At 38.2% G+C, this 57671-nt stretch carries 43 protein-coding genes, 1 pseudogene and 1 other annotated feature (2 of these 45 cut by a window edge); of the genes and pseudogenes, 3 read left to right on the top strand and 41 right to left on the bottom strand.

Annotated features, from left to right (window positions below; genetic code table 11):
• From ACO5V7_RS02850 to ACO5V7_RS02785, 14 genes and pseudogenes are all read right to left on the bottom strand, one after another.
• A protein-coding gene (locus ACO5V7_RS02850; RefSeq protein WP_485484962.1) for a helix-turn-helix domain-containing protein crosses the window boundary here: on the bottom strand, positions 1-43 show its 5' portion. Its footprint begins 449 nt before the window's first position; 43 of the gene's 492 nt are visible here — the first part of the coding sequence; its start codon is at positions 41-43; its stop codon lies off the left edge, out of view.
• 215 nt (positions 44-258) lie between these two features.
• Positions 259-1452, bottom strand: coding sequence for a toxic anion resistance protein (locus ACO5V7_RS02845; protein ID WP_485484961.1), 1194 nt, complete (start codon positions 1450-1452; stop codon positions 259-261).
• 1 nt (position 1453) lies between these two features.
• Positions 1454-2131, bottom strand: coding sequence for a 5-bromo-4-chloroindolyl phosphate hydrolysis family protein (locus ACO5V7_RS02840; protein ID WP_298647213.1), 678 nt, complete (start codon positions 2129-2131; stop codon positions 1454-1456).
• Between the two features lie 126 nt (positions 2132-2257).
• On the bottom strand, positions 2258-5047 hold the full coding sequence (ileS, locus tag ACO5V7_RS02835; protein WP_485484960.1) for an isoleucine--tRNA ligase: 2790 nt from the start codon (positions 5045-5047) through the stop codon (positions 2258-2260).
• A 69-nt stretch (positions 5048-5116) separates the two neighbouring features.
• Positions 5117-5342, bottom strand: a binding site (T-box leader).
• A 133-nt stretch (positions 5343-5475) separates the two neighbouring features.
• A pseudogene (locus tag ACO5V7_RS02830) lies at positions 5476-11217 on the bottom strand (endo-alpha-N-acetylgalactosaminidase family protein); the annotation flags it as partial.
• A 222-nt stretch (positions 11218-11439) separates the two neighbouring features.
• The gene (locus tag ACO5V7_RS02825) at positions 11440-12072 is read right to left on the bottom strand and encodes a V-type ATP synthase subunit D (protein WP_298647886.1); all 633 of its coding nucleotides are present in this window, start codon (positions 12070-12072) and stop codon (positions 11440-11442) included.
• A gap of 5 nt (positions 12073-12077) precedes the next feature.
• Positions 12078-13454: a V-type ATP synthase subunit B gene (locus ACO5V7_RS02820; protein ID WP_485484959.1), complete on the bottom strand. Its 1377-nt coding sequence runs from the start codon at positions 13452-13454 to the stop codon at positions 12078-12080.
• Positions 13447-15228 carry a V-type ATP synthase subunit A gene (locus tag ACO5V7_RS02815; protein ID WP_485484958.1) on the bottom strand — a complete coding sequence of 594 codons (1782 nt, stop codon included), beginning with the start codon at positions 15226-15228 and terminating at the stop codon, positions 13447-13449. Before ACO5V7_RS02815 ends, ACO5V7_RS02820 begins: the two co-directional genes overlap by 8 nt.
• 33 nt (positions 15229-15261) lie before the next feature.
• Entirely contained in the window at positions 15262-15573 is a 312-nt protein-coding gene (locus tag ACO5V7_RS02810; RefSeq protein ID WP_298647877.1) for a V-type ATP synthase subunit F, read from the bottom strand.
• Entirely contained in the window at positions 15563-16564 is a 1002-nt protein-coding gene (locus ACO5V7_RS02805) for a V-type ATPase subunit (protein ID WP_288294995.1), read from the bottom strand. Before ACO5V7_RS02805 ends, ACO5V7_RS02810 begins: the two co-directional genes overlap by 11 nt.
• Before the next feature lie 11 nt (positions 16565-16575).
• Positions 16576-17160 carry a hypothetical protein gene (locus ACO5V7_RS02800; RefSeq protein WP_485484957.1) on the bottom strand — a complete coding sequence of 195 codons (585 nt, stop codon included), beginning with the start codon at positions 17158-17160 and terminating at the stop codon, positions 16576-16578.
• 14 nt (positions 17161-17174) lie between these two features.
• Entirely contained in the window at positions 17175-17657 is a 483-nt protein-coding gene (locus tag ACO5V7_RS02795) for a V-type ATP synthase subunit K (protein ID WP_005605008.1), read from the bottom strand.
• A gap of 17 nt (positions 17658-17674) precedes the next feature.
• The gene (locus ACO5V7_RS02790; protein ID WP_485484956.1) at positions 17675-19639 is read right to left on the bottom strand and encodes a V-type ATP synthase subunit I; all 1965 of its coding nucleotides are present in this window, start codon (positions 19637-19639) and stop codon (positions 17675-17677) included.
• Positions 19626-19952 (bottom strand): hypothetical protein, encoded by a 327-nt coding sequence (locus ACO5V7_RS02785; RefSeq protein WP_485484955.1) that lies wholly within the window; start codon positions 19950-19952, stop codon positions 19626-19628. The genes ACO5V7_RS02790 and ACO5V7_RS02785 overlap by 14 nt, the downstream gene beginning before the upstream one ends.
• Before the next feature lie 228 nt (positions 19953-20180).
• Here ACO5V7_RS02785 and ACO5V7_RS02780 point away from each other — a divergent pair, with 228 nt between their 5' ends.
• Positions 20181-20525, top strand: coding sequence for a hypothetical protein (locus ACO5V7_RS02780; protein WP_298647864.1), 345 nt, complete (start codon positions 20181-20183; stop codon positions 20523-20525).
• A 458-nt stretch (positions 20526-20983) separates the two neighbouring features.
• On the opposite strand, the gene cls is transcribed toward ACO5V7_RS02780, so the two are convergent.
• From cls to ACO5V7_RS02710, 14 genes are all read right to left on the bottom strand, one after another.
• Positions 20984-22444, bottom strand: coding sequence for a cardiolipin synthase (gene cls, locus ACO5V7_RS02775; RefSeq protein ID WP_485484954.1), 1461 nt, complete (start codon positions 22442-22444; stop codon positions 20984-20986).
• A gap of 61 nt (positions 22445-22505) precedes the next feature.
• Positions 22506-23111 carry an energy-coupled thiamine transporter ThiT gene (locus ACO5V7_RS02770; RefSeq protein WP_485484953.1) on the bottom strand — a complete coding sequence of 202 codons (606 nt, stop codon included), beginning with the start codon at positions 23109-23111 and terminating at the stop codon, positions 22506-22508.
• A 20-nt stretch (positions 23112-23131) separates the two neighbouring features.
• Positions 23132-24805 (bottom strand): ribonuclease J, encoded by a 1674-nt coding sequence (locus tag ACO5V7_RS02765; RefSeq protein WP_485484952.1) that lies wholly within the window; start codon positions 24803-24805, stop codon positions 23132-23134.
• A gap of 257 nt (positions 24806-25062) precedes the next feature.
• Complete coding sequence (locus ACO5V7_RS02760) at positions 25063-25479, bottom strand: RrF2 family transcriptional regulator (RefSeq protein ID WP_485484951.1); 417 nt, start codon at positions 25477-25479, stop codon at positions 25063-25065.
• A gap of 8 nt (positions 25480-25487) precedes the next feature.
• Positions 25488-26855 (bottom strand): FAD-dependent oxidoreductase, encoded by a 1368-nt coding sequence (locus ACO5V7_RS02755; protein WP_485484950.1) that lies wholly within the window; start codon positions 26853-26855, stop codon positions 25488-25490.
• 144 nt (positions 26856-26999) lie between these two features.
• Positions 27000-27446: an HIT family protein gene (locus tag ACO5V7_RS02750; protein WP_485484949.1), complete on the bottom strand. Its 447-nt coding sequence runs from the start codon at positions 27444-27446 to the stop codon at positions 27000-27002.
• The gene (locus tag ACO5V7_RS02745) at positions 27447-27971 is read right to left on the bottom strand and encodes a hypothetical protein (protein WP_485484948.1); all 525 of its coding nucleotides are present in this window, start codon (positions 27969-27971) and stop codon (positions 27447-27449) included.
• 77 nt (positions 27972-28048) lie between these two features.
• Positions 28049-29005, bottom strand: a complete 957-nt coding sequence (locus tag ACO5V7_RS02740; protein WP_314375945.1) for a 3'-5' exoribonuclease YhaM family protein — start codon at positions 29003-29005, stop codon at positions 28049-28051.
• Positions 29006-29023: 18 nt separating this feature from the next.
• On the bottom strand, positions 29024-31453 hold the full coding sequence (locus ACO5V7_RS02735) for an ATP-binding protein (RefSeq protein ID WP_485484947.1): 2430 nt from the start codon (positions 31451-31453) through the stop codon (positions 29024-29026).
• A complete protein-coding gene (locus ACO5V7_RS02730) occupies positions 31453-32622 on the bottom strand; it encodes a metallophosphoesterase family protein (RefSeq protein WP_485484946.1) in 1170 nt (389 codons plus the stop codon). The genes ACO5V7_RS02735 and ACO5V7_RS02730 overlap by 1 nt, the downstream gene beginning before the upstream one ends.
• Before the next feature lie 112 nt (positions 32623-32734).
• Positions 32735-33079, bottom strand: coding sequence for a YlbF/YmcA family competence regulator (locus ACO5V7_RS02725; RefSeq protein ID WP_070445929.1), 345 nt, complete (start codon positions 33077-33079; stop codon positions 32735-32737).
• Positions 33080-33157: 78 nt separating this feature from the next.
• The gene (locus tag ACO5V7_RS02720) at positions 33158-35320 is read right to left on the bottom strand and encodes a transglycosylase domain-containing protein (protein WP_485484945.1); all 2163 of its coding nucleotides are present in this window, start codon (positions 35318-35320) and stop codon (positions 33158-33160) included.
• 185 nt (positions 35321-35505) lie between these two features.
• The gene (gene murA, locus ACO5V7_RS02715) at positions 35506-36822 is read right to left on the bottom strand and encodes a UDP-N-acetylglucosamine 1-carboxyvinyltransferase (RefSeq protein ID WP_485484944.1); all 1317 of its coding nucleotides are present in this window, start codon (positions 36820-36822) and stop codon (positions 35506-35508) included.
• A gap of 26 nt (positions 36823-36848) precedes the next feature.
• Positions 36849-37079, bottom strand: coding sequence for a DUF1146 family protein (locus ACO5V7_RS02710; RefSeq protein ID WP_049555919.1), 231 nt, complete (start codon positions 37077-37079; stop codon positions 36849-36851).
• Between the two features lie 112 nt (positions 37080-37191).
• On the opposite strand from ACO5V7_RS02710, the gene ACO5V7_RS02705 reads away from it, so the two are divergent.
• Positions 37192-37824 carry a YigZ family protein gene (locus ACO5V7_RS02705; RefSeq protein ID WP_485484943.1) on the top strand — a complete coding sequence of 211 codons (633 nt, stop codon included), beginning with the start codon at positions 37192-37194 and terminating at the stop codon, positions 37822-37824.
• Positions 37825-38063: 239 nt separating this feature from the next.
• Here ACO5V7_RS02705 and ACO5V7_RS02700 read toward each other — a convergent pair whose 3' ends face one another.
• From ACO5V7_RS02700 to ACO5V7_RS02665, 8 genes are all read right to left on the bottom strand, one after another.
• Positions 38064-39140, bottom strand: a complete 1077-nt coding sequence (locus ACO5V7_RS02700) for a hypothetical protein (protein ID WP_485484942.1) — start codon at positions 39138-39140, stop codon at positions 38064-38066.
• A 306-nt stretch (positions 39141-39446) separates the two neighbouring features.
• The gene (locus tag ACO5V7_RS02695) at positions 39447-40085 is read right to left on the bottom strand and encodes a PepSY domain-containing protein (RefSeq protein WP_485484941.1); all 639 of its coding nucleotides are present in this window, start codon (positions 40083-40085) and stop codon (positions 39447-39449) included.
• Positions 40086-40213: 128 nt separating this feature from the next.
• The gene (gene rpoC / locus ACO5V7_RS02690; protein WP_485484940.1) at positions 40214-43858 is read right to left on the bottom strand and encodes a DNA-directed RNA polymerase subunit beta'; all 3645 of its coding nucleotides are present in this window, start codon (positions 43856-43858) and stop codon (positions 40214-40216) included.
• A 51-nt stretch (positions 43859-43909) separates the two neighbouring features.
• On the bottom strand, positions 43910-47545 hold the full coding sequence (gene rpoB, locus ACO5V7_RS02685) for a DNA-directed RNA polymerase subunit beta (protein ID WP_485484939.1): 3636 nt from the start codon (positions 47543-47545) through the stop codon (positions 43910-43912).
• Between the two features lie 308 nt (positions 47546-47853).
• On the bottom strand, positions 47854-48525 hold the full coding sequence (deoC, locus tag ACO5V7_RS02680) for a deoxyribose-phosphate aldolase (protein ID WP_485484938.1): 672 nt from the start codon (positions 48523-48525) through the stop codon (positions 47854-47856).
• A 14-nt stretch (positions 48526-48539) separates the two neighbouring features.
• The gene (udp, locus tag ACO5V7_RS02675; protein WP_485484937.1) at positions 48540-49313 is read right to left on the bottom strand and encodes a uridine phosphorylase; all 774 of its coding nucleotides are present in this window, start codon (positions 49311-49313) and stop codon (positions 48540-48542) included.
• 204 nt (positions 49314-49517) lie between these two features.
• Positions 49518-50615, bottom strand: coding sequence for a competence protein CoiA (locus ACO5V7_RS02670; RefSeq protein ID WP_485484936.1), 1098 nt, complete (start codon positions 50613-50615; stop codon positions 49518-49520).
• Between the two features lie 66 nt (positions 50616-50681).
• The gene (locus ACO5V7_RS02665; RefSeq protein WP_485484935.1) at positions 50682-51551 is read right to left on the bottom strand and encodes a DegV family protein; all 870 of its coding nucleotides are present in this window, start codon (positions 51549-51551) and stop codon (positions 50682-50684) included.
• Between the two features lie 193 nt (positions 51552-51744).
• On the opposite strand from ACO5V7_RS02665, the gene ACO5V7_RS02660 reads away from it, so the two are divergent.
• Entirely contained in the window at positions 51745-52602 is an 858-nt protein-coding gene (locus ACO5V7_RS02660; RefSeq protein ID WP_485484934.1) for a DUF368 domain-containing protein, read from the top strand.
• Positions 52603-53155: 553 nt separating this feature from the next.
• Here the strand turns inward: ACO5V7_RS02660 and ACO5V7_RS02655 are convergent.
• The 5 genes from ACO5V7_RS02655 to ACO5V7_RS02635 form a co-directional block, all read right to left on the bottom strand.
• On the bottom strand, positions 53156-53401 hold the full coding sequence (locus ACO5V7_RS02655) for a type B 50S ribosomal protein L31 (RefSeq protein WP_049555830.1): 246 nt from the start codon (positions 53399-53401) through the stop codon (positions 53156-53158).
• A 107-nt stretch (positions 53402-53508) separates the two neighbouring features.
• Positions 53509-54528: a tRNA (adenosine(37)-N6)-threonylcarbamoyltransferase complex transferase subunit TsaD gene (gene tsaD / locus ACO5V7_RS02650; protein ID WP_485484933.1), complete on the bottom strand. Its 1020-nt coding sequence runs from the start codon at positions 54526-54528 to the stop codon at positions 53509-53511.
• A 10-nt stretch (positions 54529-54538) separates the two neighbouring features.
• Positions 54539-55621 carry a ribosomal protein S18-alanine N-acetyltransferase gene (gene rimI, locus ACO5V7_RS02645; RefSeq protein WP_485484932.1) on the bottom strand — a complete coding sequence of 361 codons (1083 nt, stop codon included), beginning with the start codon at positions 55619-55621 and terminating at the stop codon, positions 54539-54541.
• The gene (gene tsaB, locus ACO5V7_RS02640) at positions 55605-56336 is read right to left on the bottom strand and encodes a tRNA (adenosine(37)-N6)-threonylcarbamoyltransferase complex dimerization subunit type 1 TsaB (protein ID WP_485484931.1); all 732 of its coding nucleotides are present in this window, start codon (positions 56334-56336) and stop codon (positions 55605-55607) included. Before tsaB ends, rimI begins: the two co-directional genes overlap by 17 nt.
• Positions 56337-56354: 18 nt before the next feature.
• Positions 56355-57671, bottom strand: the 3' portion of a protein-coding gene (locus ACO5V7_RS02635; protein WP_485484930.1) for a UDP-glucose--hexose-1-phosphate uridylyltransferase. 168 nt of this gene lie beyond the right edge of the window; only the last 1317 of its 1485 coding nucleotides appear in the window; its start codon lies beyond the right edge, outside the window — the gene reads right to left on this strand; the stop codon is at positions 56355-56357.

Here is a 57671-nt window from a genome sequence, read left to right as displayed (position 1 = left end):
CTGCTAATGCTAATAACGCTAGAACTACAACCCATACGTGCATTTTCTCACCTCATTAAATAATTTTTTTCCTTTCGTCCTATTTTAAATAATGTTAGAGAAAATATCAAGGTTCAAGGCAGACTTTATCATTTTGTTAAGCATTTGTCATATAGTGAAATATATGGATACTTAGCTGAAAAATAAAAATCTTTACCTACTTATTTCATCCGAAAGAAATAAGTAAGTAAAGATTTTTTGCTTAACCGAATCCGTTATTTATTGATTGATACGTTTCTCTTTTTGACTTAGTATTAATAGATTTTCTCGAAGTTCTTGCTCCATTTGAGACAATTCATACTCCGCTTTTCTACGTTTTTGTCTTCCTTCTTGTTGAATCAAAATTGTTTCTTCTAAAGTATCAATTAAGTCTTGTTGTGTCTTTTGAAGTGTTTCTAAATCGATAATACCTCGTTCATTTTCACGAGCTGTTTCAATCGTCGAAATTTTCAACATTTCTGAATTCTTTTGAATTAATTGGTTCGTCGTTTCAGACACTTGTCGTTGAGCCGTAACAGCATCTTTTTGACGAAGTAACGTCATTGCAATCGCAATTTGATTTTTCCATAAAGGAATCGTTGTTGTAATAGAAGATTGAATTTTTTCTGCCAATGTTTGATTCGTATTTTGAATTAAGCGAATTTGTGGTGCTTGTTGAATCGTCATCTGACGAGTTAATTTCAAGTCATGATTTCTTTTTTCCAAACGATCAAGGAACTGATGCAAATCGTTAACGGTTTGTACGTCCATTTGATCTCCTGTTTCTTGTGCTTTCTTCATGGCTTCAGGAATTAATTGTTGTTGCATTTCTTCAATTTTCAATTCCCCTGCAGCAATATATATACTTAATGCTTCAAAAAATTCTTTATTTCGTTGATAGAGCTGTTCAAGAGATAAATTATCATTTAATAAGCCATTTTTTTCATGGTCAAGTTTCACAGCAATCTTATCTACTTGCGATCCAACTTCTTGATATTTCGATTGCATTTCATAAATAGATTTCTTCACACGTCCAAAAATTTTACGGAAAATATTAGAATCCTCCGCCACTAAATCTTGTGGATTGGTCTCATTGAGGCACATCATCAACTCATTTAATGTATCTCCAATTTCTCCAGTATCTTTATTTTGAACATGGGCAAGCATTGAGTGTGAAAACTCCCCCAATTGCTTTTGAGCTCCCGCACCATAACTAATAATAGCTTGCATATTCTTTTCATCGATTTGTTTCGCTAAAGCTCGAGCTTGTTCTTGTTGTTTCTCGGGCAATGAATCCACCAAAGCCTTTTGTGGTTCCACTTGTTCTTGTGGAAAATCAGCTGAAACATCTTGTAAACTTGTATTTTTCACAACATCCTCACCAAAGGGATTTTGAATGAGGGCATCTACCATGCTAGTTTTTTCTTCTGTCATTTTATTTTGCTCCTTTACCTTTTTCTAGAATCTTTCGAGAGACATAGTCCATCTCTGCTTCAGAATCTTGAATTCTATCTTCTTGAAAATGTAAATAATCTTCTTCTAACTTCTCACAGGTGAGTTCAATCTTTTCAGCCAATTCTTGCAACGTTTGATAAGTTTCACTACCTTTAACAGGTTGTTCACTCATCTTCCGGTAGGCTGTTGTCATTTCTTTTAACGAAGGCACACAAGTATGCACAAACAAATCCGCATCTGGTAACTTTTCTGGATTTGCCACAAGCTCTCTAAAATAATCCTTCATTGTTATTGAAGTATTATAGCGATTCGCAATAATTCTGAGTTTTGTATATCCTTGGATATTGTCCTCAATTTCGTTGATTTGATCTTTTACGACCGCCATTTTTTGTCTAAAATACTCAATATCTTGTTTGGAAAGTCCAGATTGTTCATACCTTTCTTGTACTTTAGTAGAAGTTTTTTTCAAAGGTTTCTTTGTTTTTTCAAAAAATGATTGAACCTCCATCTCTCGAGGAAATAGAACAAAAAAGAAAATGGCAAGTAATACAATAGATACTACTATTCCTTTTTTCATTGAGCCATCCACATAATCTGCCAACCTAAACGTTAACAAGATAAAAAAGGCCAATTTTGCTAGTCTAAACCACTGTTTCATGACATTCCCTCCTTATAGCATTATTGTATCATTCTTCATTTGTTAAACATGGTACTTAAGGCCGATTTTTATATGATTTTTATTCAAAAAAACTGAGCCGAATTTCTTCGACTCAGTTAAATTTTGTTATTCTGCTTCTGGAACCAACGCTTCAGGGAAGTATTCACGTACAATTGATGCACAACGATTACATAAAGTTGGAGCATCTTCTAATGTTCCCACTTCAATCTTCACAGCACGGCAACGTTCGCATGTTTCACCTTTAGCATGTTCAACCATCACTTTCACGCCTTCGCCTTCAACAGCATTCGCTGGAGCTTCAACTCCTTCTGCAGCCACTTCTAATTCACTGACGATGAATAATTGAGCTACATTCGTGTTTAAGCCTTCTAATAAAGTACGAACTTCATTAGATGGATATAGCGTTACTTTTGCTTCGAAGTTCTTACCGATTAATTTCTCGTTACGAGCTTCTTCTAAAGCTTTCAAAGCAGTGTTACGAACTTTGAAGAATTCAGCCCATTGTGCTAATACTTCTTCTGTATTTTCGTAGCTTCCTACTGTTGGGAAATCAGCTAATTGAACATAAGCTTCTTCTTCCTTCAAGTATTTCCAAACTTCTTCACTCGTGTGAACTAAAATTGGGCTTAGTAATTTCGTTAATTTCACTAGGATATCGTAAATCACTGTTTGCATTGCACGACGTTCGTAGTTATTTTCGTGTTCGATATACACAACGTCTTTAGCAAAGTCTAAGTAGAATTGTGATAAATCAACAGTACAGAAGTTCATAACTGTTTGATAAATTGTTGAGAATTCATATTTTTCATACGCTGCTTCAATTGTCTTCACAACATCATTGAAACGAATCATCATATATTGGTCAACAGTACGTAGGTCTTTAAACGCTACAGCATGTTTAGATGGTTCGAAGTCCGTAGTGTTTGCTAACATAAAGCGCATTGTGTTACGGATCTTACGGTAGGCTTCAGATACTTGATTTAAAATTTCAGTACTGATACGTACGTCTGATTCGTAGTCCACAGAAGATACCCATAGACGGATAATGTCTGCCCCTTTTGTTTGCATTTCTTTTGCAGGTGAGATGACGTTTCCGAGGGATTTACTCATCTTCTTCCCTTCTCCGTCCATTACGAACCCTTGAGAAAGAACTGCTTTATATGGAGCTTTCTTATGAACCGCTACACTTGTTGTTAAACTTGAGTTGAACCATCCACGGTATTGGTCTGATCCTTCTAAGTATAAATCAGCGGGGAAAGTTAATTCTGGACGAATGCTTAATACACCAGCATGTGAGCTACCTGAGTCGAACCATACGTCCATGATGTCCATTTCTTTTGTAAATGTGCCATTTGGACTGCTTGGATGTCTGAATCCTTCTGGTAATAGGTCTTTTGCTTCACGCTCAAACCATACGTCAGAACCGAATTCTTCCACTAATTTTGCAACATGTTCAATTGTTTCTGGAGTGATAATTGGCTCACCGTTCTCACCATAGAATACAGGAAGTGGAACTCCCCATACACGTTGACGAGAGATAACCCAGTCGCCACGGTCACGAACCATGTTGTAAATACGTACTTGTCCTGATGGGTGGTACCATTTCACATCATTTTCAATCACATCTAAGATATCTTGACGGAAGGCTTCAATTGACGCAAACCATTGTGGAGTTGCACGGAAGATAACTGGTTTCTTCGTTCTCCAGTCATGTGGATAGCTATGCACGAAATAGCTTAGGTTTAATAATGAACCATTTTCAGCTAATAGGTCTGTGATGACTTTGTTTGCTTTAGCATAGAACATTCCTTCAAAACCAGGAGCTTCTGCAGTATAGTGTCCTTGGTTGTCCACTGGTGACAATACATCTAAATTATATTTACGTGAGTAGTAATAGTCGTCTTCCCCGTGTCCAGGAGCTGAGTGAACTAAACCAGTCCCTGCATCAAGTGTTACATAGTCTCCAACCATTACAAGAGATTCACGTTCATAGAATGGATGCCATGCTGTCACATATTCCAATTCAGTACCGCGGAATTCTTTTAATACTTCAACAGATTTCCAACCTAGTGTTTCAGCAAGTGAGTTTACTAATTCTTTCGCTACGACAAAGTTTCCTTTATCAGTTTTCACTTCTACATATTCATAGTCAGGATGCACGAAGATTCCTAAGTTTGCAGGAAGGGTCCAAGGAGTTGTTGTCCAAATAACGAATGATGCATCTTCTGAAACAACACCTTTTCCGTCTTTCACTTTGAACGCCACATAAATAGATGGGCTTTCTACGTCTTTATATTCAATTTCAGCTTCCGCCAGTGAAGATTCACTTGATGGAGACCAGTAAATTGGTTTTAATCCTTTGTAAATATAGCCATTTTCAGCCATTTTACCAAATACGCGGATTTGTTCTGCTTCGAATTCAGGTTGAAGTGTTAGGTACGGATTATCCCATGTGCCTGTAACCCCTAAACGTTTAAATTCAGCACGTTGGTTGTCCACTTGACGCAATGCGTATTCCGCACATAATTTACGGAATTCAGCAATCGATAATTTTTTACGGTCAACCCCTTCAGCATTCGCAAGAGCTTGCTCGATTGGTAGCCCATGTGTATCCCACCCTGGTACATACGGTGCACGGAATCCGCTCATTGATTTACTACGAACAATGAAGTCCTTAGAAATTTTATTTAAGGCATGTCCCATATGTACCGCACCATTAGCATAAGGTGGGCCGTCATGAAGAACGAATGATGGTTTCCCTTCATTCTTCGCTTGACGTTGTCCGTAAACATCCGCTTCTTCCCATTCCTTTTGGTATTCTACTTCTTTTGTTGGTAAGTTCCCACGCATTGGAAATTCTGTTTTCCCAATTTGTAAGGTTTCCTTCATTTTCATCAATTTTCCTCCTTATTTAGACTTCTTTTACAATCATTTTCCTAAAAACATAAAAAAGCCCCTGCAAACAGCAGGGGCGAAATCGATTCCGCGGTACCACCCATATTTACAAATGAAATTCATTTGCCTAGGTAAATTGTTAACGCCATTTAAGCGACCCTTCTTAATCTATCATGTATTTCAGAAAAGTTTCCAAGAGATGATTCTCGCTATAAACAGGGACTGCCAACCTTCCACCTACAATCGGCTCTCTACAAAGTATATTTACACAAGTTGTTCTCTTCATTGAATAGATAAATTTTACGCTATTTCAAATGATTTTGCAACATTTTGCTTTTTTTAAAGGAGAAAACCGGCTCACATTGTGAACCGGTTTGAGGGCAGACTATTTTTATTGCAGAAAATGTTAAGTCAATTTTTGCAAATCTTTATTTCATACTTTCCTTATCTCTTTTTTCTTTTCTTATCTTGAGTAAACCTACCCCACCAATAGCAGCAAGGATTGCTCCAACAAGTCCTAATGTCGAATCTCTCACACCAGTATCTGGTAATGAATCTTTACTTGTTTCATTGTCCACTACTTGTTGAGTAGTTGACGCTGTATTGCTAGTAGTTACTTCTGTTTCAGAAGTTGATGGTGTTTGGCTATCCCCAGTCTTGAATGACACTGCATATAAGCTGAAGTGTTCTACTTCTAATGTAACTACTTTATCTTCTCCAGCGGAGAATTTTACAGTATTAACAATTTCTTTTGTATCACTATTGACAAAATATGCGTTTTCCACTTCTTTATCTACAGGGAATGTCACTTTTGCAGGTCCATTGACAGCAACTACGTTTCCATTTTTATCCACAAAAGTAATTTCATAAGCTTGGTATTCTTTACCTTCAATACCTTTAATATTTTCATTTACTTTTTCTACTTTAAGCATCTTAATGCCTTTATCTAGATATTTCGTAGCTACTTCCACAGACACAGGAGTATCTCCATTTTCATCCTCAAATTTAGCAATCGTTTTATCTGCATTTAAGGTTACTTTGACTCCCTCAGTTTCATATAGAGGTAACTCTATTTTTGGATCTGGATCCGGTTTTGGATCTGGTTTTGGATCTGGATCTGGTTTTGGATCTGGTTTTGGATCTGGATCTGGTTTTGGATCTGGTTTTGGATCTGGATCTGGTTTTGGATCTGGATCTGGTTTTGGATCTGGTTTTGGATCTGGTTCCGGTTTTGTGTCTTCAGATTCTTTTATCGTCTTCAACGACTCCACGATTCTATTGACTGCATTCGGAGTTAATAGATTGTATTCCACTAAACCTTCTTTGTAAGCTAAAGTTGCTTCTAAGAATTCTTTAGCATCTTTACGATTTATTTTACTTACTCGAGCAATTTCTTCATTTAAAGCTGTTTCATCAACAGGAACATCTTCTTCTACAGGTAAAACAAAGCGTAATTCTGCAGCAGAAATATGTCCATAGTCCCCGTAAGTTTCATTTGCAGTAAAGATTGCCTTCTTCACTTTAATTGGAGTATCAAATTTGATTACTTTTGTTTGAGCATTGTTTCTCCAACCTTGGAAACTGAAATGATGTTCTTTGTCATTTTCGTCAATCACTGTTAAACTTCCACTCATAGCTCGTCCGTTTGAGCCAGATTGACGTGGAACGTATTCAAATCGAGTAGACTCAAGTGGTTTATTGAAGGTTACAGTTAATGGTCGCCCTAAACTATCTACTCCATAAGGGGTATGCCACAATGAATTTGTATTATTATCAAATGCATACCATGGATTATCAGATTGTTCATATGGAGCATCTACATCTGTAATATCATCCCAATCTGGCATACTACGTTTTACTTCAAGAGCTTCTCTAGCTTCATCTACTTTTTTAATTAATGCTTTTGCGTCTTCAACACTAATATCATCAGAGGCTTCTATTAATGCAGAAACAGCATCTTTATAGGCATTTAATGATTCTGATTTATAGTTTCCATTAACTACAGGAGTATTCTTTTCAAAGGCATCATCAATTAACAATTTACCAGTTAGAGTGACTTCTTCAATTTCTAGATTATCAAGCATGAAATCTTTATAACCTTTGAAATTAATTTCGTTATTATTTGTATCACTCTTTGTGTCTGCTCCGCGTGAATTTGAAAAGATACCAATCCAAGTGTTACCACCTTTTTCTCCAGTTACATAGAAGCTTACTTTCTTAGGTGTGGAAGAATTTTCCCAAGTGTTTTCTAAATCATACTTTGTTAATTTACTACGACGAGTATTTTCCCCATTTCCGACTACGAATGAGTAAGTTCCATTAGAACCTGATTCGTATTCAAATGTTACTTTATAGGTCTTACCCTCTTCAAATCTGTAATTTTGAGGAATTGTTTGATAAACTAGTTTGTCATATCCGGATAAACCATTTGTCTTCAATGACCAATTACCATCAATAACATCGTTTACTTTCTTACCGTTCCAACCACGTTGCGTATATGGTTCATGTTTTTCAGATAAGTGTGTACGGTTGTCTTGAACCCCTTCAACATCACCTACAACGAATGGGAAAATTCCTTGAGGAACCTCTTCAAAGTTTTGTTTAAATTTACCACTTCCAGAATCATGTCCATCTGAAAACATAGTAGATTGGTTTTCAAACACACGAATTTCATCAAAATATGTTGCATTTTCATCGGCATCACGTCCAAGTTCCAACGTTACATCTGAAACATCATCACCTGTTGTAAAGTACACATACATATTTTGGAAGTAACTTGTGTTATCTACTGTTGCATTCTTACTTAAGGTATTATGAGCATGTGCTTGTACATAGTTTTTCGCAATTGATTTATTCGTGTAGTTCGAGATTGCTTTTCCGCCAACACGAACCGTAATATCTGCACGAGCATCACTTCGGTTATCAACACCAACGTATACTGCATATTTAGTATTTGGTTTTAAATCTGTAAGTTTTTGTTTCAATGTTACTCGTTGTTTATTTCCTTGAATACGTAACATTTCATTAGCACCTTGAGATTTTACGATTTCTGCATGTTCAGCATCCCCTGTTTTTTCCCAATGATTTAAAGTACCACTATTGAAGCCTTGGTCATTAATATGAAGACCTTCACTCCATACCATTGTTTTCTTCGGTTGAGGTGTCTTATAAAGTACATATGGTTGATATGCTTCTGCTTGAATTTGAATCTTTCGACCTTCTCCCACCGTTAATTCAACAACATCTTCTTTTCCTTGGTCTGTTAAACGATATAAATATACTTTTTCAACATTCCAGTCTTCTGGAAGAGTCCATTCAGTAGTTCCTGTATTATTTGAGAAATGATACATCTTTTCTTTATCAGCTGTTAAAGGTTTACCATTTTCATCCCAATTCCAAGGTACTAAGTAACTTCCACCATTTTCAATAACCCGTCCATTTAATGTTGTTACACGTTTACGGTAATCTTCACTATTTGGGTCATTAGATTGACGAACAATCTTCACTTCATTCCCTTTATCATCTGAAAGTTGAACTTCCATTTCTGGAGTCCATTGATAACTCTTACCATTATCACTCATCGATACAGGTTGACCATTCACCCATTTAGTGACTTTATAATGTTGGAAGAACTTCGTCATTACATTACTCTCAAACAGATTACGAATATACCCTTGATAGTCGCTTCGTCCTTGCCAACCCTCAAAGTCTTTCATATTGTATCCACCAAGAAGTGGGTAGTTTGCAGCACCACCATAGCTTGGATAATCACCTACCCATGAATCTTTTTGATGGTTCCGAATGAAACGAACAATATTTGAATTTATACCTTTTAAAGTATAACCACCGTAAGTTAAGTCGGCAGCCCAATGTTGGAATGTAGAGTCATATTCTGCACCGAATCCCCATTCAATAGCCATTCTCCAACCTTGAGAATTTAATTCTTTTGCTAGTACATGCGTTGGCCAAGCAGAGTTGTCTCCAGATTGCCCATTTCCCCAAACGTCCACATAAATGAAATCTAATCCATCGCCTAATTTTTCTCTTAATTCTTTCCAACGTTCAATACGATTATGAGCTAGGTCATAAGCTGCATCAATATTAATGCCTTGGTCTAACCAGTTCCAACCATACATATATGTTCCATCAGAGTTTTTACGTAAGATTGCTTCGCTGAAATATTTTGATTCTGGATACGTTTCAGAAGCATTTACGTGAATACCAATTTTAGCTCCATATTCTTTTGATCTTTCAAGAAGCTTCTTAAAGTCTTCTACTCCACCTATTCTCTTTCCAATATCTGCATAGTTCAAATGACCTGAATCGTGACCTTCACTTCCATATCCTTTAAGAAGAACAGATTGCCCTAATCCATCTGTATGCAAGTTAATCTTCTTAATACCATCTAAAGTCATTAAGAATGGATTTTGTGCTTGGGATGCAAAGTTCATAGCAATACGATAGGCCACTAAATCCGGAACAGATTCTGCTCCTTTTGGATTATTCATAATGCTTCGATATGCAATTGCACTATCTTGCCAATCAACTACATTATCCTTATTCAAATCTTTAGTGATTACCACTTTAGAACTTGGTAATTCTAATGTATATTCTGGATAAACTGTATTATTGAAAGCTCTTTGATACCAATATGGTGAACTTTGTATTCCTAGATAGTTTACACCTTCTACTCGTTCTAAAGCTGTGGTAAGGCGTGCAAAATCATTTCCTCTGTATGTAAATTGTGAATTACTCCATACTGCTGCAGATAACTCATTAGAAGATACGAACCCATACATAAATCCGTATGCATAGTCATTCATCTTTCCTGTCTTCAAATCAAGATGGTAATCTCCTCTTTCGTGAGTATTGGTTGACATCTGAGCTCCATCAAATTTTGCATCTTGTTTATTAGAACCTACCGAAACAAGTGTGTTTCCTGGAAATTCGATTGTTTGGATTAACTTTTTGACATTGTCAATTGATTTACCCATTTCAACATTGTTCTTATTGACAATTTTGGTAACATCAAAATGCATTTCATTGCCAACTAACTCTAATTTGACTGTAATTTCTGCATCAATGTATTCCTCTTCATTTTTAAGAGTCATTACATACTCAGCAGTTGAATTATTAAGTTTTCGATATTGAACTTCTGGTTTTACTAAAACACCATTAATGGATACTTTATCAATTTTTTGAACTTGTCCTGTTAATGTTTTTCCATCTAGTTCATATTCTTTTACACGTGGAAATTCAGTATCAATAATTGATTTTAATACTTCAGATTGCAAGGTTTCATAACGTACATCTTGATCATTTCTTGCTAACCCATCATTAACAACACCACTATTATCATTATCAGGTTTAACATTAGCCTGATTATCTGTCTTTATAGATACAGACGTTAATTCTTCTCCCCAAGTTCCAGCCTTAAGATACACTTTTTTCACATCAGTCAAAGCGTTTTTCACGGCTTCTGGAACAATAACTGTACTAAATAAACTTTCTCCATTATTAGTAGCGTTTAGTTGTCCATCTTTCTTATAAGAAATCGATAGTCGATTTTCTACTCCAGCAGCAGGAGCTGGAATACGTGTTTTACTGTACCATGTATCTACATTTGGCCCTTTATATTGCCAAAACCATCCACCTTTGTCATACCCAACAAAAATATTGTTTCCATTATCCTTATACTTCAAGTACACACCAAAACGAGTTTGATCTGGATTAGAATTCGCTTTGAAAGTTAAATCGATAGTGACGTTCCCTTCCTCATCGACTTGGAGTCCTTCTTTTTCAAATAGAGCTTCTCGTCCACCATTATCATTTTGAAGAGTAGATGTTAATTTATTATAACGAACTCCACCTTCTTCAATAATTTCAACATTTCCCTTTACTGTACTTACAGATGTCCATTCATTTTTTACTTCCGTATTTCGAGCTGCTTCGCGATTTTCACCTAATGAACTCTCTACAGCACCTTGAACTCCAGAATTACTCTCTCCACTTGACACAGCATCGTTTTTTGGCGTATTTACAACTACTGTTTCAGTTACTTCTGTTCCATTGGCCTCGTTAGATGAAACAGGTTGAAATGTTCCAAAAAAGAAAGCACCAATAATAACGGAACAAGTTCCTACTGTGAGCTTTCTAATAGAGAAGCGCTGTCTCTTCTCCATATTATGATCAACCTTTTTGTGCATAATAACCCTCCTTATTATTTTTGTAAAGCGTTTACATACCCATATTTTATCACTTCGAATCATAAGGCACATGTACGTTTTTGCTCTTTTTTTGTACTTTTTTGCTCTTTTTAAATATTCTCTAAACTTTCTTTTAAAAAATATATAAAAAGCTCTTAGCATTTGAAATGCTAAGAGCTTTACCCTTTATTTTTGTCCCATATCTTTTACTTTCATAATACGAGTGATGCTTGCTCTCTCGTTTTCTTCCAGCTTCATTTCGATAAAGTAAATCGTTTCTTCTAATTGTGGGATTAATCGATATTCAAGGGCGTTTACACGGCGTCTTGTTTTTTCGATTTCATCTGCTAGCAATTGACAAGTTTTTTCAATTTCTGTTAATTCTAGCAGTTCATTCAACACATTTGAGATTTGTTCCACAGAATCATCAATTTCACTGTTTGAATTTAAGTAACCATATTTAAAGTCACTTTCCTCCGTTTCATCTTTCACAGTGAAATGCATTTCTGGAACGTAAACACTCATAATGTTCTTTTCTTGAAGATCCAAGGATACGCTTTGTGGCGGAATCGCTACAAGTTCTTCGATAAACGCTTCTTCCAACGTTGCTTTTGCAAGAACGAAGCTCTTCATCCCTTCCACAAGACGACCTTCGACCGCCTCCCGTAACGCATTGTTTTTTCGAATTAGTTCGATGAACTGACGCATTAACTCATCCTGTTTATCTTTTAGGAGCTTATGCCCACGTTTTGAGACAACGAGACGATGTTTTAATTTCGTTAATTCCATACGAGTTGGTTTGACGTTCAATCTTGCCAAAGGAATCACTCCCCTTTCGGAAGAAATTCATCTAATAACTCGTCCTTGATACGTTTTAATTCCGTACGCGGTAAGATGGATAGTAATTCCCATCCTAAATCAAGTGTTTCTTGAATAGAACGGTTCTTGTAGAAGCCTTGTCCAACATATTCACGTTCGAAACGTTCAGTGAATTCTACATATTTCTTATCTGTTTTCGATAATGCAGATTCCCCTAATACAACGGCAAGTTCTTTAGCTTGTTTACCAGTTGCATAAGCCGCGAATAACTGGTTCATCGTTGGCGCGTGGTCCTTACGAGTTTTTCCTTCACCTGATCCTTTATCTTTTAGACGAGATAACGAAGGTAATACGTTAATTGGAGGTTGAATCCCTTGTTTATCAAGAGAACGGTCCAAAATAATTTGTCCTTCTGTAATGTATCCTGTTAAGTCAGGGATTGGGTGAGTAATATCATCTTCTGGCATTGAAAGGATAGGAATTTGAGTTACAGATCCCGGTTTCCCAACGATACGTCCTGCGCGTTCGTAGATTGTAGAAAGGTTTGTATATAAGTAACCTGGATATCCACGACGTCCTGGAACTTCACGACGAGCCGCTGAAATTTCACGAAGCGCTTCACAGTAGTTGGTCATGTCCGTCATAATAACCAGTACGTGCATTCCTTTTTCAAACGCTAAGTACTCAGCTGTTGTTAATGCGATTTTTGGAGTCGCAATACGTTCAATCGCTGGGTCGCTCGCTAAGTTTAGGAACATCACTGAACGGTCAATCGCCCCTGTCTTACGGAAGTCTTCCATGAAGTATTCCGCTTCGTCGAAGGTAATCCCCATTGCAGCAAATACTACCGCGAATTTTTCGTCACTGTTTAATACAGTCGCTTGACGCGCGATTTGGGCCGCTAACTCTTTGTGAGGAAGCCCTGAACCAGAAAATACTGGTAATTTTTGTCCACGAACAAGTGTGTTCAAGTGGTCAATGGCAGAAATCCCTGTTTGGATAAATTCATCTGGATAGTCACGAGAAACGGGGTTAATCGCTTGTCCGTTTACGTCTAAAGTCGCTTCTGGAAGGATTTCAGGACCATTATCCATCACGTTCCCCATTCCATCAAAAATACGACCAATCATGTCTTCAGATACGTTTAATGATAATGGTTTACCACGGAAACGTACTTTTGTATCACGAATGTTGATTCCACTTGGTCCTTCGAAAATCTGAACCATCGCTTTATCTTCGTTTACTTCCAATACTTGTCCATGACGTAATTCACTATTTTGTAATTGGATTTCAACCAACTCATCATATTTAACGCCTTCGACTTGTTCAACCATCATTAAAGGGCCAACAACTTCACTAATCGTACGATACTCTTTAAGCATGTGTCATCCCTCCATGTTGAATTGTTTTTTCGATATCTGATTTAATTTGAGCTTTAATCTCTTCAAAACGTGCAATTTCAGCTTCCGGAATATATTTAGAACGAGCAATACGGTCACGCACTTCTTCTGTTCCGTCCATAATTTCCGCATAGTAAGAACCCAGTTTCATCGCATTACGAGCTTCTTTTTCAAACGTTAAGATGAGCTCTAACATACGATATTGTTTTTCGCGTGATGTAAATGTATCGACATCGTCAAACGCGTTTTGTTGTAAGAAGTCTTCACGAAGAGATTTCGCGATTGTCATTGTTAGACGGTCACGTTCAGATAATGATTCAAGACCTACTAAACGAACGATTTCTTCTAAGCTTGCTTCTTCTTGTAATGTGTTCATTGCATGTTGAACAAATTCAGACCAGTTCGAATGCACATTCTCATCCATGTATTTACCAACTTCTGGGTCATACAATGAGTATGAAGTTAACCAGTTCATAGATGGGAAGTGACGTTTTTGCGCCAATGTTGCATCTAATCCCCAGAATACTTTCGCTACACGTAATGTATTTTGTGTTACTGGTTCTGATGTGTCTCCCCCTGGAGGTGATACGGCACCGATGGCTGTAATCGTCCCTTCACGACCTTCGCTTCCTAGTGTTTCAACACGTCCTGCACGTTCGTAGTATTCTGCGATACGGCTTCCTAAGTAAGCTGGGTACCCTTCGTCCCCTGGCATTTCTTCTAGACGTCCAGACATTTCACGAAGCGCTTCTGCCCAACGTGATGTTGAGTCTGCCATGATAGCTACGTTATATCCCATATCACGGAAGTATTCCGCAATCGTGATTCCTGTATAAATTGACGCTTCACGAGCAGCTACCGGCATGTTAGAAGTGTTGGCGATTAAGATCGTACGTTCCATGATGGATTCGCCAGTTGTTGGGTCAATCAATTCAGGGAATTCGTTCAATACGTCTGTCATTTCGTTACCACGTTCCCCACAACCTACGTATACTACGATATCTACGTCTGCCCATTTCGCGATTTGGTGTTGCACCACTGTTTTACCAGCTCCGAATGGTCCTGGTACAGCTGCTGCTCCCCCTTTTGTTACCGGGAAGAAAGTATCGATAACACGTTGTCCTGTTAACATTGGAACTTCCGTATTTTTCTTTACTTTATATGGACGGCCACGACGTACTGGCCAACGTTGGATTAAGTTGAAATCACGTACGCCTGATTCTGTTTCAATTTGGTACACTGTATCTTCAATTTTGAAGTTTCCAGCTTCCACTTTCGTTAATTTACCTTTAACGCCAAAAGGCACCATGATTTTATGTTGTACAACTTTAGTTTCTTGTACATAACCGATAATGTCTCCGGCTTCTACTTCTTGACCCACTGCTAGTGTAGGAAAGAATTCCCACACTTTTTCACGGTCAAGAGGATCCACGTTTGTTCCGCGGACTAAGAAGTCACTTTGTGATACTTCTTTAAATTTATTGAGGGGACGTTGAATCCCATCAAACATTTGAGATACAATCCCTGGCGCTAATTCAACAGATAATGCTTCCCCTGTTGTTTCAACGGGTTCTCCTGGTCCAATTCCTGAAGTTTCTTCATACACTTGAATGGATGCGATATCTTTACGCATTTCGATGATTTCACCGATAAGGCCTAGATGACCTACACGACAAATATCTTGAATATTCGCATCTTCCATTCCTTCAGCAGTCACAAGAGGACCTGATACTTTTACGATTCTTCCGATCTTCACTGAGGTACCTCCCTTAGTTTAGTGATTGGTTGGTTATAAGATGTTTTGTCCAACCGCTTTTTCAACATTTTCTTGAATTCTTGATTTTCCAATTCCTAAAGAGCCCTTATGGTTTGGAATGAGAATGATGGCTGGTGAAATTTCTGCATCATAACGACGAATCGTTTCCGGAATTTGACTAGCAATAGCTTCCGTTACATAAATAATCCCAAATTGCTCTCCAGCAAGTTCATCAATCGTCTTTCGTGCACTTTGCGCTTCATGGCAAGGATACACGTCAAACCCTAAAATTTTAAAAGGAAGGATGGAATCTTTGTCGCCGACTACGGCAATTTTATGAGACATAAACTGGTCGCATCCTTTCTCTTAATTGTTCTTCGGTAAACTCATTGTCCACACCAACCAGTAATAGACGAAGGTTTTTTACTTCCATCTCTAACGCATGAATATACGCAAGACTTGGCAGCGGTCCAAATGGTTCAAAAGTCGCTTCTTCTAGAATGTGATATATCAATTCTTCTTTTAATAATTCCAATGCAAAGACTGGATGCTCTTCCTGTTCTAAAATCGCCACAATCTTGTCATAGTATGGAACATGACGATAAAGATCAATAAGAGCCTCTGTGCCCTTTTCAAGCACTTCGTCGATTAATAATGTCTTATCAACTGTTCCTTCGCTAGACAACACCCCAATTAAGAAGGAGCGTGATTGTTTTTGCTTTGTGGCACGGATTAAGATGGTGATATTTTCCAAATCAATCATAATGTTCACGATTTGATGGATGACCTCTTGATTCATGGTACGGTCGATGAGTCGAAGATGTTTGAAATAGTAGCGATCCATAAATACATCAGCCGCTTCTAAGCGACCAAAGTTTTCAAAATCGGCATACGCTTCACGGACACCTTCAATCATGATATCGGGTACATCAAGTGAATCTTGAGTTTCGACTAATTGATTTAAGGTTTCGAAAGAATAACGTCCTAAAGGAACACATAAATGCTTTAAGTCTTTTCCAGAAAATTTCGATTTCAGAAGAACTTTTAAATTATGGTAAGTGTAACGAATCGAGAACACATCAAGGAGTGATGCATCTGGAATGAGTTCTAATACCTCATCATAGTTGCGCTTCAAATGGGCATCTAAGACTGGATCGAACTGTCTTGATTCGAGAACTTCTTGTACATCTACCTCATAACTTGTCTTTTGCAAGGCTTCTAATGCTTGTTGTAAGGATTTAGATACGAGAATCCCATTCAATTGTTCCTTGGACAGTAATTGCTGTTCAAGAATACGAACGGTCGTATTCACTCCTGAATAGGCTAAATCATTCATTCCATCCCTCCTTACCCAATGAATGCTTTTCTAGCTAAGATAGGTGAATATTCTTCTTTTAAATCTTCAATTAATGCTTCGAATAAATAGTTATATTCGATACCTTCTTGTTTCAACACAAATCCTGCTTTCTTTGGAAGAGCTACTTCGTCAATATTAACGAAATCAAATTGCGAAGTTAACGCATGTTTGTCGTCATCGCTTAAACGAGAAACAGTGTCTTCTCCAAAAGTTAGTGTGGTTTGTTGTTGTTTTGGTAATTTGCGAATAGCTGACTCGATAAAGAGACGTAATGTTTCCCCACTCCAGGTTGACATTACTTGTAGAACGTCCTCAAATAGACTCTCAAGAAGTTCACGTTTTACGCGCAAGACTTCTTTTTTACTTGCGTTCAAAATAGTCTGTTGCTCTTTTTCGTATTGTGATTTTGCTTCTTGTTTTAATGCAGTTTTCTTCGCCATTTCTTGTTGCGAATATTGTGCATTCATTTGATTGATGCGTTCTTCTTGTTCTTTAGTAGCAACCTCAATTCGCTGCTTTGATTCTTTTTCTAAATCCGCTAGAATAAGTTGTTTTAGTTGCTCTAAATCTTTCAAGAATACCCCTCCTCTTAACCTTTGTTAATGATAATTAAGATAGAAGCAAGTAATCCTAAGATTGCGTAGGTTTCAACCATTGCGGCAAAGATAATCCCTTTAGTAGATTCTTCAGGTTTTTTCGCTAAGATTTGTACCCCTGCTGCTGCTACTTTACCTTGGGCAATCCCTGAGAATAAACCAGTGAATGCGATTGGTAAAGCTGCCATGAATAAGTATAAACCAGCTGCTAAAGTCATTGAAGCTGACATGTTAATCATGATGAAGAAGGCAACGATGAATCCGTAGATCCCTTGTGTACCAGGTAATAATTGTAAGATTAATGCTTGAACGAATTTTTCAGGTTGTTCTTTAATTAAGGCAGCTGCTGCTTCACCGGCAATCCCTACCCCTTTTGATGATCCAATCCCTGAGAAGATAATGGCAATTGCCATCCCTAGAGCAGCAAAGATTTGCCCTCCACCATTTTCAGCGAAAAATGTTAACCAGTTTGTCATAATTTTATTTCCTCCATTTATTCTGATTTTTGATGTTTTATATCAATATACTTTTCATAAGTTTTGAATGGTTTTAGTGCACGACCTCCACCTTCATAGAACTTACCAAAAAATTCTACGAACTGAAGACGTAACCCGTGAACATATGCTCCTAGGAATGAAAGGAAAATATTCAATCCGTGCAGCGCAATGATAAGAATAATCCCTGCAGAGAAGCGTGCAACTGGTGGTAAAAATCCAACCAACATATTAAACGCACTTGCAATACTTCCTCCTGAAACGGCTAATGCCATTAAACGGGTATAACTAACGATATCTGCTACATATCCACTGATTCCATATAAATTGTAGAGCCCACTTGCTAATCCGCCCCATTTATTATCACTAGTTAGTACGGTGACAACTACAATTCCAATGGCTGCAATAATCGAAATCGAAGATCCAATCGTTGCTATCCAAGAAATATTGAGTACCATTCCACCAACTACATACAAAATAAGACCCGTTAAAATCGCAAGCCAACCAATATGACTTGTGTAGGCATCAGTATAGGCTTTCTTCTTAAGATTAGAATAGGCCCCCAGAGATAGTCCAACCATAATTTGAACGACACCGAATATAATTGAAAGAATCATAATCGTGATTAAGTCTTTCGATAATGATAATGGTTGGAATGGTAAATCTGCCCCGAAAGCTGAACCAAATACGATTCCCCATAACATTACTGGGTAGCTAAGTAAATGGAAAAACTTCAAGTTTCTACGCATTCCTTTATCAAAATGGAAAAGCTTCAATAGTAGAAAAGTACCTAGCCACAGCAAAGCTCCATATCCTAAATCAGCAGCCATCATCCCAAAGAATGCAAGGTAAAACGGTGCCGTAAATGGTGTAGGATCGAGTTCTCCATATTTTGGTAATCCATACATTTCTGTCAGATTTTCAAACGGTTGTAAGAATGCATTATTTTCTAACACAATCGGTACTTCTTCGTACTCTTCTTTAGAAATTTCGAGCGGAAGGAAAACATATTCTCCTTCTCCTAATTTTTCTCCTAATTGCTGTTCTACATCTTCTACCGCTTTAGTCGTCATCCATCCTTGAAGAACAAAAACATGTTCCCCATTCACTAATTCATTTTTTGCTTTTTCTTTTTGCAATGCATTAAAACTTGCCTCCGAAGAAAGTTTCAACTTACGAAGTAAATCTTTCTCCTCTTCCAATGAAGACAGAATGGCTTTCTTCTCGTCTAGTACGTCTTGTTGGGCTTTTAAATTTTTCTCCAACTCAATAGAAGGAGCTTCTTCAAAGGCATACCATACAATACTGAAATGTGCTTTAGCAAGTTCCGTTTTGGCTTCTAATTGTGCCTTTCTTGGATAGGTCACAAGAAGTCCGATTTCCTCACGCGTATGATACACTTCATGAACAGAAATTAGTTCACTATTCTTCAAAATTTCTAAGTATGCATTATCCACTGCTTGAGGAATGACACCCATCTTTGTCTTCGTATAAGGATGTTTGAAAATATCTTTTGGATAAAAATCAAGAACACTCCACTTACGTAACAGCGTTTCTTTTTCTCTGAGTTCTTTTAATTCATCCTCTTTTTTACGTAAAGAAGAACGAATATTTTCAACATGTTGAACGAGCTCATCTGTATTCCACTTAGAAACTTCCTCTTGAAGCTCAGATAGTGTAAACTGTTCCTTTGCAATTTTTAACTTTTGAATCATCGAGGGTTGCTTTTGATTTTTTTCTACAAAAGCAATCGCCGCATTCATTCCTTCGAACTGTTGTTGAAGAGTATTTACTTCTTGTTCATCAGCATCTTTCAAAACGATGGATTTTTGTGTAAATAGTTCTTTTGCCTGTTCTAGCGAGGTTACTTCTAAAGATTGTAATTCTTGAATAGCATCTAATAAGTCATTTTGCTTTTCTGTAGGAGCAATTAACATGACTTTATTCATTTTAGCTATCGCCATATCTCTTCAACACCTCCTTCACAGTATCCTGAACTAAATCCTGCTTCAGATTATTGAAACGTTCCGTTAATGCTTGAATTTCTGCTTTTTCTTCCTCTTTCACTTTCGCTTCAAAAGCCGCTCTTTTTTGTTGATTTTTTTCTTTCAACTCCTTAGCGTAAACTTCTAACGATTGTTCCATATTCGATTTTGCTTCATTCACTCTTTGATCTGTTGCTGCTTTCGTTTCGGAAAGCTTTTCGTCGAATTTTTCCTTCAACGCCTTCGCTTCAAATTCAATCGCTAAAACAGAATTTAGAATCTCTTGACTCATGTGACACCTCCAATCCATTCGTTTTCACGAATAGTAAAATGCTTTCCTTACCATTATAAACTTTCTTTTGCTAGGTATCAAACGATAATTTACTAGTATTCTCGGGCAAAACGAAACTTTATAAATAGGAAGAAACACAACTTTTTTGAAATTTTTTTCTTTTCTATTGCTTTTTAGAACATTTGTTCGTATAATGAATATGCAAACAAACGTTCGGAGGTATCGAAAATGGAACAACGCAAAACACCATTCACATCATTTATCAAACCATTATTAAACAAACTACACGTTTCTGAGGAAGAATATGAAGAACGAGATGTCTTTTTTAAACCAACTATCATGCCACTGATTGATGTAGTAGAACAAATTCACCATAGTTATTATTTTAAAAAACCGATTGTTCTTCACTTTGAAAGATATGACAATGCTGGAAATTTGATTACTTTTACTAAAGACGGATTAATTAAAAGTCCTATTCAAATGAATAATCACTTCGTTTTCTTAGAGCAAGAAACTGGGATTACTCATATTCTCAATGTTGAACAAATTGTTGCTTGCATGGAAATTGATTAACAAAAATACCATATATGGACATGTCCATATATGGTATTTTTGTTAATCCAGTTAAACTGAAAAAGGAACTCACAAACACTGTGAGTTCCTTTTTTTATTCGATATTGCAAAGCTTTTAAAAGTTTGATTTTTAGGCGCGATACCTCGTATCCTGTGTAGTTGAACTCGGGCTCACAGGACTGACGTCCACTTCCCGAATTGTTCGCAGAACGTATCACGTTCCTTACGTCGCTTCGGTCCAGTGTTTCAGTCCTGAGCGTTCGCCCTCGTATCCTGTGTAGTCGAACTCGAAAAAGCAGAAACGGCGTCCACTTCTAAACGCTTTTTCTCGTATCCTTTAGTTGAACTCGCCATCGCAGAAATGGCGTGCGTTTCCCGAAATATCCGCTCGGCTGTTTCAGCCGCTTACGGTATTCCGGTCCAACGGTCCATTTCTAAGCGCGATGTCTCGTATCCTTTTATAAAATCGGGGAGAATAAGCGAGCAAATTTTTGTTTGAATTTTTTCCATCGGGTTTGTTTATCAAAATATTCTTTAGTCGCAATCGTACAATTATGTAAGTCTTTTAAAAAGTCTGTTTCTACTTGTTTAGCAACTTCTTCATTATAAATAAACGCATTGACTTCAAAATTCAATCGGAAACTTCGCATATCAAAATTAGAAGTTCCAACCGTCACTAGTTCGCCGTCTATGATCATAGTTTTGGCATGTAAAAATCCATTTTGGTACACAAATACCTTTACTCCGGATTGAATAATTTGAGAAGCATAAAATTCTGTTGCACGGTAAACAATCGGATGATCTGGTTTACTTGGAATCATAATGCGAACATCTACCCCAGACAATGCTGCAATCGATAAGGCTTCCTGAACGCTTTCATCTGGAATGAAATAAGGGGTTTGAATCCATACAGATTTTTTTGCCATGGAAATCATCTTAATAAGACCTAATTTAATCTTTTGTAAACTAGCATCTGGACCTGTTGAGACGACTTGAATCGTATTTTGCCCCATTGACTCTACCACAGGGAAATATTCAGGAATGAACTCTCTTCGTTTGTCTTCATGTACAGCAGCATTCCAGTCGATGAAAAATCGAGATTGTAGTGAATATACCGCATCTCCCACAATTCGTAAATGAGTATCTCTCCAGTACCCGAGTTTTCCTTTGCCTAGATATTCATCACCAATATTAAATCCACCAACATACCCTATTTTTCCATCAATCACAACAATTTTACGGTGGTTTCGGTAATTGATACGCCAGTTAATGAAGCCTAACGAATAACCAAAGAAGGCAATCGTATGTCCACCTGCATCATGCAGTTTTTTCCAAAATCCCTGTCTAGTCGTACGAGCTCCTAGGGCGTCATAAATGACGAGCACTTCGATTCCTTCTCTTGCTTTTTCAATTAGAAGATCCATGATTTCATGCCCAATCGTATCATCATTAAAAATGTAATATTGAAGGTGAATATGATGTTTAGCCTGCTCGATATCCGCCTTTAACTGTGCAAATTTATCTTCTCCTGATACATACAGAGTCACTTCATTGTTTTCAGTAATAATAGCATCATCGGTTTCTAAAAAGAAGGAAGCTAAATCTTCTTGATATTCATTTTTAAACCGAAATTTGGGAGTTCCTATTTTTTCTTTGGTTCTTTCTAAATCTCTTTGTTGCTGTTCGACCAATTCTTGAAGGCCAACTGTTTCTTGAGATTTCATATTAAAAATCCGTTTTTTCCGAATTCTTCTTCCAAAAAAGAAGTAGATGATAAAGCCAATAATCGGAAGCATGATAAGCACAATAAGCCAGCCCCAAGCAGCCGCAATTTCCCTAGGCTCCCTAAAAACTGTGATGACTGCTCCAATCGTATTCGCAAGAATGATGAGGTAAAGGAATGAACTAATAAATTCCATACGCTCTCCTTTCTTTTTAAATAAAAAAGACCACGACGAATCAAGGTCTTTTTATTTTTAATTAATCGTTTAATAAATGAGATTGTTCTCTACGTGATAAGAAACGAGTTCCTTTTGGAATATAAACATCTCTTTTTACGTAAACAAGTGTTACAAAGATGAGTAAAGTCACGGCAAGTGTCACTAAAAAGTTAGTCCCAAATTCGAAAATTCCTTGAGTTAAACTAACTTTTTCTGCTGAAAACACTGTTGGAGCTCCAATTCCTGTAGCAATTACATGGAATCCATAACTTACAATAGTCGCAATTAAACTGGCTGTTACAACATTTAATGTAGTAGATGACGTACGCGCATTAAACGCTGTGCGCACCGTGTTTCTAGCAAAGAATCCTGAAAGACCTACAAAACCATAGGCCATGAAGGAATCATGTAGAGAAACAACAAGGAATCCTGCTCCTGTTGGATGTAAGAATACATGGAGTAATCCAAAGAGGACACTCGCAATCGTTCCCCAAATTAATCCTTGTCTTAGAGACACAAAAATTAATGGAAGAATCGCTAAATCCACAAAGACAGGTAGGCTTTCTTGTGGGATATAGGATAGAGCTACTGAAACCACAACAGCTCCTAATACTTCAAGTAAGATTTTTACTGCTTTTGAATTCATTCTAATCTCCTTAAAAATCGTTATTTTTTATAATTAGAGGCTTCCATAATCATTGGTAAAATGACTGGGCGACGTTTCGTTTTATCGAATAGATAACGGCTAAGAGCGTCACGAACCTCTTGTTTTAATCTTGGCCATTCGAAATCTTCACTTGCCAAGTTTTCTTCAACAACATCTGTCACAATTTTTTGAGCTTCCGCTAGTAATTCCTCACTTGTTTTCATATATACGAATCCACGAGAAATAATTTGAGGACCGCTCAAAATCTTACCTAGTCTTCTAGAAATCGTCACAACGGCAACAAAAACACCGTCTTCTGATAGAATTTTACGATCTTTTAGAACGATATTTCCAATATCGCCCACGCCGATTCCGTCGACCAATACATTTCCTGCTGCTACTTGACCAGAAACATTCATTTGGCCATTTTCAATTTCTACGACATCCCCTTTTCCAGGAATGAAGATGTTCTTATATGGAATTCCTAATTCATTAGCTAATTCCGCATGCGCTAATAAACTACGATACTCCCCTTGCACTGGAATGAAGAAGGTTGGTTGCAACAAGTTAATCATTAATTTCAAATCATTAGGAGTTGCATGTCCACTTGCTTTTTTACTGTTTGCCATTTCAAAGACTTCAGCATCCGCACGATAGATTAAATCCTTCGTACGAGCAATTTGAGTTTCCATCGCAACTGAAGGAGTCGTTGCAATATACACTAAATCTCCTTCGTGCAAGTTTACTTGACGATGACGTCCTAATGCCATCTTTTGAAGAGCTTTAATAGGCTCTCCAGCATTTCCTGTTTCTAAAATAACAAGTTCATTATCTGGCAATTTTTTCATTTTATTGAAAGAAATAATTAATTCTTTATCAGGAACAGTTAATTTATTCAGACTCAATGCGATATTAACAATTTCTTCAAGTTCTGAACCTGTTAGGAAAATTTTGCGCCCAGATTCATACGCTGCATTGATAACTTGTTGAATCCGTAAGATATTACTTGCTACACAAGCCACCACAATACGACCTTGCGCATTTAGGAAAGTTTCTAACATCGCTTCAGCAATTTTACGGTCACTCACATTTTCAACTGGACTTTCCGCATCACTTGAATCACTTAAAAGAGCAAGAACATAATCTTCCCCAACATCTGTAATACGACCAAAATTCGTTTGATATTCCACTGAAGCACTTTGATCGAATTTGAAGTCCCCTGTATATACGATATTTCCTTCGCTCGTTTTAATCACAATTGCCAATGAATCCGGAATCGTATGGGTTGTTTTAAAGAATTTAATCGTAGCACTTGCAAAGTCAATTTCTGTATTTTCAGTAACTTCGTGGTAGTCATTAAATCCTTTCACTAATTTGGAAGATTCCACATAATATTTAGCTAATGCAATCGTTAATTTTGAACCAAAAACTGGCGCATCGATATTTTGTAAGAAATAAGGTAATGCCCCTACCGCATCGGCATGCCCATGCGTTAAAAACACCCCTGCAATTCTCTCTTTGTTTTCTTCTAAATAACTAAAGTCTGGGATGACAACATCAATCCCTAGTAGTTCATCTTCTGGATAAACTAAACCGCAATCTAGTACGAAGATGTCTTCTTCAACTTCAACGGCATATAGACTTTTACCGTTCTCTCTCACGCCACCTAGCGCGATGATTTTAATTGAACTCATGATTTACCTCTCATTTTCTTTTATTTACAATTATTTCTTTTAGGCGGACTCCACCACCATATATGCTCTTTTAGAATACCATAATTGTCGACATATTGCGAATTTCAAAGTCCTTCGAAGATGCTCTTTTCGTGTGCATTAGAACTCTTTCAAGCATTCCTTTGCTTCGTAAAAAAACTTTTTAAGAGTCCTACAAGCATCGAAAACTTCTTCCTTTAAAAAAGCAAAAAAGACCGAGAAACACTCGGTCTTTCCTTTTACTGTTCTTGTACCTTGTCAATCATATCTTGAATCGTTTTTTGATTATAGAATCGAATTTGTTCTTGGATTTGCTCTTCTTGTAGTTTGCACATAATTTTCCCCATTCGAGAACTTACTAGGCAAGAAGGATCTGAAGCATCTTTAAATGTTTTTTCTAGGCGCGCATCTTCAGAAACGAGTATAAAGATTTCTCCTAATTTTATTTTAGAGGGATCTGAAATCCATTGATAGCCACCCTGTTTTCCAGCAGCTGTACTCACCCATCCTTTTTTTACAGCTAAACTCATGAGCTTTCTGACAATAGCCGGATTACTACAAGCGTTAAAAGCTAGCTCTTTACTGGAATAACGATTATCATGATGAATCGCTAAATAGGTTAGACAATGAATCATTACGATGAAGTCATTTCCCATTAAATCACCTATTGAATCATTCCGAATACATCATTCAATGCTTCAGCCATTGTTGGATGTGTAAAGATTTGATCGCGAAGAACTGTGTAAGGTAAGTTTGCATTCATTGCTGTTGCGATAATATTAATCACTTCATGCGCTTCTTCTGCAAATAATGTTGCACCAACGATTTGGTTATTTGAAGCGTCTACTAACACTTTATAGAAGCCGACTTGGTTTCCAATAATTTTAGCTTTTGGAATTGCCATTGCAGGAAGTTTTGCAACTTTCACTTCGATACCAGCTTCTTTTGCTTGTTTTTCATTTAAACCAACACTTGCTAATGGTGGATTAATGAAGGTTGCTGTTGGGAATTTCGCACGTTGTTTCGTTGAATAGCTTGTATCCCCTGCTAAGAAGCGTTTAACGATACGGAAATCATCTAATGATACGAATGTGAATTGTGGTCCACCGTTCACATCGCCCATTGCAAAGATATGAGGGACATTTGTTTGTAAAAATTCATTCACTTGAATCGTACCACGTTCGCTTACAGCCACTCCTGCTTTATCTAAATCTAAGCCTTGAATATTTGCACGACGTCCTGTTGCTACTAAAACTGCATCAGTATTAAAGGCTAAAGGTGTTCCTTCTCCCGTTACCGCTTGAATGATTACTTTTCCATCTTCTTGGTGAACATTTTTTAATTGAATTCCTAAGTTAAAGGAAATCCCTAATGACTCCAATTGCTCTTTAACAGCTGAAGATACGTCATCATCTTCACGAGGTAAGAATGTATCAAAGACATCCACTACGGTCACTTTTGTCCCGAATTGAGCATAAGTTGCCGCAAATTCTAATCCAATAAATCCACTACCAATGATGACTAGGCTCTCAGGATATTCTTCCACATCCATAATTGTTTCGCTAGTATGAATATTTCCTCCAATCGTTAACCCTTCTACTGGTGGAACAAATGGAGTAGCCCCTGTATTAATAAAAATACGTTCTGCTTTAAATAATTTTTCTCCTTCTGCAGTATCTACAGCTACAGTATGGTCATCCACAAAACGAGCGGTTCCGTCAATAATGGTTGTTTTTTCAATAGAATCTACTTTATTGTAGTTCGCTTGATTTAATGCAGAAATTAAAGCCTTTTTCTCTTGAACGCTCTTTGCGTAATATGTACTTGCTTCTTCTGTTGAATATTGTTTACGAGCAGCTTTTGTCGCTAATTTTTTAGTTGGAATACATCCAACATTAATACAAGTACCTCCGTACATTGCTTTTGATTTTTCAATAAGGATTGTTTCTTCTCCTTGACTTCCTAAATAACCGGCCAAAGTCTTTCCAGCTTTACCGAATCCGATAATAATATTCTTCACTGAAGTTGTCATATAAATCACCTTTCTAACTGTAATTATTTTTATTACACTTTGGAGTATACACTGTTTTCCAAAAATTTCAAAAGAATCTGCTCACAGTTTTAAAAAAAATTTTAAAAGGCACCTACATGACGTAGATGCCTTCCTCATAAACGTTTATAAAAAAGATTTTAATTGGGTCACTAATTGCTCTAACGCTTCGCCTTTTGGTTGATACTCCTCAGTTGACATTTCATCCCAAGGAACCCACCACACAGGACCTCGACCATTATGACCATAATCCTTCATATCTCCTGATTTTCTTGGAAATAGATGCCAATGGACATGAGCATCTCCATTTCCCAGTAATTCGATATTCATTTTTTCCGCATGAAATGCCTTTGCAACAGCTTCTTGAACAATACTCATCTCTTCTAGAAATTTAAGCTTTTCTTCTTTTTCCATTTGATGCAATTCCGTTACGTGTTTTTTTGCAAGAAACAAGGTGTATCCTTTAAAATACTGTCCATCCCCTATCACTACAAAACCTGTTTCAAGTTCTTTAACAAAATGCGGATTTCTTCCTTGTTTGATTAATTCAATCCGCTCACAAATCAGACACATTTACTTACCCCCTATAGCTTTTTCTGCTCTTTTTATACTTTCTGGGGTAAATTCTCGTTTTTCAAAAATAAATGAATTGATTTCGGTAGCCCCCGTCATGTAGCCTTCGTTATCCACATCCTTAATAGTGATAGTGATATGAAGTCCTTTTGGTCTAGTTTCAACTGATACCGTTTTTAGCAACGTTTTCCTTTTTCCTTGATATACATAATCTAAATAAAACGGAGAAACACTTCTTTCTGATTTAGAAATGTCTACTGCTCCTTTTGTTCTAGAATTAGCTGCTAGATTTTTTAAATACACTCGATCCTCTGGAGAGTTAATGTCGTTCTCGGAATATTCACCAATAATCAATTCTTCTATATTCTGATTCGATTGATTGATGATTTCATAAGAAAACAAAGCATCATCATTATATTTTGGACGAGTAAAACTAAACAAAATCCATAATAGAGCTAATAATAAAAGGCCTATCGCAAACTGTAAAATTAATTTAAATATTCTTTTTGAACCCAATGTTTTCATTTCACACCTCGATTAAATGAATGTCAATAGGAGTATTGATGACTTATCAATTTACGCATACTATCAAACTTTTATTCTTACTCATGGGATAATGGTTTATAAAATGAGCGGTTATCTAAACCAAATACGCGTTCTGAAAATGCTCCAGGTTCTGTCTTATCCAGTGCATTCGACATCATCGTAATTGTCGCATCTAATAAGTCGATATGATGCAATACTTCTGCTTCAAGTAGCTGAGGTCGAACTGGAGACCCGTATTCTAACTTCCCGTGATGCGCTAACACTAAATGTTTCAACAAGAGAACTTCTTCCTGATTTTCGTCAATCCCTAGTTCTTCGCAAGCTTTTGTAATTTCTTCGTCCATAATCACGATATGTCCGAGTAAGTTTCCTTTCAAGGTATACTCTGTTCCAATAGCCCCTGATAGTTCCATGGTTTTACCGATATCATGAATAATAACACCCGCAAATAATAATGAACGATTGATTTGAGGATATTGACCTGCAATTGATTTGGCTAAACGCAACATCGATAATGTATGGAAACTCAACCCTCCAACGAAGGCGTGATGATGACGTTTAGCTGCCGGATATTCAAAAAAGGCTTCTTGATATTTCCCTAGAATATTATGGACAATTCTTCTGAAATATGGATTTGTAATTTCAAACATTAATTGATTGAATTCTTCTTCCATTTCTTGTTTCGTCATCGGAGCGTGTTCAACAAAGTAGCTTGCAGAAGTCGGCTCTCCCTTTGACGCATCCGTTAGACGAAGACTCACAATTTTGACTTGCGGAGAATTATTGTATAGTTCCCGTTTCCCATTTAAAAGAACCACTTTCCCTGGAACATATTTTTCAATATCTTCAGAGGTTGCTGACCAGTACTTTCCATCCATTTGACCAGACTGATCTTGGAAGGTAAACGCAATAAAAGGTTTCCCATTTTTTGCCATTCGTACGTCCGCAGATTTAATAAGTAGGAAAATCTCAAAGCTGTCATCTACATTATATTCATATAATTTCTTTGTCATAATTGACCCTCTTTCTCTTTAGCTCAACTTTAGAATGTTCTCTTTTGAAATTTCTGTGGGAACTTCCGTAGTAAAGTAAAATACTTGTGTAACACGAGATAGCTCTTCTATTAATTCTATCATAATCGATAGCCGTTCTCTATCAAAGTTTACGAATCCATCGTCAATCAGAACCGGAATTTTCATTTTCTTAGCTAATTGGAAAATAAAGGCAAAACGAATCGCAATATACAATTGGTCTAATGCCCCTTTTGAAAGATAGAAAGCTTCCATCCACTGACCATTTTCCTGTTGTACCTTCGCCTGTGTATCGCTCAAATGAATTTTCGTATATTGTCCCCTCGTTAATCGGCTAAAAATACGACTCGCTTCCTCTACAATCAAAGGAACTTTTGTCGGAACCTTTTCATCCAGTTGCTTTAAGATCCATTTTGCAGCATACACTTGGGTTGCCCAATCCTTCATCGCTTCCTGAGCTTCGAATCGTTCAAAGCCCGCTTCCATTTGAAGAGCTTCTACTTGCTTATCTTCTTCCAATAGTTCTGCCTTTGTTTTGAGGCTTACTAGTTGGTCTCTAACTTCTTTACGTCTACTTTCCAACTGCGCTTTCGTGAAAACCTCGTCTTGAAGTTCTTCTTCAAGCGTTTCACGTTGCAAGCTTTCTTTTTCTTCACTCGAGAAAATAGCGACTTGCTTTTCAATATAGGCTCTTTTTTGCGACAAGGCTACTCGATGGTCAAGAGTTGGCAGGTGACTTCTAAAGGCTTCTATCGTTGTAATACCAAGAGGATGTAAACTTTCTAGCAATTCTTCTCTTACTTCTAATGCATCTTGTTCTAATTGCGCTAAATGTTGCTCTTTCTTCAGGATACTTTCTTGGAGTTGTTCCGTTTTGGCCACTCTTTTTTGAGAAGTCATCCATATCTCACGAATGATTCCTAGTTGTTGATTGATGGTTGCCGGTGCAGTAATTTGTTCATTTTTCCAGAAGTCTTGAGTTTCTTCTTTAAATGCTAAAAGTCTTTCTTTCAACTGAATCCACTGTTCCTTCTTTTGTAAGAAATCATTGACACTACGTCCTTCGTTTCGGCTAATAAAACGTTTTGCTTCTTCCAGGGTCACTTCAATGCCTTTATCCAAGAGAATTTGTTGAACACGTTCATTCTTTTTTTTGCTTTTTGGAGAAATCACCTGTCCGTTTTTTTGTAAAAAGAGCCCTCCTGCAATCCCAAGAACTGTAGCAATGATCACACTTACTATTACTTGATTGGTTAGAAATCCAACTATTATCATCACGATAATTCCAATCAGTCCAATGATTATTTCCGTCCGCATTGATGTTGAAGGTTGATTTTCCCTTTGCATTGCATCGAATTTGGCTAGTTCAACCTCTGTAAAGGATTGGACATGTTCACTTTGTACACCGATATTTCCAGGATGGGTCTTCAACTCACGTTCCAATTCAAAGGCACGTTCTTCAACAGCAGCCACACTTTGTGCCTTTTTATAAAGAGCTTCAAGTGCTGTGTCTTCTGTAGCTTCACCTAGAGCTTGAACTTGAGCTTTTGTTCGGTTTAACTCTTCTTTTATTTGTTCGATTTCTTTTTCAAACGAACGCAAGCAATGATTCGCCTCTACTGCCTTAGAATGGTCATATTCTTTTGGTAAATCATGCTGCCCTTCAATGGCGCGGTATTCTTCCAATGCGTCAAAATAACTATGCTTTTCTTCTAAGGCAGCTATTCTGTTTTGTGTCTTGGAAAGTGATGTCGTCAATTCCTCTTCTTCTTGTTGGAGGTCTTTTATCGTACGAAGATATCCTTCATAGAGTGTATTCTCGCTTTTGGTTTGTGACAACCGATTCGTTAATTCCTCGAGTCGGTCGATTCGCTCATTGAGTTCCAGTTTTTTTGCTTGAGGGCGATACAGTTTGTTCGCATCATTTAATAGCCTTTGACTCTCTTCATATGCCCCTTTATGTCCCATGACACTGAGACTATATAAGAAACGATGCATTTCTTCTTCATTACTAAAGACGTTTTGTTGTAATTCCTCTTCATTAAATCCAAAAAGCGAATGGTACTCACTCAATGTTAATTCGTGGAGGATACGCTCTAGCATGAACTCCGGTAAAGCCTGACCTGTTTCGGCCGATTTTAACACTAATTTCTTTTGAGAACCTACCGCAGTTCGTTCAATGATGAGAGAACCTAGTCCTTCATCTTCAATCCACATTCGCCCGCCCCGCGTATTCGTATGAAGTGGCTGATATGGATACACACCATTCTTCTTTTGCTTAAAATCAAAGAGCATTTGTTCGATAAATCTTCGAATGGTCGTCTTCCCAGATTCGTTCAGTCCTTGAACGACTTGTAAGTTCGGATGGAAAGTAAATGTCTCATGTTCCCATTTTCCAAAATGATCAATTTCGATTTTTGAAATATACATTAACCTTCCTCCCTTCCTAAAAATCGAGCTTCTAATAATCGCATCGCACGTTCGTGAATCTCTTGTTGAACATCTTCTTGTTGGACAAACTCACTCATCCATTGATTCGCAAACCCACTCTTTGCAATCTCCATTTCAGCAAAAATGGTAGAATCCTTCTCCCCTACTAAAGAGATTCCAGAGACGCCGCGTAAAGGCTCTATCATTCGTTCTCTAATACTCATTACGCTGACAAGTGAGCCTCTTTCTTCCAATAAAGAATTCACTACTTGCGTGAGTTGCTGTAACTCTTCTCTTATAAAAAGTGACTCTTGTATTTGTAAAAAGGCGGTGATAAGGCTACGTTTTTCTACTTTTGGCAGAGCCTCTACAATGAAATAGGGAACAGTTTCCAAACGAGCCCTTTCTGTAATCTTTATTGTGACGTCCATCCAATCCATCTTACTCGTCTCAATAAAGCGAATCTGAGGAGGTCGTCCTGAAGTGATTTCAACTAAAAGCGCTCCTTTTTCTCCACTCTCAGACCGGTCAGCCCCCTGTGTCGTTCCACTATACCAAGCACATGGGTTCTGTGATACTTCTTGGCAATGATGAATATGCCCTAGCGCCCAATAATCATAGTTTTTAACTCTTAATTCTGGAATTGAAAAAGGTGCATAGCGCCCACTAGAAGAAGTCACCTCACCATGTAAAACCCCAACATGAACATCACAGTGTGGACTCTTGATGGGATACTCTTGTACTTTTCGTTCAGGGATAACAGGAATGTCATAACTAAATCCACTAAAAGCCACACGTTCTCCCTTTTTTGTCTCTATTTCGATGGTTTCAACAGTACTTCCAAAAGTATAAATATGCTCTCCATACACATAAGGAGTCCCCGCATCATGATTGCCAAGCGCCAAAATGACAGGAATCCCAAAAGGTGCCAGACGATTCAGTTGCTGTTGAAGAAACAACTTTTCTTTGATAAAGGTCCGCGAGCTATCCAATAAATCTCCTGATAAAACAAGTACATCTACTTCTTCTTCAATGGCTTTATCTACAACTGTTTCAAAAGCATCAAAGGCAGCCTGTCTTAACTCCCTTGCGATTTCACGATGATTCTTACCAATGCCTGCATAAGTAATCCCCAAATGGACATCTGATGCATGGATCAATTTGACCATTCTAGTTACTCCTTTCTTTTTCTTCAAAAAAAGCATATTTTCCTGAACCGTCTTTCGTGCGTTCAAAGAAAATATGCTTTGGATCGATTCTTATTAAAACCGTTTGATTGAACTATTTACCATTATAAAGCTCTTGAAGTGGATTTGTAATGATACGGTTAATGTCTTGCATAATCGTATTTAAACGTTGCTCCGCTTCCATCAACGCTTTAATATATTCATTTTCGCTCACTTTTTGTCCTAATTCTTGAGCTTTTTGAATATCTTCTTCCGTAATTTCTTGTCCTGAATATTGTTTTTGTTGTAATTCAATATTCACTTGACGGAATTCATCGAATAATGCTTTTGCTGTTTCATCTGCTTCAATGGCTTCGAAGCTTGCTTTTACAGTTTTGAATTCTGCTAAATCACGCAAATCACGTTCTAATTGGTTTGCTGTATCATAAATATTACTCATCTTTCATCCTCCTAATTGTTTTGTCTTATTATAACATATCGTCGCCTACTACACTACAAATACGAACGTACATTCGTATTATCGATTATTAAATTTATTCCAGATATTTTTACCCCATTCCTGAAGTTGATTCCAGATTTGTTCTCCAGTCTTTTGGGCATCCTGAATAAAATTATCTAGCGTATTATTTTGATTCTTTTGATTTGATTGTTTGGTTTTTACAGGCTCTACATTAAATGCCGTATTGGCTGTATATTGTAGTAAGCCTTCCATCTCTAGTTTAAAGAGTGGCCCTACCCCTTCTCTACTGGAAGCAGATAAAGAATAATTTCCGGATTGGTCATATCCCATCCAAGTCGCCACCACTACATCCGGCGTGTATCCAATCATCCATTGGTCTCTAGAACCATTTTCATTATTAAGAGCTTCTGTAGTCCCTGTCTTCCCGGCAATAATTTTACCTGAAGGGGAAAATGGAGCGCCTAGCCCTTCTTGACCATAGACCGTTAAAAGCATACTTGTCATCTTCTTAGCTACTTCTTCTGTCGTTACACGATTGTCTTTAACCGCTGTATTATCGACAATGACTTTCCCGTTTGCATCTACAATTTTAGTAACAAAACGAGGTTTCGTACGAACACCTTTATTGGCAAAAGCTGTATAGGCTGAGGCCATTTGGATTGGAGAAACCCCTTTTGTGAGACCGCCTAAAGCAATCCCTAAATATTCATCTCCGGGATCAGTTTCAATCCCAAACTGATGGGCTTTTTCGATTCCTTTTTTCAAACCAATTTTATCTAATAACCACACTGCTGGAGCATTCCAACTCTGATTCAACGCTTCTGTCATCGTAACTGTTCCTTGATACTGTTTATTCCAGTTTTCTGGAGTATATTTGTCTGACCCATAGGAACGTTTCTCATCCACGAGTACAGAATTCGGTTGGTATCCTTCTTCCAGAGCAGAAGTATATACAGCTAATGGTTTAAACGTAGAACCGGGTTGTGCTTGCAATTGAGTGGCACGATTAAATCCTCGGAAGGTATGTTTCTCATTCGTACGTCCTCCAACCGTAGCTAGGACATCCCCATTTTGTGGATCCATAGCCACAGAAGCCGCTTGAGCAATCGTTCCGTCACTAGCTTTCGGGAATAACCAACTATTGGAGAAGGTTTCTTCCATATCGGCTTGCATCTTTTGGTCTAAGCCTGTATAGATTTTATACCCTTTATTTAACAGTTCTTCTTCGCTAATCCCATAATTATTAGTAATTTCGTTAATAACGGCATCAAAATAATAAGGATATTTATAACGAGAGTTTGCTACATAAGCGTCTTGAACCGTAATAACTTCCGCTCCGGCTTTATCCGCTTCCTCTTGCGTAATTTTTCCATTAGTCACCATTAATTGTAATACTGTAGCACGACGTTTCACCGTTGCTTCCATATCATCGATTGGATTATACACATTTGGTGCCTTCAAGCTTCCGGTTAATACGGCAGCTTCACTAATGGTTAAATCTTTCGCACTTTTACCAAAGTAGCGTAAAGACGCATTCTCGATTCCGTATACGCCATTACCAAAATAGGCATTATTCAAATACATCTCTAAAATTTGATCTTTAGAATATTTCTTTTCCAGCTCAAAACTTAAAAAGAGTTCTTTTGCTTTTCTCAAAAACGTCTGATCTTGTGTAAGAAAAGCATTTTTAGCCAACTGTTGGGTGATGGTACTTCCTCCACCTGTAACACGACCGCGATTGAGTAATAACCCAAATGTGGCACGTAAGAATCCTATTGGATCAAACCCATGATGATCATAGAACCGCTTATCCTCGGTAGAAACAAGGGCATTAATCATATTTGGAGAGATTTGATCGATGGTCACAAATTCTCCTTTGTTGATATTTAAAACTCCCGCTTCTTGATTATTACGGTCATAAACTTCTGTTACTTGTACCATCCCAGCTCTTAAGCCACTGACATCAGTAGTTTTAGCAGTATATACTAAAAATGCTGAAAACAGGGTAATAGCTGTAAGCATAAGGACAAGAATTAATTTCGTCACATGGAATTTTCTCCAAAAACGACGAATGGCTAACATAATACTATGATTCCAGGCTCTCTTTATAATCGATTGTTTTGTAGGCTCTTCTGTATGACGATGTTCGACTGTCTCTTCTGGTTCTTGATCATGCGTCACGTGATCGACATGATCTTTTTCATTAAATTCTTCGTTCATACAATCCTCCTTTTAAATTGAATCTATTATACTGTACCACAAATTCTTTTCAAACCACATAGAAGCTTTTGACCTTTTACAAAAAATTAAACGATTCTTCTTTTATATTCTAGTCTTTATAACTCACTAAGTCGCATAAAAGAAATAAAGGACGAAGGAAATCTCTTCCTTACGTCCTTATGATGTTATACTACAAATAGTCTTTCTAAATCTTCGTTACTAAACGCTTGGCCTTCTGGTTCGTTCACACGTTCAATCGTTGCTCCTAAAGCACGCAATTTTTCATGGAATTCAAAGTATCCACGGTCTAAGAACTGTAATTCTGTGACTCTTGTATATCCTTTAGCGACCATACCCGCAATAATTAATGCCGCCGCTGCACGTAAGTCCGTTGCTTTTACTTCTGCACCAGACAAAACTGAAGCACCCGTCATTACAGCTGTGTGAGAATCAATTCGGAATTGAGCTCCCATACGACGCATTTCTTCTAAATGATTGAAACGGTTCTCAAAAACTGTTTCCGTCATCGTACTGGTTCCTATTGCTAGTAATTGAGCAATCGTCATTTGCGCTTGCATATCGGTAGGAAATCCTGGATAAGGTAATGTTTTAACATCGATTGGTTTTAATGAATCTGGACCAATCACACGAACTCCATCTTCCTCTTCGATAAATTGAACACCCATTTCACCTAACTTAGAAATTAATGGCTGATTATGCTCTGCAATTGCATCTTCAATAAACACATTGCCTTTCGTTACTGCTGCTGCGACCATGAAAGTTCCTGCTTCAATACGGTCAGGGATAATAGAATGGATAGTTCCATCTAAACGTTCTACCCCTTCAATACGCATACTTTCTGTCCCTGCTCCCACAATTCTAGCACCCATTTTATTTAAAACATTTGCTAAGTCCACGATTTCTGGCTCACGAGCTACGTTTTCTAAGTGAGTAGTTCCTTTTGCTAACGTTGCTGCCATCATGATATTTTGAGTAGCACCTACTGATGGAAAATCTAGGTAAATACGAGCCCCATGTAATTCTTCCGCGTGCGCTTCAATATATCCCTCTGTTTGAACGATGGTTGCTCCCATCGCTTCGAACCCTTTTAGGTGAAGGTCGATTGGACGGCTACCAATGGCACATCCACCTGGCATTGCCACACGCGCATGTCCAAAACGAGCTAATAGTGGACCCATCACAACGATTGACGCACGCATTTTGCTCACATATTCAAAAGCAGCAGTCGTTGTAATATCTTTTGTAGCATTCAACGTAATCGCTTTTTCTTCTTCATCAAATGTGCTTAATACGTTTAGGCTTCCTAATACGTTTAACATCATATGTACATCTGATAAATTAGGCACGTTTGTTAAATGTGTTACACCTTTTTCTGCTAAAATACTCGCAGCTAAAATCGGTAATACCGCATTTTTAGCTCCTTCAACTTTTACTGTCCCTTGAAGACGTGTATCGCCACCGCGAACAATCATCTTTTCCATGAAAAACCTCCGAAAACTCAATCCAATTACTGTATCACATTTTGAATATACTGATTTAAATAGTCTGATAAATCGAATATGACTTTTGCTATACTTGCGCCCATCCAAATGGCGATAAGTAAAAAGAGGATTCGTGCTTCTTGTACTCGCCCCTTTTTCAGAATTTTTTCAATTTGAATTCCTTGAAGCGCCCAGTAACTCAGTACGATAAAAGCAATAATTAACGTCATTCTAACCATCAATGTTACCTGAATCATACGTACTCCCCCAGTCATATACTGCCTTTCTATACTACCATATTTGACCATTAAAAAAAAGCAGGAGATACTTTGGTCTTTATGCTATACTGAAAGAAAGCGAGGGAAAAGAATGTTAGAAAAATATAAAACGATTAAAGAAAATGGAGTCCATGAAATTGAGATCAAAGGGTCTCGTTTTATCACTCATTTTAGCCGCGTAAAAGACGAAGAAGAAGCGTTGAAATTTATTCAAACGATCAAAAAGGAACATTGGAAAGCCACTCATAACTGCTCTAGTTTTCTCATTGGTGAAAATGACCAAGTACAACGAGCAATGGATGACGGTGAACCTAGCGGAACAGCAGGTGTTCCTATGCTAGAAGTGTTGAAGAAAAACGAATTAAAAGACATTGCTGTGGTAGTCACTCGTTACTTTGGCGGTACAAAGCTAGGCGCTGGTGGGCTCGTTCGCGCATATTCTGGGGCGGTAAGTGAGGGCCTGAAAGCCATAGGAGTGGTAGAATGTCGGCTTGAGGAACAACTGTCTCTTACTTTCAACTATGCTCATGTAGGAAAAGTGGAATATTATTGCCAAACTCAACAGATTCCAATTGTAGATAAAGTCTTTCTAAACGACGTGCAATTTACTTGTAGCCTGCCCGTTCAAGAAGTGGAACACTTTGAAGCAGAAATCATTGAGCTCCTGCAAAACCAAGTCACTTTTGATAGTCTTGGTACAAAATATACCGAATATGAAATCTAATAAAAAAAGGCCTATTCGATGTGAATAGGCCTTTTTTTAGGGTTCTAAAGGGAGTTCCATTTCAAAAAAATGATCGCACTAGTTGATTGACTTAAACAAAGCTTTGATTCTTTGTTTAAGCCGAATCAACTTTGCGTGGGAGCCATATGAACTCATTGAGAAAGGTTTGAGTTCTGGCCTCTCCTTTGACCTACACTAGAGGAAACGTAAAGAGGGGGCACGGGTTTCCAGACGTTTCCTTAAAAGAGAAGATTATCAATATCCGTTTGCGACAATAGAAGATCCATTTTCGCTAAATTGGAATAACGGTTCATCGTTGGAAGTTCATCCAGTATGACGATATCTGTTCCAAGGCGTTTTAATAATTGATCGATCATATTCGAAAGTCGCATTGCAAAAGGGCCACTCGTAATAAATCTACGTGGGACTGCCTCCATCATCATGATGATTTCTAAAATATAATTTTGAATAGCTTTCGTATCTAAATCTGTTTCTTGTAAAAAGATGATTTCTCTCTCATCGGCCATCGCCAGCATAAAAGCACCTTTTTTATAGAATCCCATCGCAGCAATTGGAGAAAGTGTCAGTTGAATTTCACAGCTACCTGTAAGAATTCCTTGAATCATCTTTTTGGCTCTTAAAAGAGAAAAATCACTAACAACAATGGGTTCAGGCTTCACTTGGAAAAATGGCTTGAGTTCTTCAATCGAATCGAAACTTATCTCCTTACGAGTGATTCCTAGAGACTTAATTTGTTTTGTTTTTTGGTTATATTCTAAAACAGAGTAAAAATCCTCTTTTTGTTTAAGAACTTTCGCCGCTTTTAAAATTTCTTCCCAGTTTCCTTCTTGAAGTAATACTGTAGTGATTCGTTGTACAAAAGTAATTTCAGACTTTTTTAAATCGGCAAAAAGGTCGAATGGTTCATTGAAGCTCGAGATAATCGGTAATTCTCTAGCTCCTTTCACGGGATATCCTTTTTGTTTTAAGTATTCCATTTCGCCCTCATCAAATTCACTGCGCTTTACAAATCGAATTTCAATGCCTTTTCGAAACCAAAATGCTTCTGTTTTTTCTTCCCCAACAACCTCATCCGACATCGAAACAAGTCTTTCAGACAGTCGATATCGAACAAGTTCTTCTTCGTTCTTAAAGAATAATAAGCGAAGATCTTGTGGTTGATTTTTTTCAATTAAAAAGAAAAACTTAACGGCTCCCGTCTTATTCTGGAAAGCAAAGGCAGCATTTTTGAGTTCTGTTTGCTTTTTTACCTTCTTAAGAAGCAACGGTATCAGTTGGTACAATTCTTGACTCATATACACTACCCCTATCTTTCGTTTATTCATTTTTATTATACTACCTTTTACATTTTTTTGATATCGTTTTTATTTTTTATTAAAAATATTATATATTTGATGTTTTTTAATGATTTATTTCCTTTATTAACTATTAATTCCCACTATCTCATGAATTTATTCGTTTTTTTAACTGCTCAATTTTCTAAATTTTCAAAAAACTTAATCATTTCTTAATCATTTAATCGTGATAATTTCTTAATTTAGGTAAAAAAATACCCCGTCAAGCATTGGAAACCCAATCCTTGACGGGGTAAGGAATACTTCTTAACGATCGATTTCTAAAACTTGCCCTGTTGAGTTTGAAACTTTTACTGTAACATCGTTCCCGTTACTTTCATGAAATTCAAACTCCCAAATAATATCCCCATGATCTTTATCAACACTCCATTCACGAAGAACACCCGTTGGAAATGCTTTTTGTGCAATAGCAATCATATCATCAACTTGTTTTAAATTAGGAAGATCTAATTTTTCTAAATTATGTTCATTAGGATTTGCGTTATCTTGTTCTGCTAGAATAAAAGTTTTGGAGTTTTGATCATATCGATATGTAAACTCAGTGGTACTATTCATCGCTTCTACTTCATAGTACGTGCCACAAACAAGTTCAATTTTTGTTATATCCAAATCGGGATAAGCTTTTTGGAACGCCTTAATCAATTCTTTCTGCATTGCATCTTGATTTCCAATCGACTGACTAGAATTTGTCGCTCCACTTGAAGTAGTAGTTGTATTGGCGGTACTTGTGGTGGCTGTCACAGTTGTAGCAGGAACTTGCGTTGACTGTTGCACTGTTATTTCAGGAGCAGCAGTCATAGTTTCTTTTGCAGGTGCTGCTTGGTTTGAACAAGCGGCTAATAAGCTTGCGGCTGCAAGACTTAAGATTTTTGTTATTTTTTTCATTGTTTCACTCCATTCTTAAGTTTTTGCTATTATACACTATTATGTTAGAAGTTTTAATAACCCTCTATGAGCAATCTAAGAAAAAACACCCTATTGATAGATATCAATAGGGTGTTCGAATTCACAGATTATTCATTTGTGTCCTCTTCAGAGGAAGTTGGTTCACCAACGAGAACTTCTGTTTGTTCCACTGTTAATACTGGTTCTGAAGTACTTGTTTCCATATTGCGGTAGCGAGCCATTCCTGTCCCTGCAGGGATAATCTTACCGATGATAACATTTTCTTTCAATCCTAGTAAGTGGTCTTTCTTGCCACGGATAGAAGCATCTGTCAAGACACGAGTTGTTTCTTGGAATGATGCAGCAGACAAGAAGCTGTTTGTTTCTAATGAAGCTTTTGTAATACCTAGTAATACAGGACGAGCTGTCGCAGGTACTTCACCGTTCATGATTGCAGAGCGGTTACGTTCTGTAAAGTCTGCAATATCAAGTAATGTTCCTGGAAGGATTTCTGTTGAACCTGGATCCATGACGCGAACTTTGCGTAACATTTGACGAACCATTACCTCAACGTGTTTATCGCCGATTTCTACCCCTTGCATACGGTATACTTTTTGTACTTCACGTAATAAGTAATTTTCAACGGATAATACATCACGAACACGTAATAATTCTTTAGGATCGATAGAGCCTTCCGTTAATGGAGCACCACGATCGATGATTTGTCCTTCTTCCACTTTTAGACGAGCTGTAAATGGAACTGTGTAAGAACGAGTATCTGTAGAGCCTTTAATCGTAATCTCTTTTGTACGACTGCCAGCATTTTCTTCGATAGAAACGACTTCACCCGCTACTTCACTAATTGTCGCAACCCCTTTAGGATTACGCGCTTCGAAGATTTCTTGGATACGAGGTAAACCTTGAGTAATATCGTCTCCGGCAACCCCACCGGTATGGAACGTACGCATTGTTAACTGTGTACCAGGTTCCCCGATAGATTGAGCGGCAATTGTACCAACTGCTTCCCCAACTTCAACTTCTGAACCTGTAGCTAAGTTACGTCCGTAGCAGTATTTACATACCCCATGCTTTGTATCACATGTGAAGGCTGAACGAATGGTAATTTCTTCGATTCCAGCTTCGATAATCTTACGAGCAATATCTTCAGTAATGATTTCATTGCGTGCTACTAACACTTCACCTGTTTCAGGATGTTTCACTGAACGTTGAGCGTAACGTCCTAACATACGTTCTTCAAGTGTTTCAATGACTTCATTTCCTTCTTTAATCGCAGTAATTGTTAAACCACGATCGCTTCCGCAGTCTGTTTCACGAATGATGACATCTTGCGCAACGTCTACTAAACGACGAGTTAAGTAACCTGAGTCGGCTGTCTTCAAAGCCGTATCGGTCATCCCTTTACGAGCACCGTGAGTAGAAAGGAACATTTCCATAACGGTTAATCCTTCACGGAAGTTTGATGTAACCGGTAATTCCATGATCTTACCGTTAGGAGCGGCCATAAGTCCACGCATACCAGCAAGCTGAGTAAAGTTAGAGATGTTACCACGGGCTCCAGAGTCACTCATCATGAAGATTGGGTTACGAGAACCTAATGTGCGAATTAATGCCTTTTGGATATCATCTTTCGCTTTGTTCCATGTTTCGATAACACGTTCATAACGTTCGTCATCTGTAATTAAACCACGACGGAATAATTTAGAGATGTTGTCGACTTGTTTATGTGCTTCAGAAAGAATTTCTTTCTTGTTATCAGCAACTGAAATATCTGCAATCCCTACTGTTAAACCAGCACGAGTTGAGAATTTGTATCCTAAGTCTTTCATACGGTCTAACATCATTGAAGTTTCAGTGATATGGAATCGTTTGAACACTTCTGCGATGATTTGACCTAAGTTTTTCTTTTTAAATGGCGAAACGATTTCACGTTTAGCAATTTCTTCTTTGATGTTTGCTCCTGGCTCTAAGAAGTATTTATCTGGTGTAGCTACTTCTAAATTTTCCATTGTTGGCTCATTTAAGTAAGGGAATTCATTTGGCATGATTTCGTTGAATAATAATTTACCAACAGTTGTTACCATCATTCTCTCTTTTTGCCAATCCGTAAATGGTTTATGAGCAAGTGAGCTTGCCGGAACTGCAATACGGCTGTGTAAATGTACATAACCATTGTTATAAGCTAATACTGCTTCGTCCATGTCTTTGAAGAACATACCTTCCCCAACACGGCCTTCTTGTTCCATTGTTAAGTAATAGTTCCCTAAAACCATGTCTTGAGATGGAGTAACAACTGGTTTACCATCTTTAGGGTTTAGGATGTTTTGAGCCGCTAACATCAGTAAGCGAGCTTCTGCTTGAGCTTCTTGAGATAGTGGCACGTGAACCGCCATTTGGTCTCCGTCGAAGTCGGCATTGTAGGCTTCACACACTAATGGGTGAAGACGGATTGCACGACCTTCTACTAGAGTTGGTTCAAACGCTTGAATCCCTAGTCTGTGAAGTGTCGGTGCACGGTTCAATAGAACTGGGTGTTCACGGATGACTTCTTCAAGGATTCCCCAAATATCGTCATCTAAACGTTCAATTTTACGTTTAGCGCTCTTAATGTTTCCAGCGATTTCACGTTCAACTAATTCTTTCATTACGAAAGGTTTGAATAATTCAATCGCCATTTCTTTTGGAAGACCACATTGGTACATCTTCAAGTTTGGTCCTACTACGATTACTGAACGTCCAGAGTAGTCTACACGTTTACCAAGTAGGTTTTGACGGAAACGACCTTGTTTACCTTTAAGCATGTGACTTAATGATTTCAATGGACGGTTACCTGGTCCAGTAACTGGACGGCCACGACGACCATTATCGATTAAAGCATCCACAGCTTCTTGTAACATACGTTTTTCATTTTGAACGATGATACGAGGTGCATTTAATTCTAATAAACGTTTTAGACGGTTATTACGGTTAATCACACGACGGTATAAATCGTTTAAGTCACTTGTTGCAAAACGTCCACCTTCTAATTGAACCATTGGACGTAAATCTGGTGGGATAACTGGAATAACATCCATGACCATCCAACCAGGTTTGTTTCCTGATTCTTTGAAGGCATCTAAAATATCTAAACGACGAATTGCACGCGTACGTTTTTGACCTTGAGCTGTTTTCAACTCTTCTTTTAATTCAGCGATTTCAGCCTCTAAGTCAACTTTATTTAACAATTCTTGAACGGCTTCCGCACCCATTGCTGCATGAAAACGAGTTCCAAATTCAGCACGTTTTTCACGGTATTCACGTTCTGTTAGTAATTGTTTGTTCATTAATGTTGTGTCGCCAGCGTCAATAACAACGTAGCTTGCAAAATAAATGACTTCTTCCAACGCACGTGGACTCATGTCTAGCACAAGTCCCATGCGGCTTGGAATCCCTTTGAAGTACCACACATGTGATACCGGTGCTGCTAATTCGATGTGTCCCATACGTTCACGGCGAACTTTTGATCGCGTTACCTCAACGCCACAACGATCGCAGACTTTCCCTTTATTATTAATTTTCTTTAATTTTCCACAAGAACATTCTAAGTCTTTTGTTGGTCCAAAGATTTTCTCACAGAATAAACCATCGCGTTCTGGTTTTAAAGTACGGTAGTTGATTGTTTCAGGTTTTGTAACTTCCCCATGTGACCATTCACGGATTTTATCCGGTGACGCCAAACCAATCTGCATACTTTCAAAATTATTTACATCTATCAAGGGGCCTACCTCCCTTTCTTTTGGAATTGCCCTACGATTCCAATAGTTCTATTACTCTTCGTCAATTTCAAAATCATCTTCAATAACGTCTTCGTCAACGTTTTCGTCTTCAGATGAAGTTTCTTCTACTGCTGATAATTCAGCTGCACGGTCAGAATACTCATCTAATTGCGCACGTCTTTCATTTGTTCTTTCAACGTCACTGAAACGAATTCCTTCGTCTTCGTCCATATCTTCAAGTTTTATTTCTTCATCCTGTGCATCCAGTACTTTCATATCAAGACCTAAAGCTTGTAATTCTTTTACTAATACACGGAATGATTCAGGTACACCTGGACGTGAAATTTGTTGACCTTTAACGATTGATTCGTAAGTCTTCACACGACCAACAACGTCATCTGATTTGTACGTTAAGATTTCTTGTAATGTATAAGCAGCACCATAAGCTTCCAGTGCCCAAACTTCCATTTCTCCGAAACGTTGTCCACCAAATTGCGCTTTACCTCCAAGAGGTTGTTGTGTAACGAGTGAGTATGGTCCAATTGAACGAGCGTGAAGTTTGTCATCCACCATGTGGGCAAGTTTAATCATATACATAACTCCTACTGACACACGGTTATCAAATGGTTCCCCAGTACGTCCATCATATAGAATAGTTTTCGCATCACGAGCCAATCCTGCTTCTTCAACTGTTCCCCATACGTCTTCATCTTGTGCACCATCGAATACTGGTGTTGCGATGTAAATACCTAATTCACGAGCTGCCATCCCTAAATGTAACTCTAATACTTGTCCGATATTCATACGTGAAGGTACCCCTAATGGATTCAACATGATGTCAATTGGTGTTCCATCTGGTAAGAATGGCATATCTTCTTCCGGCATAATGCGGGAAACAACCCCTTTATTACCGTGACGTCCGGCCATCTTATCCCCTTCATTGATTTTACGTTTTTGGACAATATATACACGAACTAATTTGTTTACTCCAGGTGCTAATTCATCACCTGCTGCACGTGTGAACACACGTACATCGCGGACAATACCGCCACCGCCGTGAGGTACACGTAGAGACGTGTCACGAACTTCACGAGCTTTTTCACCGAAGATTGCGTGTAATAAACGTTCTTCTGGTGATTGTTCTGTTAACCCTTTAGGAGTTACTTTACCGACTAAAATGTCACCATCTTTAACTTCGGCACCAATACGGATAATTCCATCAGCGTCAAGGTTCTTCAATGCGTCTTCCCCAACGTTTGGAATCTCACGAGTAATTTCTTCAGGTCCAAGTTTTGTATCACGAGCTTCTGAATCGTAGTCGTCGATGTGGATTGAAGTATACACATCGTCTTTAACTAGACGTTCACTCATGATAACCGCATCCTCGTAGTTGTAACCTTCCCAAGTCATGAACGCTACTAGAACGTTTTGTCCTAATGCTAATTCACCTTTTTCCATAGAAGGTCCATCTGCTAGGATTTCGCCTTTAACTACTTTATCCCCTTGTGACACGATTGGACGTTGGTTGTAACACATACCAGCATTTGACCCGTGGAACTTAGTGATTTGGTAAGTATCTAATGAGCCATCAGCTGTACGTACGCGTACTTCTTTAGCATCAACGAATTCGACAACACCATCACGTTTACATAACAAGGCAACCCCTGAGTCATGCGCAGATACGTATTCCATACCTGTACCAATGAATGGTGCTTTAGGATTTAACAACGGAACAGCTTGACGTTGCATGTTCGCACCCATCAACGCACGGTTTGAGTCGTCGTTTTCTAAGAACGGGATACATGCTGTCGCAACTGCAACTACTTGTTTTGGAGAAACGTCCATATAGTCAACGCGTTCTACTGGCACTTCTAAGTTTTCAGATACGTAACGCGCCATAACAACATCATTAACGAAGCTTCCATCTTCATTTAATGGAGAGTTTGCTTGCGCTACAACGAAGCTATCTTCTTCGTCAGCTGTTAAGTAGTCGATTTTATCTGTAACTTTATGAGTGTTCCAGTCCACACGACGGTATGGAGTTTCGATGAAACCATATTTGTTAATCTTCGCATAGGTGGATAAGCTGTTGATCAACCCGATGTTTGGTCCCTCAGGAGTTTCAATAGGACACATACGACCATAGTGAGAATAGTGAACGTCACGAACTTCATATCCGGCACGGTCACGGGTCAAACCACCAGGTCCTAACGCTGATAGACGGCGTTTGTGTGTTAACTCTCCTAATGGGTTTGTTTGGTCCATGAATTGTGACAATTGAGAAGATCCGAAGAATTCTTTAATAGCTGCAACGACTGGACGAATGTTTACTAATTGTTGTGGTGTTACTGTTGCAGTGTCTTGAATAGACATACGTTCGCGAACCACACGTTCCATACGAGATAAACCGATACGGAATTGGTTTTGTAGTAATTCCCCTACTGAACGGATACGACGGTTTCCTAAGTGGTCGATGTCGTCTGTTGTTCCGATTCCTTCGTAAAGGTTTAAGAAGTAGCTGATTGTTGCAATAATGTCGCTTGCAGTCACGTGTTTCACGTCTTCAGTTACGTTTCCGTTACCGATTACTTTAATCACACGTTCCGCATCATTTGGAGCATAAATTTCAACAGATTGAATTGTAACTGGTTCCTTGATTACACCGTCTTCTGATGGATGTAAAGTAAATAGGTTAGCGCCTTTTTCAAGCACTTCTACTACTTTTTCCATTACATCGCGTTCTAGAACTGTTCCTTTTTCAACAACGATTTCTCCTGTTTCAGGATCCACTAAGTTCTCAGCGATTGTTTGGTGTAATAAACGGTTTTTAAGATGTAATTTTTTATTTACTTTATAGCGTCCTACTGCTGCTAAATCATAGCGACGTGGGTCAAAGAAACGAGCTGTTAATAAGTTACGTGAACTTTCAGCTGTTTTTGGTTCACCCGGACGTAGGCGATCATAAATATCTTTTAAGGCTTCTTCTGTACGAGATTCATCCATACGTTTATGAACATCTTTATCTAGAGTTAAACGTAATGTTTCGCTATCCCCGAAGATTTCTTGGATAAGATCATCTGAACCGAAACCTAACGCACGAACTAATACCGTTAATGGGATTTTACGAGTACGGTCGATACGCACATAAGAAATGTCTTTTGAGTCTGTTTCATACTCTAACCATGCACCACGGTTTGGAATTAATGTTGAACCATATAATGCTTTACCGTTTTTGTCAGGTCTGTCATGGAAATAAGCACCTGGTGAACGAACTAATTGAGATACAATTACACGTTCTGCACCATTAATGATAAATGTCCCCATTTCAGTCATTAATGGGAAGTCCCCGAAGAATACTTCTTGGTCTTTCACTTCTCCAGTTTCTTTATTCACTAAACGCATTTTTACGTAAATTGGAGCCGCGTAATTTGCGTCGTGATTTCTAGCTTCTTGTAAATTATATTTTGGAGCATGTAATTCATAATCTAAGAATTCCAATGATAAATTTCCAGTATGGTCTTCAATTGGAGAAATATCCTTGAACATTTCACGGATTCCTTCATCCAAGAACCATTGGTAAGAATCTGTTTGGATTTCAATCAGATTAGGTAATTCTAATACTTCACTGATTCGTGCATAACTTCTACGCACACGGTGTCTACCGTATTTCACATCATGATGTGCCAACTCTTCCACCCCTAATAATTAGTATTGATAAATGTTACAATATGATGACATTTATTAAAAGTTCGTAACAAATGAAGATTTCGGTCGATTTTTAAACAAAAAAAAACCAAAAGAATTGTTTGCGGTCATTTGTGAAAAATGCAAATTCTTTTGTTTTAAGCCTTTACTTGTAAGGAATTGGACAATATTTCAACCCTCACACCGATTAAAATCCACACTTATTGCGTTATATTATTATACACAAAATCCCAAGCCTCGTCAAGGTTGACGACACTTGGGAAAGTTAGATTTTATCTGGTTTTTTCGGACTAATAAGTACCCTCTTCGACCGATTGATTCTTCACGATTTTCACAATCCGACTTGTTCCAAGACGACTTGCTCCTAATTCGATGAATTTTTCTGCATCTTCGATGCTAGAAATTCCTCCAGCAGCCTTCACAAGAACGCCTTCACCAACATGTTTCTTCATTAATGCTACATGCTCAAATGTCGCACCCGCCGTTGAGAATCCTGTTGAAGTTTTAATAAATTCCGCACCCGCTTTTGTTACGACTTTGCACATTTTGATGATTTCTTCTTCTGTAAGAAGTGCTGTTTCAATAATGACTTTTAAGATATGACCGCTACATGCTTCATGAATTTGACGAATTTCATCTTCCACAACATCAAAACGTCCATCTTTCACGTCTCCAATATTGATGACCATATCAATTTCGCTAGCTCCGTTTTCGATAGCATCTTTTGTCTCAAAGACTTTGGTTGCTGTTGTGCTATAACCGTTCGGGAATCCGATAACGGTACAGATAGCTAATTTTCCATTCACATATTCGCTCGCACGTTTGACAAAAGAAGCTGGAATACATGCTGAAGCAGTTTCGTATTTCATCGCATCATCTAAAATCTCTTTGATTTCACTCCAAGTAGATGCGGGCAATAGTAATGTATGATCAACTGTTTTCAAGGTTTCTTTGATTTCCATATAATCCCTCTTTCTTATTTTGCACGGTCTTCTTTAATTAAATTACGAAGTGCTTCAACCGCTACTTTAATGGCTGCTTCTGTATCATGTACGATTGGATTTGATAACCCTGTCGCTTCACGTTCTTGGTTCCCCACTACTAAGAAAGTAGATCCTACGCGAACGCCTAAGTGGCTCGCCACAACGAATAACGCTGCTGATTCCATTTCAGAAGCCTTCACGCCAAGACGTTTCCAAGCTTCCCACTTGTTTTGTAAGTCATAGCTGACCGGCATCACTTGTGGTTCATGTTGTCCGTAGAATGAATCTTTACATTGCACAACCCCTGCATGTGTTGTGTATCCTAAGCCTTTACCCGCATTAATTAGCGCTGTTACGACATCGTAGTTCGCAATGGCTGGAAATTCAATCGGAGCATACTCGCGTGTTGTCCCTTCTGTACGAATCGCACCTGTCGCAATTACGATATCGCCACCTTTAACGTCGATATCAATTCCTCCACATGTTCCAACACGGACAAATGTATCTGCACCACTTCGTACTAATTCTTCAAGCGCAATTGCAGCTGACGGTCCACCAATCCCTGTTGATGTCACACTTACTTTTTCTCCGTCTAAGTATCCTGTATACGTAACATATTCGCGGTTATCGGCTACTAACTGCGCATTCTCAAAGTGTTCCGCAATTTTAGCGCAGCGTTTTGGATCCCCTGGTAAAATCACATAGCGACCTACATCCCCTTTACGTGTATGGATATGATATTGTAATCCCTCTTCTGAATATTTCATGAATACCTTCCTTCCCCGCACCCTATGTGCCTCAATATTCCCTAGCAAACTAGGAAGGGGCCATGGTTTTTCCATAGCCCCAGATAGGAGGATGATGACAAATCTTCATCAAATAATTATGCCTATAGATGCCTTTTTGCAAATATAGTTGAAAGGATTAAACAATTGGATATACAGTTACCATAATTATCTCTATTTGCCTCTTCATCCTTCTACACTCATGAATATTTTACCAAAATTACCATTGTTTTGCAAACGGTTCATTTTTGATTTTGGATAAGCAATTTTTATTTTTTTATCAGCCAATATCTCGTCTATGAACTCCCAAATGCAAGCCTCCATCTGACTTTCTGGATTCGAGACTGGGCGCAAGAATGGTCGCCAGACTTCTTTCACTCTTTCCATAAAATCCATCATTTCAACATCCCCACCAAAAGCCATTTGTTCCAACAGTATCCATGCATGCCCCTTCCACACAAGATTAGGCACCTTAAACGTCTCCGTATAAATTGGAAACGTTAAGAAAGAATTTGGAAGATCTTCTATGGTTTGACGGCACCGGTATAACTTTACGAGAAATGCCCTCGTGAGTGGAGACGCTAATTTCTTAAAAAGCATTGTATCCCTTGACGTCCATTTCATCTCTCCATCGGGTTTTAAGTGTGCTTTTACAGGAATAGAATCTTCGACAAGCTTCTTCCACTTTTTCCACGAGAACGATAAGAGCGGTACCCGTACTATTTGATACGTCATCTGCTGAGATCGAGGTTTTATCTTAATTCGCGTATGAAAAATCATCTCCCCCTTCACAAAAAAAATCAAATAATTACCTAATTGCGGGTGATATTTCATTAAATAACAAAAGGTATCTGTCAATTTATTCTGACTCTCATAATTCTCCCCTAAAATCCACTGAACCGACATTCCAATTTCACCTAAATGTTTAGTCCGCTCTATAATATCATCAGGCGGAATTACACTACATTGATACTCGATGCACCAAGAATTCCTGCCTTCTGTGACGACGATATCCGGAATCTGTTCAATAGACGACACATACGGCTCTAACTCAGCATGAAAACCATGACTCTTGAGACTCTCTTGCAATAGGTGCTTTCCTTCTCGATGTGCCTGTGTTTCCTCCTGCCTATGTTTCTTTGGAACATGTGCAAAAAACACGACTCCATTTCTAGAAATCTTCTTTGTTACCTCTTCTCCGCATTCCGGGCAAAAATAGGCTTCATCTTCTTTAATTTGTGTGGCATGAATCAACTCTCCTGTTTTGGTTCTAACGATATTCATATCTATCACCTCAACAACAGATACGAAAAAAGGAAGCAGAATCTCCTGCTCCCTCTAAATATTATCTTATAAATTTTTTTCTTGTACGATATCCCAAGAGAAGCCTAAAGCCCCTTCACCAAGGTGAGTTCCAACAACTGGACCAAAATAGGCTAAAGATGTTCGTAATTTAGGATATTGTTCTTGCATTTTTTGTCTCCACGCTTCACCAGCTTCTGGAGCATTTGCATGAATAATGACTAATTCATAGCCATCTCCATCCGTCGTTCCTGTTTCATCTGCAAATAATTGCTCAATTCGTTTCATCGCTTTTTGTTGTGTACGAATTTTCTCGAAAGGAACAATTTTTTTATCGACAAATGTCAAGATTGGCTTGATTTTCAACATAGAGCCCACTAATGCAGCCCCTGCAGATAGACGTCCACCGCGTTGTAAATTGCTTAAATCATCAACGATAAAGTAGGCTGTCGTACGATCAATTAATCGTTGAACAGTTTCTACAATTTCTGAAGGAGAATAATCTCCAGATTTTGCCATTACCGCTGCTAATTTTACAGCTCTTGCTTGAGGCGCACAACTAATCCCTGAATCAATTGGATAAATCGGCACTTCATCTTTCATGTCATCGGCCACAGCCACACAAGTTTGATATGTCCCACTAATTCCGCTAGAAATAGTAATAGGAATAATAGCATCATAATCTTTTGCAAGTTCGCGGAATAATTCGTAAGTTTCTCCTACTGGTGGTTGTGTACTCGTTGGAAAGATTGAAGAAGATTTTACTTTTGTATAAAATTCTTCAGATGAAATATCTATATCTTCACGATACGTCTCTTGTCCAAAAATAACAGACAACGGCATCACATATACATTTAGCTCGGCCAATTCTTCTTTCGTTAAATAAGCTGTACTATCTGTAACGACAGCAATTTTCATCTATCCAACTCCTTTCACATTTGAATTAAGTGAACTTTAAAGTCAAAAAACTTCAAAACTCCTACATTCAAGTATAACAAAAAATAAATACCTGCGCAATGAATGGTAAGTTTTCTAAAAGAAGCTTAACAATACTTGCTCATCCATCAAATTGCAGTATAATAGAAGACATAGTAATTTTTTTGGAGGTATTATGGAACAAAGATCTACGCAACATCAATTAGATAAACAAAAGAAAAATGACTGGTTTTTACGATTCCTCAAAGGAATGTTCATCGGTTCAGGATTTATTCTTCCTGGAGTTAGTGGAGGTGCGCTTGCGGCTATCTTCGGATTATATGAACGCATGATTAGTTTCCTTGCCAATGTCACAAAAGATTTCAAAAAGAACTTTCTCTTCTTCTTGCCAGTTGGTATCGGAGCTCTTGCAGGGATTGTCGTACTTTCATTTGGAGTCAGCTATTTATTAGGAAACTTTGAAACAATTATTCTTTGGTTCTTCATCGGATGTATTGTCGGTACCATCCCTGCTCTTTGGAAAGAAGCAGGAAAAGAAGGTCGTAGTACTCGCGAGATTATCATTTTAATCGCTTCATTTATTGGCGGAACTATTCTTTTATACTTAGGGAATACCGCAATTGAAGGAAGCATTGAGGCCAACTTCTTCACTTGGATGATTGCTGGAGGATTAATTGCTCTTGGAATTATTGTTCCTGGCCTTAGCCCATCTAACTTTATTGTATACATGGGTATGTACAAACAAATGTCAGATGGTTTCAAAACATTAGATATGAGTGTGATTCTTCCCATCGCTCTTGGTGGCTTAGTAACACTAGCACTCTTCTCAAAAATGGTTCATTACATCTTCAAAAAAGCTTATCCACAATTATTCCACTTCATTTTCGGTATCGTACTTGCATCAACCGTCATGATTGTCCCAACAAATTACGCTGGATTTGACATCGTTCAATATCTTGCTTGCGTTGTCATGTTAGGATTTGGAACATGGTTAGGTGCATTTATGTCAAAACTTGAAGACACTTATAAATAAACTTTCAAACAGCTTTGCATTCAGCAAGGCTGTTTTTTTATCCCTCAAAACAACATATCTGTTAATTTTCACTCTCACTTCATAAGCAAGATGTAACAATTATGTTACGTAACAAAAATGTTACATCTGCTTTTTATGAAACGCACAAACCTCATCCCTTCTCCCTTGTTCCTTTATCGAGAATAGAACTTTATAAACTCTCTCCTCGAGTAGAGTTTTAAGCCAAGAAGGCGATTATGGTATTCCGCCAAAAAGCTAAAAAGAGAATTCGCTTATCAAACATTTATTGAAACCATAGCGGGAAAAACTATCGAATGCGAATTAAAAGCCGTTATGGATTTTATCCATTACGGCTTGTTTGAGGCTTTGAAGGAGAAAGACTTCAAGGCTTTCTCCGGTATCCCGCTATTTTGTTTCAATAAACAATGGCTGATAATAAGAATTCTCTTTTTCAAACTTCTCCTGTTTAAACCATAATCGCCGCCCTTGGTGGCAACTAAATATATTGAGCGTACAAAAAAACTCTCTCGAAGTGAGAGAGTTTGTAAAGTTCTTATTTGAGACCGTATTTTTTGTTGAAACGATCCACACGTCCGTCTGCTTGAGTGAATTTTTGACGACCTGTGTAGAATGGGTGAGAATCAGAAGTGATTTCCACACGTAGTAATGGGTATTCGTTACCGTCTTCCCATACAACAGTTTCACTTGAAGTCTTTGTTGAACCTGATAAGAATTTGAATCCTGTAGTTGTATCCATGAACACTACTGGATGATATTCTGGGTGAATTCCTTGTTTCATTTCTATTCCTCCTGCCCTGAATTATTTGCTAATCCAGAGTTATTTATTTTCGCATGCATAATGCAACACGAATATAATACCATGCTCAAATTGAATTTGCAATAGTTTTATTCTTCCCCTAATTCTAGCCCTGGGACAGCATTCAAATCCATTTTCGCAAAGTCCTTTTGCATGTATTTAGTATGTGCAGCAGCACCAATCATCGCCGCATTATCCCCACAAAGTGACAATGGTGGGATAGAGAAAGTAACTTCTGGATATACCTCTTCCATCATCTGTGTCATCGCTGTACGAAGTCCTTTGTTCGCTGCTACCCCTCCTGCTAACACAAATTGTTTCACAGGATAAGCTTTAAGCGCTCGTCTTGTTTTTTCGACTAAAACTTCTACTACACTAGCTTGGAAACTGGCAGCCAAATCTTCAGGAACTATCTCTTCCCCTTTTTGTTTTGCATTATGGACACGATTGATGACCGCTGATTTCAATCCGCTAAAACTAAAATCATAATGGTCTTCATGAATCATTGCACGCGGAAATTCGTAAGTATCTTGACCCAAATGAGCCAATTCGTCCATTTTCTTTCCACCAGGATAGGGCAAGTTTAAAATACGACCAATCTTATCGTATGCTTCCCCTGCCGCATCATCTCTAGTTTCTCCGATAATCTGGAACTCCCCATCTTCTGGCATATACACAAGTTCCGTATGTCCACCACTCACCACAAGCGCCATTAGTGGAAATTGCAAAGGTTCCACAAGTTGGTTCGCGTAAATATGTCCTGCCATGTGATTCACTGCAATCAGTGGTTTTCCACTAGCTAATGCCAAGGCTTTTGCTGCAGAAATCCCAATGAGAAGAGCTCCCACAAGTCCTGGACCATATGTCACCGCAATGGCATCTATATCATCCAAAGTTTTGCCTGCTTTAGCAAGGGCTTCGTCAATAACCTGTGTGATTTGTTCGACGTGATGGCGGCTGGCAATCTCTGGCACAACCCCGCCAAAACGCATATGACTTTTAATTTGAGAGGCGACAATATTTGAAAGGATGGTATTTCCGTTTTGAATCACGGCTGCACTTGTCTCATCACAACTACTTTCAATTGCTAGAATCAATGTTTCTTTCATATTGTTCCTCCTATCTTTGTTCAATTTCTAAGCGATATTCAATCGCATCTTCTACTGGATCACTATAATATTCTCTTCTCGTATGGAAGGCTTCGAATCCAAGAATTTCATATAAATATTGAGCACGTTTATTACTCTGGCGTACCTCTAAAAAGACAACTTGAATGTCCTTTTGTTTCAAGTCATATAAAGCCATTTGCCATAAACGTTGTGCGAGTCCTTTGCCTTGATAGTCTTTAGCAATTACGATATTCGTTATCGTCGCTTCATCAAGTACCGCTTGGACTCCAAGGAAACCAACTAATTGACGTTGCATCCATACTCCGTAATACGTGTTTGCTGGATTTTCCAAATCCGCAAGGAAACTCTCTGCGCTCCAATGATTGGGATGCTCATAATTTTCTTGCACTAACTCAACTAATGCCTCAGCCATTGCCAAATCAGCTGGTTGAAGTCTTGTAAAAGAGTACTCTGACGAATGGAAGGAAGATGGCGTTTTTGGTGGTAATGTATAGAGCATTTCTACAGCATCCTCATTTTCAGGAGTATAATAATTTTCCTTCGTTCCCACAACACTATAGCCATTCTTTCTATATAAATGAATCGCTTTAGTATTCGACACTCGAGCTTCCAAAGTAATTTCTTTTTTATCGAGAGCTCTCGCAATTTTTTCAATTGCCTTTAACAATAATGTAGCTACATTTAAAAAACGATAATCGTGTAGTACAGCTACATTTGTAATATGTAAATCCGTATTCTCTGTCGTTCTCGCTCCGATAAAACCAACGATTTCCTTTTCCACTTCCAGTACGATATAAATAGCATCAGAATTATAGGTAACATCTTTTTCAAGAATCTCTTTGGCCCATGGAGACGCACCGTTGTATGCAGCTTTTTCCACTTCAAAAATACGAGGGGCATCTTCTGGAATTCCAATTCGAATTTTGGCTTGCGCCCCATTTCCAAGAATTACTCTTTTTTCGAAATTTTCAAATTGATTGCGAATCGGTTCTTTTGGTTGCGACCCTTCTAGAAACAATGCTTTGATTTTTTCAAACCACTGAATGAAGTGTTCTTTAAACTCGTTCCACATACACTGACCCCTTTTCTAAAGGATGCTCAGCTTGCCAATTCTCTTCTGCTTCTGCCAGTTTCAAGTACATTGGGACAAAGACGTCCACGTCAACAGCTTCCTTATTTCTTCCTAATTCGATAAGTGACGTTGCATGAGGGATAGCGTCATGCCCTTCAAGCCACTTCGCCTCACTCGCTCCTTTTTCTACGATTTCCTCTTTTGTAATCGACTGTAATTGCCCTACAAAAGTCACTCCCGCTGCAAATTTCGGCAACACTTTCAAGAAATCATCCCATGAAATATGTTGCTCTGGAATCACCTTTTTAAACCCTTCTTCAGTTTTTTGATAGCCTACCGCGAAAATATTTCGACGTCTAGCATCAAAAAACGGTACAACGATTTTTCCTACTTCTACTTTTGAAGCAAGGTCGGGTAAAAAGACATCGAGACTGGAGACGCCAACAAGTGGAATCCCCAGACTCTTTGCGAGTGTTTTAGCAACGGTAACGCCAATTCGAAGTCCCGTATAAGAACCGGGTCCTTCAGCAACAATAACCTTCGTTAAATCTTTTGCTGTAATGCCGGCTTCTTCAAAAATGGCTTCGATAGTTGGCACAAGGAGAACACTATGTTGCAACGTGTTCTCAATCGTTTGTTCAATCATGGTACCGTCTGTCAGTTCTACAGCGACCGATAATGTCTTATTCGATGTATCTAGTGCGAGGATTGTCATACGGCACTTCCTTTCTAACTATTTCGTAAATTCATGCATGAAGGCGCTGAATGCTTCTTGACCTTCTTTTGTTTGTTTAAAGACGCCTGCATATTCTAACACGCGGCAGAATTTTGCACTCACCGCTTTTTGTAAAAATGCGTCTACAGTTTCTTTTGTCGGTGCTTGTGCTTTTAATTCTTTCGCCCATTCTTGGTGAATTTCTGCAACTGCTTCAAGAGGTGCTTCTCCAACGAGATAGTCTCTTACTTCACCAAGTTCACTTTCAAGACGTGGCGGTAAAATCGCAAGCCCCATTACTTCAATTAAACCAATATTTTCTTTCTTAATATGTTGTACATCCGCATGTGGGTGGAAAATTCCATCTGGAAACTCTGCAGTAGCGCGGTTGTTACGTAATACTAAATCAAACTCATACGCATCTCCTTGACGGCGCACGATTGGAGTAATTGCGTTATGCGGTTCGCCGTTTGATTCACGTAAGATTTCAAGATCTTTGTTTTCGTAGTTTTCCCATGCTTTTAAGATATCAACTGCCACTTCAAATACTTCCTCATGATTATTTCCGCGAAGACGAAGCGCAGAAAGTGGCCAGTATAGACGTTCGATTTCAACGGTATCAAACTTCTTAGAAATTCCAGTTTCCAAGACTTTAGCACGGTTCATTGGGAATACGTAACGTCCCCCTTGATAGTGGTTATGACTTAAAATCGATCCTCCAACAATTGGAAGTCCTGCGTTTGACCCTACAAAATAATGTGGGAATTGTGTCACGATTTCAAGAAGTCGGCTAAAGGCTCCCTCATCCACTTTCATTGGTTCTAAGTTTTCTGACAAGAAGATGGCATGCTCTGAATAGTAAGCATATGGAGAATAGTGGTAGCCCCAAGACTCTCCACCAAGTTCCATGCCGACAATACGGTGGTTAGCACGACCTGGCCAGTTGATACGACCATGGTAACCTACATTTTCAAAACATAAACGGTTGGCAGGATAATTGAAATCCTTCGATTGCGCCGCCTTGATGATTTCTTCTTTTGTTTTTTCGGGTTTTGATAAATTAATCGTGATTTCTAAATCGCCATACTCTGTTTCTCCGTTAAAAGAAATGTTTTTAGCGATATCATTGACCTTAATTAAGTTCAAATCAAGCGCCATTTTATAAAACGCGTCTGTAGCAACTTTAGGTCCTTCTTCATATTTGTTCCAGAATAGACGGTTCAATTCTGAAGGTTTTGGAATCACAAGGTTCATTAACTCTTGTTCAAGCCAGTCGCGTTCTTCAGCGTCATCTGTAATCCTCCCAGCTTCAACAGATGCCTCCACTACATTCGC

This window comes from Granulicatella sp., from assembly GCF_057274575.1.
Note: the sequence above shows the minus strand (reverse complement) of the source record. Positions and strands in the feature narration are given on the sequence as shown.

Coding starts and splice junctions, on each gene's coding strand:
- ACO5V7_RS02765 (WP_485484952.1), bottom strand. CDS start 24,805: ATGAGTTCAATTAAAATCATCGCGCTAGGTGGCGTGAGAGAGAACGGT.
- ACO5V7_RS02740 (WP_314375945.1), bottom strand. CDS start 29,005: ATGACAAAGAAATTATATGAATATAATGTAGATGACAGCTTTGAGATT.
- deoC (WP_485484938.1), bottom strand. CDS start 48,525: ATGGAAATCAAAGAAACCTTGAAAACAGTTGATCATACATTACTATTG.
- ACO5V7_RS02670 (WP_485484936.1), bottom strand. CDS start 50,615: ATGAATATCGTTAGAACCAAAACAGGAGAGTTGATTCATGCCACACAA.
- ACO5V7_RS02780 (WP_298647864.1), top strand. CDS start 20,181: ATGGAACAACGCAAAACACCATTCACATCATTTATCAAACCATTATTA.
- ACO5V7_RS02695 (WP_485484941.1), bottom strand. CDS start 40,085: ATGAAAAAAATAACAAAAATCTTAAGTCTTGCAGCCGCAAGCTTATTA.
- ACO5V7_RS02790 (WP_485484956.1), bottom strand. CDS start 19,639: ATGGCGATAGCTAAAATGAATAAAGTCATGTTAATTGCTCCTACAGAA.
- udp (WP_485484937.1), bottom strand. CDS start 49,313: ATGAAATATTCAGAAGAGGGATTACAATATCATATCCATACACGTAAA.
- ACO5V7_RS02755 (WP_485484950.1), bottom strand. CDS start 26,855: ATGACAACTTCAGTGAAGAATATTATTATCGGATTCGGTAAAGCTGGA.
- ileS (WP_485484960.1), bottom strand. CDS start 5,047: ATGAAAATGAAGGAAACCTTACAAATTGGGAAAACAGAATTTCCAATG.
- ACO5V7_RS02770 (WP_485484953.1), bottom strand. CDS start 23,111: ATGAATTCAAAAGCAGTAAAAATCTTACTTGAAGTATTAGGAGCTGTT.
- ACO5V7_RS02845 (WP_485484961.1), bottom strand. CDS start 1,452: ATGACAGAAGAAAAAACTAGCATGGTAGATGCCCTCATTCAAAATCCC.
- ACO5V7_RS02665 (WP_485484935.1), bottom strand. CDS start 51,551: ATGAAAATTGCTGTCGTTACAGATAGTACAGCTTATTTAACGAAAGAA.
- tsaB (WP_485484931.1), bottom strand. CDS start 56,336: ATGACAATCCTCGCACTAGATACATCGAATAAGACATTATCGGTCGCT.
- rimI (WP_485484932.1), bottom strand. CDS start 55,621: ATGTGGAACGAGTTTAAAGAACACTTCATTCAGTGGTTTGAAAAAATC.
- ACO5V7_RS02750 (WP_485484949.1), bottom strand. CDS start 27,446: ATGTGTCTGATTTGTGAGCGGATTGAATTAATCAAACAAGGAAGAAAT.
- cls (WP_485484954.1), bottom strand. CDS start 22,444: ATGGAATTTATTAGTTCATTCCTTTACCTCATCATTCTTGCGAATACG.
- ACO5V7_RS02735 (WP_485484947.1), bottom strand. CDS start 31,453: ATGTATATTTCAAAAATCGAAATTGATCATTTTGGAAAATGGGAACAT.
- ACO5V7_RS02660 (WP_485484934.1), top strand. CDS start 51,745: ATGGAACAAAGATCTACGCAACATCAATTAGATAAACAAAAGAAAAAT.
- ACO5V7_RS02720 (WP_485484945.1), bottom strand. CDS start 35,320: ATGAACGAAGAATTTAATGAAAAAGATCATGTCGATCACGTGACGCAT.
- ACO5V7_RS02700 (WP_485484942.1), bottom strand. CDS start 39,140: ATGAGTCAAGAATTGTACCAACTGATACCGTTGCTTCTTAAGAAGGTA.
- ACO5V7_RS02795 (WP_005605008.1), bottom strand. CDS start 17,657: ATGACAAACTGGTTAACATTTTTCGCTGAAAATGGTGGAGGGCAAATC.
- tsaD (WP_485484933.1), bottom strand. CDS start 54,528: ATGAAAGAAACATTGATTCTAGCAATTGAAAGTAGTTGTGATGAGACA.
- ACO5V7_RS02705 (WP_485484943.1), top strand. CDS start 37,192: ATGTTAGAAAAATATAAAACGATTAAAGAAAATGGAGTCCATGAAATT.
- ACO5V7_RS02710 (WP_049555919.1), bottom strand. CDS start 37,079: ATGATTCAGGTAACATTGATGGTTAGAATGACGTTAATTATTGCTTTT.
- ACO5V7_RS02820 (WP_485484959.1), bottom strand. CDS start 13,454: ATGCTTAAAGAGTATCGTACGATTAGTGAAGTTGTTGGCCCTTTAATG.
- ACO5V7_RS02785 (WP_485484955.1), bottom strand. CDS start 19,952: ATGAGTCAAGAGATTCTAAATTCTGTTTTAGCGATTGAATTTGAAGCG.
- ACO5V7_RS02840 (WP_298647213.1), bottom strand. CDS start 2,131: ATGAAACAGTGGTTTAGACTAGCAAAATTGGCCTTTTTTATCTTGTTA.
- ACO5V7_RS02730 (WP_485484946.1), bottom strand. CDS start 32,622: ATGGTCAAATTGATCCATGCATCAGATGTCCATTTGGGGATTACTTAT.
- ACO5V7_RS02745 (WP_485484948.1), bottom strand. CDS start 27,971: ATGAAAACATTGGGTTCAAAAAGAATATTTAAATTAATTTTACAGTTT.
- murA (WP_485484944.1), bottom strand. CDS start 36,822: ATGGAAAAGATGATTGTTCGCGGTGGCGATACACGTCTTCAAGGGACA.
- ACO5V7_RS02725 (WP_070445929.1), bottom strand. CDS start 33,079: ATGAGTAATATTTATGATACAGCAAACCAATTAGAACGTGATTTGCGT.
- ACO5V7_RS02805 (WP_288294995.1), bottom strand. CDS start 16,564: ATGAATGATTTAGCCTATTCAGGAGTGAATACGACCGTTCGTATTCTT.
- ACO5V7_RS02810 (WP_298647877.1), bottom strand. CDS start 15,573: ATGTCTCATAAAATTGCCGTAGTCGGCGACAAAGATTCCATCCTTCCT.
- ACO5V7_RS02760 (WP_485484951.1), bottom strand. CDS start 25,479: ATGGGAAATGACTTCATCGTAATGATTCATTGTCTAACCTATTTAGCG.
- ACO5V7_RS02655 (WP_049555830.1), bottom strand. CDS start 53,401: ATGAAACAAGGAATTCACCCAGAATATCATCCAGTAGTGTTCATGGAT.